Origin of the sequence: Haematobacter sp., assembly GCF_032102465.1 — a bacterium.
GTDB lineage: Bacteria > Pseudomonadota > Alphaproteobacteria > Rhodobacterales > Rhodobacteraceae > Haematobacter.
Genome location: NZ_DAMDHB010000005.1, coordinates 1 through 55,697, shown reverse-complemented (window position 1 = coordinate 55,697; position 55,697 = coordinate 1). Strand labels below are relative to the sequence as shown.

54 protein-coding genes (1 of these 54 running past the window's edge) are annotated in these 55,697 nt (G+C 66.2%); 13 read left to right on the top strand and 41 right to left on the bottom strand.

Translation table 11 applies throughout. From position 1 onward, the window contains the following. A protein-coding gene (locus RT513_RS05340; protein WP_290687737.1) for a TetR/AcrR family transcriptional regulator crosses the window boundary here: on the bottom strand, positions 1-522 show its 5' portion. 111 nt of this gene lie to the left of the window's left edge; the window shows 522 of its 633 coding nt (coding positions 1-522); the start codon lies at positions 520-522; the stop codon falls past the left edge of the window. A gap of 92 nt (positions 523-614) precedes the next feature. Between RT513_RS05340 and RT513_RS05335 the strand changes: the two genes are divergently transcribed. Genes RT513_RS05335 through RT513_RS05325 form a run of 3 tightly spaced genes read left to right on the top strand, consistent with a single transcriptional unit; the run spans position 615 to position 2,421 of the window. Further along, positions 615-1,049, top strand: a complete 435-nt coding sequence (locus RT513_RS05335; protein WP_088214110.1) for a MaoC family dehydratase — start codon at positions 615-617, stop codon at positions 1,047-1,049. After that, complete coding sequence (locus RT513_RS05330; RefSeq protein ID WP_290687734.1) at positions 1,046-1,960, top strand: SDR family NAD(P)-dependent oxidoreductase; 915 nt, start codon at positions 1,046-1,048, stop codon at positions 1,958-1,960. The genes RT513_RS05335 and RT513_RS05330 overlap by 4 nt, the downstream gene beginning before the upstream one ends. A gap of 2 nt (positions 1,961-1,962) precedes the next feature. Next, the gene (locus tag RT513_RS05325; protein WP_290687732.1) at positions 1,963-2,421 is read left to right on the top strand and encodes a thioesterase family protein; all 459 of its coding nucleotides are present in this window, start codon (positions 1,963-1,965) and stop codon (positions 2,419-2,421) included. Between the two features lie 108 nt (positions 2,422-2,529). Here RT513_RS05325 and RT513_RS05320 read toward each other — a convergent pair whose 3' ends face one another. The 3 genes from RT513_RS05320 to RT513_RS05310 form a co-directional block, all read right to left on the bottom strand. Then, positions 2,530-3,075 carry a thioesterase family protein gene (locus tag RT513_RS05320; RefSeq protein WP_290687731.1) on the bottom strand — a complete coding sequence of 182 codons (546 nt, stop codon included), beginning with the start codon at positions 3,073-3,075 and terminating at the stop codon, positions 2,530-2,532. 163 nt (positions 3,076-3,238) lie between these two features. After that, positions 3,239-4,435 (bottom strand): ABC transporter substrate-binding protein, encoded by a 1,197-nt coding sequence (locus RT513_RS05315; RefSeq protein WP_290687729.1) that lies wholly within the window; start codon positions 4,433-4,435, stop codon positions 3,239-3,241. 23 nt (positions 4,436-4,458) lie between these two features. After that, the gene (locus tag RT513_RS05310) at positions 4,459-5,190 is read right to left on the bottom strand and encodes an enoyl-CoA hydratase/isomerase family protein (RefSeq protein WP_290687726.1); all 732 of its coding nucleotides are present in this window, start codon (positions 5,188-5,190) and stop codon (positions 4,459-4,461) included. Positions 5,191-5,258: 68 nt separating this feature from the next. Here RT513_RS05310 and RT513_RS05305 point away from each other — a divergent pair, with 68 nt between their 5' ends. After that, a complete protein-coding gene (locus tag RT513_RS05305; protein ID WP_313533698.1) occupies positions 5,259-6,890 on the top strand; it encodes an AMP-binding protein in 1,632 nt (543 codons plus the stop codon). Positions 6,891-6,927: 37 nt separating this feature from the next. On the opposite strand, the gene RT513_RS05300 is transcribed toward RT513_RS05305, so the two are convergent. From RT513_RS05300 to RT513_RS05265, 8 genes are all read right to left on the bottom strand, one after another. Beyond that, positions 6,928-8,367: a mannitol dehydrogenase family protein gene (locus RT513_RS05300; RefSeq protein ID WP_290687717.1), complete on the bottom strand. Its 1,440-nt coding sequence runs from the start codon at positions 8,365-8,367 to the stop codon at positions 6,928-6,930. 79 nt (positions 8,368-8,446) lie between these two features. Beyond that, entirely contained in the window at positions 8,447-9,217 is a 771-nt protein-coding gene (locus RT513_RS05295) for an L-iditol 2-dehydrogenase (RefSeq protein ID WP_290687715.1), read from the bottom strand. Then, positions 9,214-10,212 carry an ABC transporter ATP-binding protein gene (locus tag RT513_RS05290; protein WP_290687713.1) on the bottom strand — a complete coding sequence of 333 codons (999 nt, stop codon included), beginning with the start codon at positions 10,210-10,212 and terminating at the stop codon, positions 9,214-9,216. Before RT513_RS05290 ends, RT513_RS05295 begins: the two co-directional genes overlap by 4 nt. A 10-nt stretch (positions 10,213-10,222) precedes the next feature. After that, entirely contained in the window at positions 10,223-11,053 is an 831-nt protein-coding gene (locus tag RT513_RS05285; RefSeq protein ID WP_088214119.1) for a carbohydrate ABC transporter permease, read from the bottom strand. Position 11,054: 1 nt separating this feature from the next. Further along, positions 11,055-11,927 carry a carbohydrate ABC transporter permease gene (locus RT513_RS05280; protein WP_088214192.1) on the bottom strand — a complete coding sequence of 291 codons (873 nt, stop codon included), beginning with the start codon at positions 11,925-11,927 and terminating at the stop codon, positions 11,055-11,057. 103 nt (positions 11,928-12,030) lie between these two features. Beyond that, positions 12,031-13,350: a sugar ABC transporter substrate-binding protein gene (locus RT513_RS05275; protein WP_290687708.1), complete on the bottom strand. Its 1,320-nt coding sequence runs from the start codon at positions 13,348-13,350 to the stop codon at positions 12,031-12,033. Positions 13,351-13,481: 131 nt separating this feature from the next. Then, positions 13,482-14,438 carry a sugar-binding transcriptional regulator gene (locus RT513_RS05270; RefSeq protein ID WP_290687706.1) on the bottom strand — a complete coding sequence of 319 codons (957 nt, stop codon included), beginning with the start codon at positions 14,436-14,438 and terminating at the stop codon, positions 13,482-13,484. Further along, positions 14,435-15,103 carry an HAD family phosphatase gene (locus RT513_RS05265; RefSeq protein WP_290687704.1) on the bottom strand — a complete coding sequence of 223 codons (669 nt, stop codon included), beginning with the start codon at positions 15,101-15,103 and terminating at the stop codon, positions 14,435-14,437. The genes RT513_RS05270 and RT513_RS05265 overlap by 4 nt, the downstream gene beginning before the upstream one ends. Positions 15,104-15,230: 127 nt before the next feature. On the opposite strand from RT513_RS05265, the gene xylB reads away from it, so the two are divergent. Both xylB and RT513_RS05255 read left to right on the top strand, forming a co-directional pair. Next, entirely contained in the window at positions 15,231-16,679 is a 1,449-nt protein-coding gene (gene xylB, locus RT513_RS05260; protein ID WP_290687702.1) for a xylulokinase, read from the top strand. 13 nt (positions 16,680-16,692) lie between these two features. Next, on the top strand, positions 16,693-17,394 hold the full coding sequence (locus RT513_RS05255; RefSeq protein WP_290687700.1) for a glutathione binding-like protein: 702 nt from the start codon (positions 16,693-16,695) through the stop codon (positions 17,392-17,394). 55 nt (positions 17,395-17,449) lie between these two features. Here the strand turns inward: RT513_RS05255 and aliA are convergent, their stop codons facing one another. From aliA to RT513_RS05235, 4 genes are read right to left on the bottom strand one after another with little or no spacing between them, the layout of a single operon-like run. Next, the gene (aliA, locus tag RT513_RS05250) at positions 17,450-19,114 is read right to left on the bottom strand and encodes a cyclohexanecarboxylate-CoA ligase (RefSeq protein WP_290687698.1); all 1,665 of its coding nucleotides are present in this window, start codon (positions 19,112-19,114) and stop codon (positions 17,450-17,452) included. A 28-nt stretch (positions 19,115-19,142) separates the two neighbouring features. Further along, the gene (aliB, locus tag RT513_RS05245; RefSeq protein ID WP_290687695.1) at positions 19,143-20,303 is read right to left on the bottom strand and encodes a cyclohexanecarboxyl-CoA dehydrogenase; all 1,161 of its coding nucleotides are present in this window, start codon (positions 20,301-20,303) and stop codon (positions 19,143-19,145) included. A 52-nt stretch (positions 20,304-20,355) separates the two neighbouring features. Then, positions 20,356-21,138 (bottom strand): 2-ketocyclohexanecarboxyl-CoA hydrolase, encoded by a 783-nt coding sequence (badI, locus tag RT513_RS05240; RefSeq protein WP_088214195.1) that lies wholly within the window; start codon positions 21,136-21,138, stop codon positions 20,356-20,358. Positions 21,139-21,168: 30 nt separating this feature from the next. Then, positions 21,169-21,939: an SDR family NAD(P)-dependent oxidoreductase gene (locus RT513_RS05235; protein ID WP_290687689.1), complete on the bottom strand. Its 771-nt coding sequence runs from the start codon at positions 21,937-21,939 to the stop codon at positions 21,169-21,171. A gap of 188 nt (positions 21,940-22,127) precedes the next feature. Here RT513_RS05235 and RT513_RS05230 point away from each other — a divergent pair, with 188 nt between their 5' ends. Both RT513_RS05230 and RT513_RS05225 read left to right on the top strand, forming a co-directional pair. Further along, on the top strand, positions 22,128-22,637 hold the full coding sequence (locus tag RT513_RS05230; protein WP_088214125.1) for a MarR family winged helix-turn-helix transcriptional regulator: 510 nt from the start codon (positions 22,128-22,130) through the stop codon (positions 22,635-22,637). 122 nt (positions 22,638-22,759) lie between these two features. Beyond that, the gene (locus tag RT513_RS05225; protein WP_290687686.1) at positions 22,760-23,911 is read left to right on the top strand and encodes an autotransporter domain-containing protein; all 1,152 of its coding nucleotides are present in this window, start codon (positions 22,760-22,762) and stop codon (positions 23,909-23,911) included. A 155-nt stretch (positions 23,912-24,066) separates the two neighbouring features. Here the strand turns inward: RT513_RS05225 and modC are convergent, their stop codons facing one another. The 14 genes from modC to RT513_RS05155 form a co-directional block, all read right to left on the bottom strand. Further along, positions 24,067-25,146: a molybdenum ABC transporter ATP-binding protein gene (gene modC / locus RT513_RS05220; protein ID WP_290687684.1), complete on the bottom strand. Its 1,080-nt coding sequence runs from the start codon at positions 25,144-25,146 to the stop codon at positions 24,067-24,069. Further along, positions 25,143-25,820 (bottom strand): molybdate ABC transporter permease subunit, encoded by a 678-nt coding sequence (gene modB, locus RT513_RS05215; protein WP_088214128.1) that lies wholly within the window; start codon positions 25,818-25,820, stop codon positions 25,143-25,145. The genes modC and modB overlap by 4 nt, the downstream gene beginning before the upstream one ends. Further along, entirely contained in the window at positions 25,820-26,578 is a 759-nt protein-coding gene (gene modA / locus RT513_RS05210; protein ID WP_290687682.1) for a molybdate ABC transporter substrate-binding protein, read from the bottom strand. The genes modB and modA overlap by 1 nt, the downstream gene beginning before the upstream one ends. 7 nt (positions 26,579-26,585) lie before the next feature. Further along, a complete protein-coding gene (locus RT513_RS05205; protein ID WP_290687681.1) occupies positions 26,586-27,398 on the bottom strand; it encodes a TOBE domain-containing protein in 813 nt (270 codons plus the stop codon). Between the two features lie 88 nt (positions 27,399-27,486). Beyond that, a complete protein-coding gene (locus RT513_RS05200) occupies positions 27,487-28,815 on the bottom strand; it encodes an MFS transporter (RefSeq protein WP_290687679.1) in 1,329 nt (442 codons plus the stop codon). 58 nt (positions 28,816-28,873) lie between these two features. Next, on the bottom strand, positions 28,874-30,655 hold the full coding sequence (gene ngg / locus RT513_RS05195; RefSeq protein ID WP_290687677.1) for an N-acetylglutaminylglutamine synthetase: 1,782 nt from the start codon (positions 30,653-30,655) through the stop codon (positions 28,874-28,876). Then, a complete protein-coding gene (locus RT513_RS05190) occupies positions 30,652-32,427 on the bottom strand; it encodes an N-acetylglutaminylglutamine amidotransferase (RefSeq protein ID WP_290687675.1) in 1,776 nt (591 codons plus the stop codon). Before RT513_RS05190 ends, ngg begins: the two co-directional genes overlap by 4 nt. A 137-nt stretch (positions 32,428-32,564) precedes the next feature. After that, the gene (locus tag RT513_RS05185) at positions 32,565-33,719 is read right to left on the bottom strand and encodes an osmoprotectant NAGGN system M42 family peptidase (RefSeq protein ID WP_290687671.1); all 1,155 of its coding nucleotides are present in this window, start codon (positions 33,717-33,719) and stop codon (positions 32,565-32,567) included. Positions 33,720-34,181: 462 nt separating this feature from the next. Beyond that, positions 34,182-34,961 (bottom strand): DUF1684 domain-containing protein, encoded by a 780-nt coding sequence (locus tag RT513_RS05180; protein WP_290687669.1) that lies wholly within the window; start codon positions 34,959-34,961, stop codon positions 34,182-34,184. Then, positions 34,951-35,715, bottom strand: coding sequence for an ABC transporter ATP-binding protein (locus tag RT513_RS05175; protein ID WP_290687667.1), 765 nt, complete (start codon positions 35,713-35,715; stop codon positions 34,951-34,953). Before RT513_RS05175 ends, RT513_RS05180 begins: the two co-directional genes overlap by 11 nt. Then, entirely contained in the window at positions 35,712-36,518 is an 807-nt protein-coding gene (locus RT513_RS05170; RefSeq protein WP_290687665.1) for an ABC transporter ATP-binding protein, read from the bottom strand. Before RT513_RS05170 ends, RT513_RS05175 begins: the two co-directional genes overlap by 4 nt. Then, positions 36,515-37,327, bottom strand: a complete 813-nt coding sequence (locus RT513_RS05165; RefSeq protein WP_290687662.1) for an ABC transporter permease — start codon at positions 37,325-37,327, stop codon at positions 36,515-36,517. Before RT513_RS05165 ends, RT513_RS05170 begins: the two co-directional genes overlap by 4 nt. After that, positions 37,324-38,283: an ABC transporter permease gene (locus RT513_RS05160; RefSeq protein ID WP_290687660.1), complete on the bottom strand. Its 960-nt coding sequence runs from the start codon at positions 38,281-38,283 to the stop codon at positions 37,324-37,326. Before RT513_RS05160 ends, RT513_RS05165 begins: the two co-directional genes overlap by 4 nt. 18 nt (positions 38,284-38,301) lie before the next feature. Next, positions 38,302-39,813, bottom strand: a complete 1,512-nt coding sequence (locus tag RT513_RS05155) for an ABC transporter substrate-binding protein (protein ID WP_290687658.1) — start codon at positions 39,811-39,813, stop codon at positions 38,302-38,304. A 327-nt stretch (positions 39,814-40,140) separates the two neighbouring features. Here RT513_RS05155 and RT513_RS05150 point away from each other — a divergent pair, with 327 nt between their 5' ends. Beyond that, positions 40,141-41,250, top strand: a complete 1,110-nt coding sequence (locus tag RT513_RS05150) for a hypothetical protein (protein ID WP_313533693.1) — start codon at positions 40,141-40,143, stop codon at positions 41,248-41,250. Positions 41,251-41,326: 76 nt separating this feature from the next. Here RT513_RS05150 and RT513_RS05145 read toward each other — a convergent pair whose 3' ends face one another. From RT513_RS05145 to RT513_RS05100, 10 genes are all read right to left on the bottom strand, one after another. Continuing rightward, complete coding sequence (locus RT513_RS05145) at positions 41,327-42,280, bottom strand: vWA domain-containing protein (protein WP_290687654.1); 954 nt, start codon at positions 42,278-42,280, stop codon at positions 41,327-41,329. Next, on the bottom strand, positions 42,277-42,846 hold the full coding sequence (locus tag RT513_RS05140) for a hypothetical protein (RefSeq protein ID WP_290687652.1): 570 nt from the start codon (positions 42,844-42,846) through the stop codon (positions 42,277-42,279). Before RT513_RS05140 ends, RT513_RS05145 begins: the two co-directional genes overlap by 4 nt. Next, positions 42,843-43,865 carry a vWA domain-containing protein gene (locus tag RT513_RS05135; RefSeq protein WP_290687650.1) on the bottom strand — a complete coding sequence of 341 codons (1,023 nt, stop codon included), beginning with the start codon at positions 43,863-43,865 and terminating at the stop codon, positions 42,843-42,845. Before RT513_RS05135 ends, RT513_RS05140 begins: the two co-directional genes overlap by 4 nt. Before the next feature lie 76 nt (positions 43,866-43,941). Continuing rightward, the gene (locus RT513_RS05130) at positions 43,942-44,817 is read right to left on the bottom strand and encodes a nonribosomal peptide synthetase MxaA (RefSeq protein WP_290687648.1); all 876 of its coding nucleotides are present in this window, start codon (positions 44,815-44,817) and stop codon (positions 43,942-43,944) included. Next, positions 44,814-45,719 (bottom strand): hypothetical protein, encoded by a 906-nt coding sequence (locus RT513_RS05125; protein WP_313533692.1) that lies wholly within the window; start codon positions 45,717-45,719, stop codon positions 44,814-44,816. Before RT513_RS05125 ends, RT513_RS05130 begins: the two co-directional genes overlap by 4 nt. Continuing rightward, positions 45,716-46,738, bottom strand: a complete 1,023-nt coding sequence (locus RT513_RS05120) for a MoxR family ATPase (RefSeq protein ID WP_290688379.1) — start codon at positions 46,736-46,738, stop codon at positions 45,716-45,718. The genes RT513_RS05125 and RT513_RS05120 overlap by 4 nt, the downstream gene beginning before the upstream one ends. A gap of 176 nt (positions 46,739-46,914) precedes the next feature. Further along, a complete protein-coding gene (locus tag RT513_RS05115; protein WP_290688377.1) occupies positions 46,915-47,199 on the bottom strand; it encodes a methanol dehydrogenase in 285 nt (94 codons plus the stop codon). Between the two features lie 76 nt (positions 47,200-47,275). Next, positions 47,276-47,812, bottom strand: coding sequence for a cytochrome c(L), periplasmic (moxG, locus tag RT513_RS05110; RefSeq protein WP_088214146.1), 537 nt, complete (start codon positions 47,810-47,812; stop codon positions 47,276-47,278). Between the two features lie 20 nt (positions 47,813-47,832). After that, positions 47,833-48,666 carry a methanol oxidation system protein MoxJ gene (gene moxJ / locus RT513_RS05105; protein WP_290688375.1) on the bottom strand — a complete coding sequence of 278 codons (834 nt, stop codon included), beginning with the start codon at positions 48,664-48,666 and terminating at the stop codon, positions 47,833-47,835. Between the two features lie 58 nt (positions 48,667-48,724). Next, positions 48,725-50,635, bottom strand: coding sequence for a methanol/ethanol family PQQ-dependent dehydrogenase (locus tag RT513_RS05100; protein ID WP_088214148.1), 1,911 nt, complete (start codon positions 50,633-50,635; stop codon positions 48,725-48,727). Between the two features lie 278 nt (positions 50,636-50,913). Between RT513_RS05100 and RT513_RS05095 the strand changes: the two genes are divergently transcribed. From RT513_RS05095 to RT513_RS05085, 3 genes are read left to right on the top strand one after another with little or no spacing between them, the layout of a single operon-like run. Continuing rightward, a complete protein-coding gene (locus RT513_RS05095; protein WP_290688372.1) occupies positions 50,914-51,399 on the top strand; it encodes a hypothetical protein in 486 nt (161 codons plus the stop codon). Between the two features lie 8 nt (positions 51,400-51,407). After that, a complete protein-coding gene (locus RT513_RS05090; RefSeq protein WP_290688370.1) occupies positions 51,408-52,766 on the top strand; it encodes a histidine kinase in 1,359 nt (452 codons plus the stop codon). Beyond that, the gene (locus RT513_RS05085; protein WP_290688368.1) at positions 52,763-53,398 is read left to right on the top strand and encodes a response regulator transcription factor; all 636 of its coding nucleotides are present in this window, start codon (positions 52,763-52,765) and stop codon (positions 53,396-53,398) included. Before RT513_RS05090 ends, RT513_RS05085 begins: the two co-directional genes overlap by 4 nt. Here the strand turns inward: RT513_RS05085 and RT513_RS05080 are convergent, their stop codons facing one another. After that, positions 53,399-54,343, bottom strand: a complete 945-nt coding sequence (locus RT513_RS05080; RefSeq protein ID WP_290688366.1) for an arginase family protein — start codon at positions 54,341-54,343, stop codon at positions 53,399-53,401. Positions 54,344-55,047: 704 nt separating this feature from the next. Here RT513_RS05080 and RT513_RS05075 point away from each other — a divergent pair. Then, on the top strand, positions 55,048-55,697 hold a 650-nt coding region (locus tag RT513_RS05075; RefSeq protein WP_290688364.1), incomplete at its 3' end, for a TSUP family transporter.

Sequence of the window (55,697 nt, the reverse complement as noted above, 5' to 3'; positions counted from 1 at the left end):
CACCGCGCCGAGCATGGCCTTTGCCCCGACAGACACATCCATCGCGCGGAGGGAGCCATCCGCGATGCCCTCCTCCATGACCTGCCGGAACAACCCTTCGAACCGGCGGCGCAGCGCGATCAGGGCGTCCAGCGTGCGGCGCTGGTCCGGTGTCGTGGCCGCCATCCTGTGCATGTGCACGCCCTGCACCACTACCGCCTCGAAAGCCACGTTGGTCATCATCGCCATCGCATGGGCATGGAGCATCGCCGTCAACCGCTGCACCGCAGGGCCCGGCCCGGCCATCACCGGCTCCACAGCGCGGAACAGCCGTTCCATTCCCTCGCGATGCACATCGAAGAACAGGTCGGTCTTGGAGGAATAATAGTGATAAATCCGGCCTTTCGTCGCCCCCAGCCGTCGGGCCACATCGTCAATGCTGGTGGCGGCGAAACCCTGCTCCATGAAGCATTGCGCCGCCATTTCGAGGATCTCGATATTCCCCGCCCCGTCGTCTCTGTTGCGTGTGCGTGGCTGTGTCATCCGGTCTCGGCCGCTCGTTTCTTTGACGATATTGACACTGGACAGCGAGAAAAGCAATCCATACTACTCCGTATGTTGTATAGGAGAGGGCGATGCAGCAGGCTACGGACCGGGTGAGCGACTGGCTTCTCGTCGATCAGGGGCTCGTTGATCGCTTTGCCGATGTCATCGGCGACCATCAATACATCCACGTCGATCCCGAACGCGCCGCCCGCGAGGGTGGGTTCGGCGGCACCATAGCACATGGATTTCTCGTTATCTCCCTCCTGACCCAGTTGCAGCAGAGCGCCATGCCGCCCGGCTGCGGGGTAGAGGTGAATTACGGTTTCGAGAAGGTCCGCTTCGTCGCACCCGTCAGGGTCGGCAGCCGGATCCGCGCGCGCTTTACGCCTGTTTCGTCGCAGGCACGCGGAAGCGGGCGGCTCGACACTTATGGCGTGACCGTGGAGGTGGAAGGCCAACAGAAGCCGGCAGCGGTTGCGGAATGGCATATACTGAAGGCGCAGGCGGAGGAGAAAGCACAATGACCATCAGCTACGACGGGCGCGTCGCAATCGTCACGGGAGCAGGCGGCGGGCTGGGACGTGCCTATGCCCTGGAACTGGCACGTCGGGGGGCAAAGGTGGTCGTCAACGACTTCGGCGGCGCGCGGGATGGCCGTGGCGGCTCCACTGCCGCGGCGGAGGCCGTCGTGGCAGAGATCGAAGCGCAGGGCGGGGAAGCCCTGGCGGACGGCGGAAATGTCACGGACTTTTCGCAGATGGAGGCGCTGGCCTCCCGCACGCGCGAGACCTTCGGGCGGATCGACGTGCTCATCAACAACGCGGGCATCCTGCGCGACAGGACTTTCGCCAAGATGACGATGGAAGACTTCCGCGCAGTGGTGGAGGTGCATCTCATCGGTTCGGCCAATGCGACGAAGGCGGTATGGGAGACGATGCGCCAGCAGGGCTATGGGCGTATCCTGATGACATCCTCCACGTCCGGCGTTTATGGCAACTTCGGTCAGGCCAACTATGGCGCGGCCAAGGCCGGGCTGATCGGCCTCATGAACGTGCTGCATTTCGAGGGGCAGAAGTACGGCATCCACGTCAACGCGGTCCTACCCACAGCCGCCACGCGCATGACCGGCGACATGATGGAGGAGGAGACGCTCGCCCATCTCTCACCCGACAACGTTGTCCCCGCCGCGCTCTATCTCACCAGCGAGGGCGCGCCGAGTCGCACGGCGCTGCTGGCAGGGGCGGGTACGGTCGCACGGCTCGCCATTGTAGAGAACGAGGGCATCTATCTGCCCGAAGGCGCACGCACCCCGGAGGCGGTTGCGGAAGCATTCGGCACGCTCGCGAAACTGGATGGGTTCATGGAAACGCAGAACGGGCTGGATCATGTGGAGCGGATCGTTGCCCGCGCGCGCGATGCAGAACGGGCGGTCTGACCATGCTTGACCGCGCCAGCCCACATCGCCGAACCGATTACACCGCCTTCTACACCATGGAAACGCGCTGGCGCGACATGGACATCTACGGTCACATGAACAATGTGAGCTACATGGAGTGTTTCGACAGCGCGGTGAACCGCCCGCTGATCGCCTCGGGGGCGCTCGATCTTGCGGGCGGAACCGGGCCCATCGGAATCGTCGCCCAGCAGTGGATGCACTACTTCGCCGAGGTGACCTACCCGGAGCGGGTAGAGGTGGGTCTGCGCATCGTCCGTATCGGCTCCAGCAGCCTGACATGGAGCTTTGCGCTCTTCCGGGAGGGAGGGGATACAGCAGCGGCACAGGGTGGATATGTGCATGTCTATATCGACCGCACAACCCGTCGCCCTGTCCCGCTGACCGCCGCGCATCTGGAGATGGCGCATGGCCTGACGCCTCCGTCCGGCGCGGCGATCTGATCGAGGAAGCGGTACACCCGCTTCCGGCCGTGAGGCCTGCTCACATCCCGCGTTCTGGCTGGGCGCCCGACGCGATTTCCGGCGCATTTCGATCCGCCCTATGGCGCGCTAACGGGAAAGCCCGATCCGCCGCTCCAGCCAGTCCGGCCGGATCAGGTCGGCATGGTCGGCCCTGTCTTGCGCCACGATCGCCGCGATATTCGCCGGGAACGGTTCCGCCCGTGGGCTGCCGGAGGCCCGCCCGACATGCATGAGCAGCTGCTCGCAAAGGGCAAGCTCCCGCCCATCCGCACCCCGCAACCGGAGAAAGACGTGCAGCCGCTTGTCATCCGCGGCGAGCAGGACCAGCTCCATTTCCAGCGGATCGCCCAGATGACATTCCCGAAAGAAGCCGATGCGACAGTCGAGCGTGTAGAGCGTGGCCCCGGTCCGCTCCCGATAGGGGGCATCGACGCCGATACGATCCATATAGGCCGTCACCGCATCCGAAAAGGCGATCCCATAGGCAAAGTCGCCCATGTGCCCGTTGTAATCCACCCACCCCTCCGGCACATGCCGGTTCAGCACGATCAGCCCATGGCGGGCGCCACTCTCCATCCGCTTCTCCTCCTCACTCAGCCCGGCAACGCCCCCTGACAGGCTGCTGAAAAGCATTCCGCAGTTGCCTTGGGCCGGAGATTTTTCCCACATTGTTGAGATGCGCCCCGGAAACCGCAAGTTTTGGCGCGGGGCCGGGGTGACTTTCTGATTTTCAACGCAAGCCCGAGCAGGCGGCCGACTTTTACAGCAGCCTGCTAAGAGGAGGACGCGCAAGGCGTTACTTCTTGACGAGCGGACAGTCACTTTGCTCCAACGGCTTGAAAGCCTCCTCGCCGGGTATCGTCCGCAGAATTTTGTAGTAATCCCAGCGTCCTGTCGACTCCTGTGGCGTCTTTACCTGTGCGAGATACATGTCATGGACAAGACGGCCATCCTCCCGGAGATAGGCATTCCGCGCGAACATGTCGTCGATCTTCATGGTGCGAAGCTCCGACATGACCGCGGTGCCCCCGACGGTCTTTGCCGCCTCCGCCGCCTTCAGGTAGTTCAGCACCGCGGAATAGACGCCCGCCTGGACCATCGTGGGCATGCGTCCGCCCATCTGCTCGCCGAAGCGTCTGGACCATGCACGGGTCTGATCGTCGAAGTCCCAGTAGAACCCGGTGGTGAGGGTCAGGCCCTGCGCCGTTTCCAGCCCCACGCCATCCACGTCCGTCAGGAACAACAGGAGCCCGGCGAGCTTCTGCCCGCCTGCGGTGATGCCGTATTCGCCCGCCTGCTTCATCGCGGTCATCGTGTCGCCGGAGGAATTCGCCAGCGCGATCACATCCGCGCCGGAGGCCTGTGCCTGCAGAAGGTAGGAGGAAAAGTCGGTCGTCTCTCGCGGGTGGCGCACGGCACCCACCACCTCGCCGCCGAGCGAACGCACCGCCTCGGACGTGTCGCGCTCCAGCGCGTGACCAAAGGTATAGTCGGCCGTAATGAAGAACCAGCTCTTGCCGCCCTCCTGCGTCATTGCCCTCCCGGTGCCATTGGCAAGCGCATAGGTATCCCATGTCCAGAGCGCACTGGAGGGAGAGCACGCCTTGCCCGTCAGGTCCGACGATCCGGCGGTGGAGATCAGGAACGCCACATCCGCCGCACGGGTCACATCCTGAACAGCCATGGCGACGGAAGACGTGGGCACGTCGATCACCGCCTTCACGTTCTGCTCGTCGATCCATCGGCGGGCGAGCGTGGCACCCACGTCGGGCTTGTTCTGGTGATCCCCCACGATCACCTCGACCTGCTCGCCCAGCAGCTTGCCGCCGAAATCCTCCACAGCCATCCGCGCGGCCACCGCCGAACCTTGCCCGGCAAGGTCGAAGTTCATGCCCGACATGTCCGTCAGCACGCCGAGCCGATATGGCTCCGCGGAAGCGGCAGACGCAAGGGTAGCAAGCGCCACGCCCGTCAACAGTGCCTTGAGTGTCATACGTCCCTCCCCAACAGGTCGCGTCAGCCGGTTTCCTCCGACAGCAGACGCGACAGAAAGAATTGATCGGCCTCGAAACCCGAGGCCCAGTTCTTGCGGCAGTGGCTGTCCACCGTCCGCTTGGTCATGCGCAGGGCCATCGGGGGAGAGGCGGCGATACCCGCGGCCATCTCCCGCGCGACGGCGAGGGCACTCCCCGCCGGAACCGCGCGTTCACACAGGCCAAGCCGCTCCGCCTCGCAGGAGACGATACGCGCGTCGGTAAAGAGCATGAGCTTCGCCCGCGCCGGCCCGACCAGCGCCGCCAGCAACGGCAACCCGCCCCAACCCAGCGTCATGCCGAGCCGCACTTCGGGGAAGCGGAAGTAGCTCCCCTCCCCCATGACGCGGAAATCGGCCGCTAGCGCGAGGATCGCACCGCCGCCGATGGCAGGCCCCTCCACCGCGGCGATGCAAACCTGCGGCAGCCGCGCCCAGCGATCCACCATCCGGCCGCCAGCGGCCATCGCCTCCGAGCGCGCAACACTGCCCGCTCCCGGTTGCCAGAGCGCGGCATCATCAAGATCGACACCTGCGGAGAACCGTTTCTCTGTCCCTGCAAGAATGACGACATGACATGTGGTATCGGCTGCCAGTTCCTCCGCCGCGCGGGTCAGATCGAGGATGGTCTCATGGCTCAGCGCATTCGCCTTTGCGCCCCTGTCATAGCGGACCAGCGCCACACATTCTTCGCGCGTGATGGTGACGGACGGCATGCCGTTCCCCCTTTGACATACTACGCGGTATGTTGCATGGTTCGGACGGCATTGCAAACGGCTTTTGCATGTCCATACGAACGGGCGCGTGGGAGGAGAACGAAATGGAACATCAGGACAAGGCGCTCGACCGGGAGCAGGCGGTATTGCGCAATCTGCTGGACCGGTATGCGGAGGACCGACCGGAGGCACTTTTCGTGCATTTCTGGCCCGATGTTCAGTGGTCCTACCGCATGACATGGGAGAAGGTCCGTCAGCGCGCCGCGACGCTGCATGCGCATGGCGTCCGCCGGGGCAGCCATGTTCTGTGCTTCATGGGCAACGGGCCTGACCTGCTCGTCACCTGGTTCGCGATCAACTACCTTTGCGCTGTCTATATTCCCTTGAATACAGCTTCTCGCGGCAGGCCGCTCGAACATATCCTGAGCGATGCGGACGCCCCGCTCATGGTAGCGGAAGCGGGGCTGCTGGACCGGCTGGCCGATGTCGCGCCGGGCAAGCTGCGTAAGGTGCTTGCGGTCGGCGCAGGCGAAATTCCGGCGCATGCGGATATCGAGATCCTGCCACTTCACGAGGTGGATCACGTCGATCCCGCGATCTTCACTCTGGAAACGCCGATCGAGCCGTGGGACACTCTGGCCATCATGTACACCTCCGGCACCACCGGAAATCCCAAGGGCGTCGTGACCTCCTATGCGCAGCTCTATACGATGGGGCCGGATGCGTTCGAGGTGGCGCCGGATGATCGCTGCCTCATCTGTGGACCTATTTTCCACTGCGGTTCAACGCTTTACGTTTACGCGCAACTGGCGCGCGGACTGTCCATCGGCATGATGCGGGAGTTCAAGACGCGGGAGTTCTGGTCAGCCGTGCGGGGCACAGGATCGACCTATTGCCTCCTGCTGGGCGTGATGGCGAGCTTCCTGCTGAAAGAGCCCAGCCAGCCCGATGATCGGGACCACCCGCTTCGCCGCGCCTTCATCACCCCCTTCGGGGAGGACGGGCCGCTCTTTGCCGAGCGGTTCGGAGTGGAAGCCTGGACGATATACAACATGACGGAGATCGCCAGTCCGCTGCACGCGGGCCCCCTGCGGGGAAGCGCCGGCCTGAAGGGTATTGCCGGGCGACCGCGCCCCTGGTTCGATCTGCGGATCGTGGACGTCAACGATATCGAGGTGCCGGAGGGTGCCACGGGGGAACTCATCATCCGCTCAAGCCGCCCCTGGGCACTGATGAAGGGCTATCACAACGCTCCTGCCGCAACCGTAGAGGCAATGCGGAACGGCTGGTTTCACACCGGCGACGGCTTCCGGCGCGATGCTGCGGGGCAATTCTTTTTCGTGGACCGGCTGAAGGACGTGATCCGGCGGCGGGGGGAGAACATCTCCTCATTCGCTCTGGAAGCGGAGGTGACCGCCCATCCCGATGTGCGGGAATGCGCCGCAGTCGCCGTGCCGAGCGCCTTCAGCGAGGATGAGGTGTTGATCGTGGTCACGCCGGTCGCCGGTCGGATAATCGACGCAGAGGCGCTGGTGGCTTATCTCGCGGGGCAACTGCCGAAATTCATGGTGCCCCGCTACGTCAGGGCAATGGACGACCTGCCCAAGACGGCGAGCGGCAAGATCCAGAAGCATATCCTCCGAACCGACGGCGTGACCGGCGATACGTTCGACCGGGAGCAGGTAGCCGCCCGGACATGATCTGCCGGCGGGGCGCGCAAGTCGGCGTGCCCTGCCGCTAGGCCAGGTATTCCTCCAGCACCGCCCGCGTCCCCTTTGCCCAGAGGGCTTCAAGCGCCTTGGCGAAGGCGTCCGCGACCTCAGGGTGCTGACCGAGATCCCCGTAGATGTCGGTCATTCCCAGCCAGATCGCCGGATCCTGCCGCGCGGCTTTGGCCCGCAGGGTCAGCGCCTCCCAGCGCGGATCATTCGGTGCGATCCCGGCCCCGCTGTCGCTCTCTCCGGCGCAATAGCGGCACCACAGGGCGGATTCGAGCAGCAGCCCCCGCGGCAACACCCCCCGCGCGAGATTGTCCCGGATCGAGGGCACGATGAACTTCGGTTGACGCCCCGAACCGTCAAGGCACAGCCGCCGCACCGTATCCGCGACCTCCGGGTTGGAAAACCGCTCGCGGATCACGCGGTAGTAGTCCTTCAGATCGGTATCGGGCACCGGCGGAACGATGGGCAGGATCTCCTCCCCCTCCACCCGGTCGAGAAAGCGGGAGACCAGCGGCTCTGCCATCGCGTCATGGACAAGCTCCACATCCATGAGCCCGGACGGATAGGCGATGATTGCGTGGCCGCCGTTCAGGATGCGGATCTTCATCGTCTCGTAGAGATGGACATGCGGGGTGAAGGTCACGCCCACTTTCTCCAGCGCCGGGCGACCTGCGGGGAAATTGTCCTCCAGAACCCACTGGCGGAACGGCTCGCAGGTGACGGGCACGGGATCGTCGAGACCGAAGTCCCGCGCCATCGCCCGCTCCCTCTCGCCGGTGGCGGGCGTGATACGGTCCACCATGCCGTTCGGAAAGGCGACATTCGCATGCACCCAGCCTGCGAGTTCGGGATCGAAAAGCCGCGCCAGACCCACCACCGCATTCCGCGTGACCTCGCCATTGCCGGGGAGGTTGTCGCAGGACATGACGGTGAAGGGCTGGATCCCCTGCGACCGCCGAACGCTCAACGCCGCCAGAATAGCGCCGAATGCGGTTGCGGGCGCCTCCGGATTTGCGGCATCGGCCAGAATATCTGCGGCCCCGGGATCGAAATCCCCGTTGGCATCCGTGAAGTAGCCGCCCTCCGTCACTGTCAGGCTGACGATGCGGATTTCCGGCCGGGACATGGTGGCGACGAGCGTGGCATTGTCCGGCTCCACCGGGATGTAGTCGATCATCGACCCCACGCGGCGTGCCCGCTTGCCGGAAGGATCAAGCTCGATCACTGTCGAAAGGCAGTCCTGCGCCTTCAACGCCGCCCTCATGGCAGCGTCCGGCGCCCTTACGCCCGCCCCGATGATCGCCCAGTCATGGTCGTTGCCGCGCGCAAAAAGGTCATCGAGATAGACGGCCTGGTGCGCGCGATGAAAATTGCCAAGCCCGATATGCACGATACCGGGGGTCAACCGGCTGCGGTCATAGGCGGGAAGGGCCACGGAAGTATCAGTATGTGTCATGTTAGACCACCGCTTCACCGAGGGGAAGGGGCGCGCATCAGCGGAGGGAGGGTCCCTGACGCGCGCCCGCAATCATGGCTCACGCCATCCAGTTGCCGCCGTCCACGCCAAAGCATTGGGCGACGATGTAATCGGCCTCCGATGTGGCGAGAAAGATCGCCATGCCGGTCAGGTCCTGCGCGGTGCCCATCCGTCCGAAGGGCACGGCCTCTCCGACAAGGCGCTTCTTCTCACCGCGCTGCCGGTTCTCATACTTCGCGAACAGGCTGTCCACGCCGTCCCAGTGCTCTCCGTCCACCACGCCGGGGGCGATGGCGTTGACGTTGATGCCATACCGGATGAGGTTCAGCCCCGCCGACTGGGTAAGCGAGATGACGGCGGCCTTCGTCGCGCAATAGACCGCGACCAGCGGCTCGCCCCGGCGCCCCGCCTGGCTCGCCATGTTGATGATCTTGCCGCCCTCTCCCCGCGCGATCATGTGCCGCGCAACCGCCTGAAGCGTGAAGAGCGTGCCCGCGACATTGACCGAGAAGAGCCGGTCATAGCTCTCACGGGTGATTTCCTCGATGGGGGCCGCATCGAAAAGCGCCGCATTGTTGACGAGGATATCTATCCCCCCCATCGCGGCCACCGCCGCCTCCACACCTGCCTCGATGCTCTCCTGCCGCGTCACATCCATCGTGACAGCATGGGCGCCTGCACCGAGCGCGCCCGCAGCCTCCTCGACAGCCGAGGCATTGATATCGGCCAGTGCGACCGACGCGCCCTCCGCCAGATAGGCACGGGCGAATTCCAGCCCGATACCCCGCGCCGCGCCTGTGATCAGCACGCGCTTCCCTTCCAGTCTCATGCGATCGCCTTTCCAGCCTGATCGAAGCGATAAATCTTGCCCGCCTGTGGGGCGAGGCCGACGGGCGCGCCGCTCCCAAGGCCCACTTCGCCATGCGCGCGCACCGTCAGCGGGCCGACCCCTGCCACATCCACATGGAGGAACGTGTCCGAACCCAGGTGCTCGGAAAGGGTCACCGTGCCCTGCCACGGCCCGTCATCGGCAAGCGTGACATGTTCGGGACGAACCCCGATGGTATGCGCGCCATGCTGTTCAGCAGCCGCCCCTTCGATGAAGTTCATCTTGGGGCTGCCGATGAAGCCCGCCACGAAAAGATTGGCGGGGCTGCGGTAGAGCTCCAGCGGGGTGCCCACCTGCTCGATCCGGCCAGCGTTCATCACCACGATCTTGTCGGCCATCGTCATCGCCTCCACCTGATCGTGGGTGACATAGATCATCGTGGTTCCCAGCGACTGGTGAAGCTCCGAGATCTCCTGCCGCATGGAGACCCGCAACGCCGCGTCGAGATTGGAGAGCGGCTCATCGAACAGAAACGCCTTCGGTTCGCGCACGATGGCGCGCCCGATCGCCACACGCTGCCGCTGCCCCCCCGAAAGCTGCCCCGGGCGGCGGTCGAGATAGGGCGAGAGATTGAGGATCTTGGCAGCCTCCTCGACCTTCCGGGCCTGATCGGCGGAGGACATCCCGGCCATCCTCAGGGGGAAGGCGATGTTCTTGCGGACTGTCATGTGCGGGTAGAGGGCATAGGACTGAAACACCATCGCGAGCCCGCGCCGCGCCGGCGGCAGGTCGGTGGCGGTGTTGCCGTCGATGGTGATGGTGCCGGAGGTCACATCCTCCAGCCCCGCGATCAGCCGCAGCAGGGTGGACTTGCCGCAGCCGGACGGCCCGACGAAAACCACGAACTCGCCCTCCTCCACCCGCAGATCAATGCCCTTGATGACATCCACACCGCCGAAGGATTTCTGCACGTCCTTGAGAACGATCTCGCCCATCGGCGCCTCCTTACTTCACCGCGCCGAAGGTCAATCCGCGCACAAGTTGCTTCTGGCTGAACCAGCCGAGGATGAGGATCGGCGCGATGGCCATGGTGCTTGCCGCCGAAAGCTTGGCGTAGAACAGGCCCTCGGGGCTGGAATAGCTCGCGATGAAGGCCGTCAGCGGTGCGGCCTGCGAGGCCGTGAGGTTCAGCGTCCAGAAGCTTTCGTTCCAGGCGAGGATCACGTTCAGCAGCAGGGTGGAGGCGATGCCCGGCACCGCCATGGGGGTGAGGACGTGGACCACTTCCGACCACAGCCCAGCCCCGTCCATCCGCGCGGCTTCCAGAATTTCCGCCGGGATTTCCTTGAAATAGGTATAGAGCATCCACACGATGATCGGCAGGTTGATGAGCGTGAGCACGATGACCAGCCCGATCCGGGTATCCAGAAGCCCCGTGTCGCGGAAGATCATGTAGATCGGCACGAGCACACCCACCGCGGGCAGCATCTTGGTCGAGAGCATCCACATCAGCAGGTCCTTGGTCCGCTTGCCGGGGACGAACGCCATGGACCACGCGGCCGGAAGGGCGATCGCCAGACCGATCAGCGTGGAGCCGAGAGAGATGACGACAGAGTTCCAGAAATGGCCCAGATAGTCGGACCGCTCGTTGACCGCGTGATAATTCTCCAAGGTCCAGTCGAAGAACAGGAAGCTCGGCGGGGTGGCGACAGCCTCCCCTTCCGTCTTGAAGGATGTCAGTACCGTCCAGAGGATCGGAAAGAAGATCGCCAGCCCGATGACCCAGGCCAGTACGGTGACAAGGGCTTTCTGCCCGTTCGTGACATTGCGCGCCATGTCAGGTCTCCAGGTTCTTGCCGATGGCGCGCATCAGGAAGATGGCGACGATATTGGCGAGGATGACCGCGACGATCCCGCCCGCGGACCCAAGGCCCACATCGAATTGCAGCATCGATTGCATGTACACGAGGAAGGTCAGCGTGGTCGAAGCCGTACCCGGTCCGCCATTCGTGGTGACGAGGATCTCCGCGAAAACCGAGAGGATGAAGATCGTCTGTATCAGGATGACCACCGTGATCGCCCGACTCAGATGCGGCAGCACCAGGTGCCAGAACCGCGATCCCCAGCCGGCGCCGTCCATTTCCGCCGCCTCCATCTGCTCGCTGTCGAGGCTTTGCAGCGCGGTGAGCAGGATGAGCGTCGCAAAGGGCAGCCATTGCCATGCCACGATCAGGATGATGGAAAACAGCGGGGCCTGCGCGAAGAAATCAAACGGCTGAAAACCGAGCGTCCGCGCGATCCAGGCAAACAGCCCGTTCACCGGGTTCATCATCATGTTCTTCCACACCAGCGCGGAGACGGTGGGCATGACGAAAAACGGCGCGATGACGAGGATGCGGACAATCCCCTGCCCCCACATCGGCTGATCCAGCAGCAGCGCCAGGGCAATCCCGCCCAGTGTCGTTATCGCCAGCACCCCAAGCACCAGCGTCAACGTATTGAAGAGCGCGGGCCAGAATGCGGGGTCGGTGAAGAAATACCGGTAGTTCTCGAACCCGGCGAAGGTCTCCATCCCCGGCATCAGCAGGTTGTAGCGAAGCGTGGAGAAGTAGAGCGTCATCGCGAGGGGCACAATCATCCACAGCAGCAGCAGGATGACCGCGGGTGACAGCATGAGCCGCCCTGCGGAACGTGAGGCTTGCGTCGCCATGACGGATGTCATCCTCTCTACCTGCGGCCCTCGCGGGTCCGAGCGAAAAGGCGGCTGACGGAGGAGCCGCCTCCCTTGTCAATCGAAGATCACTTCGGGCAGATCACTTCGGATAGCCGGCGCGCGACATTTCCCGCTGGGTGAGGGTCTGCGCATTGGCCAGCGCCTGCTCCGCCGTCGCACTCCCGGCCAGCGCCGCGGCGACCTGCTGACCCACCGCCGTGCCGATTGCCTGAAACTCCGGAATGGAAACGAACTGTCCACCCGTATAGGGCACGTCCTTCTCGGACGGATGCGCGGTATTCGCCGACTGGATGGCCTTCAGCGTCATCTCGGCAAAGGGTGCGGCCTTCAGGTAGTCGGCGTTCTCATAAAGAGAAGTGCGCGTGCCGGGGGGCACGTTGGCAATCCCCTCATGCTCCGCCACTAGCTGGGTATAGGCGGGAGAGGTTGCCCAGGCGACGAAGGCTTTCGCAGCCTCCGCCTTCGTGGAAGTTGCCGGAATGGCGAGGTTCCACGACCACAGCCAGTTGCCATGGTTCTCTCCGCCCGGGCGGGTGGGAGAGACAGCATAGCCCACGTGATCGGCCACTTTCGAATCCTTCGGGTTCGACACGAAGGATGCGGCCACCGTCGCGTCGATCCACATGCCACACTTGCCCTGCTGGAACAGCGCGAGGTTCTCGTTGAACCCGTTGGAGGAAGCGCCGGGCGGGCCGTAGTTCTTCATCAGGTCCAGATAGGTGTCGAGCGTCGCCTTCCATTCAGGGCTGTCGAACTGCGGCTTCCACTCCATGTCAAACCAGCGGGCGCCCATGGAATTGGCCATGGAGGTGACGAAGGCCATGTTCTCGCCCCAGCCCGCCTTGCCGCGCAGACAGATGCCATAGACTTCCGCCGACTTGTCGGTCATCTTCTGGGCGGCATCCTTGATGAAGTCCCAGTCGGGCGCGGCAGGCATCGTCAGCCCGGCTTTTTCCAGCAGGTCCGTGCGGTACATCAGCATGGAGCTTTCCGCATAGAAGGGGGAGGCGTAGAGCTTGCCCTCCTCCTTCAAGCCCGCGGCCACCTGGGGAAGCAGGTCGTCTGCCGCAAAGCCCTCGCCCAGATCGTCCAGCGACATGAGCCAGCCCTGCTTGGCCCAGATCGGCACCTCGTAGTTGCCGATGGTCAGGACATCGTACTGGCCGCCCTTCGTGGCGATATCGGTGGTCACCCTCTGGCGGAGCGTATTCTCCTCCAGCGTAACCCAATTGACCTTGATGTCGGGATGCTTGGCGCTGAAATCCGACATGAGGCCCTGCATGCGGATCATGTCACCATTGTTCACCGTGGCGACGGTGATCGTGGTCTCCGCCATCGCGGCCCCGGTGATCCCAATGGCCACGGATGCGCCCAGCAGGGCGCGCAGCGTAAAAGTCATTTTTCCCCTCCCCTAGGATCGCGACAATGCCACTTGAGCAAATCATCGCACTTTGAGCAAATATTCACTTAAGCGCAGAGCCGGTCAACCCCTTCCCTCCGCCGCACCTGCAAAGTCCGTGTGATGGAAGGTCAGGCGGACAGAATGCCGCGAGCGGTGCTTTCGTCGGTAACCAGTCCGTTGATGATCCCGGATGTGAGTGCGGCGCGTATGGCCGCCACCTTCTGCGGTCCGGCGGATGCAGCCACCACGGGGCGCTCCGGCGTGGCATGAACCCTTACCCCGCCGACGCGGGAATTCAGAGAGAGATCCATGTACCGACCTTCGCGATCGTAGATCCATCCGGCGACCTCACCCGTCGCGCCACTGCGCTGCACATGCACCAACTCCTCCCGCGTCAGGAAGCCATCGGTAAGCAAGGGGGCGTCGTCCGTCATCTGGCCGACGCCCGCGAATGTAACGTTTGCCCCCCCTGCCAGTTCCCTCACGACGCGCACGGCGGGAAGGGACTGGAACGCCACATTTTCCTCTGCAGTCGAGGAAAGGACCGGCACCGGCATGGGATAATGGCGGGCCTGCACCTTTTCGGCGAGATGCATGATGACATCGAAATAGGATGCCGAGCCGTCCGGTGCGATATTGCCGATCAGCGAGACAAGACGATGCCGCGGCGCGTCCACCCGTCCCATCGCATCCACCATTGCCCGCATCGCGCGCCCCGTGCCGACGGCGATCACCAGGGGCTCCGGGCGACGAAGCACGCGCTCCATCTCCGCCGCCGCGGCGGGAGCGATGGCCTGCACCGGATCGCCGCCCGCGCCGAGACTGGGCGCCACACGGCAACGCCAAAGGCCGAAGCGATCGGTCAGCGCGGCCTCCAGAGCAAGGCAGGGCGCAAGCCGGTGATTGAGCCGGACATGGATCATGCCCGCCGCCATCGCACGGCTGACGAGCCGTTGCGCCCGCTGCCGCGAGATATCCATCTCGCGCGCGATCTGATCCTGCGTCATGCCGCCGACATAGTAGAGCCAGGCCGCGCGGGCAGCGTCATCATCAACGGAGGCATCGGAATCGGGAGGCAGGCTCATAAGGCAACCTGTTGGAAGAACGCGGGGAAAGCGGCGCGGATGTCCCCGAAGCTGGAGAAATGCCGCGCGGCCAAGGGCGAAGGGACCTCCCCGCTCATATGCCCGCCGCCCGTGAACTGCCAGCCCGTCATGCCCGCGCGTGCCGCGGCCGTCAGCCCCGGCTCGCTGTCTTCCAGCACCACGACGCTGGCGGGTGCCACACCCATCGCCCGCGCCGCATGCAGGAAAAGATCGGGCTCCGGCTTGCCACGGGCGACATCCGCCACGGTGAAGCAACGCCCGTCGAAAAACCGATCCAGACCGGTTGTCGCGAGGGAACGGCGAAGTCGGTCGGGGCTGGAGGAGGTCGCCAGACAATAGGGCACGGCAAGGTCACGAAGCATCTCCGCCGCGCCCTCCATCGCCAGAAGCTCCTCAGCGAACCGCGGGAGCAGCCGATCCAGGTAGCGCTGCCGGAAATCGGCGGGTAGCCGGCGCGACCAGACCCGGCTCACTTCCGCCTCGACGGCCGGAAAGCTGCGGCCAAGGAAGTGCCGCCGGAAGGCGGGCAGGTCGATGAACACCCCTTCCCGCGCCAGTTCTTCGGTCAGCACGCAACAACGGCTGATCGTCTCACTGTCGATCAGCACGCCGTCGCAATCGAATATGATGAGCGCGGGGGTCATGCCGAGAAGCATAAGGCGGCGCGCGGACCGGGTCCACCGGGGGAGAGGGGCGCGGATCCCGTGGGGGGCTGGACGCTGCGAGGCACGCCTGCCAAAACGGGGCGGCACTTGCGACTGGGAGAGAAGCATGTTCCTCGGCCTCGATCTGGGCACTTCGGGTATCAGGGCGCTCCTGATGGACGAAAGCCAACATATCCTCGGCTCCGCGACAGCGGATCTCCACGTCTCGCGCCCGCACCCCGGCTGGTCGGAGCAGGCCCCCGAAGACTGGATCGCCGCCGCCGAAACCGCCATCGCAAGCGTCCGGGAAGCGCATCCTGCCGAATTCTCCGCGCTGAAAGGGATCGGCCTGTCCGGCCAGATGCATGGCGCGACGCTCTACGACGCCGCAGACAGGCCGATCCGTCCGTCGATCCTTTGGAATGATACGCGCGCGGCGGAAGAAGCGGCAGAGATGGACGCGACACCCGCCTTTCGCCGCATCACCGGCAACATCGTCTTTCCGGGGTTCACCGCGCCAAAACTGCGCTGGATCGCCCGGCATGAGCCGGAGGCCTTCGCCCGCGTGGCCAAGGTGCTGCTGCCCAAGGATGCCCTCCGGCTCTGGCTTACGGGGGACCACGTCTCGGAAATGTCCGATGCTTCCGGCACGAGCTGGCTCGATATCGGGGCGCGTGACTGGTCAGACGAGCTGCTGGCCGCGACCGGCCTCACCCGCGCCCACATGCCCCGGTTGGTGGAAGGAACCGAACCGGGCGGGATGCTTCGCGACCGGCTCCGGCGCGCATGGGGCATCGACGGTGCGGTGACGGTGGCGGGAGGGGCCGGAGACAATGCCGCCTCCGCCGTCGGCATGGGTATGGTGTCCGAGGGGCAGGCGTTTGTCTCGCTCGGGACATCCGGCGTGCTCTTTGCCGCGAACGACGTGTGGCGCCCGCAGCCGGAAAGCGCCGTGCATGCCTTCTGCCACGCATTGCCGAACCGCTGGCACCAGATGGGCGTGATCCTGTCTGCAGCAGATGCCCTGAACTGGCACGCGCGCACTTCCGGCGCGACCGCCGGGGATCTGTCGGCCGAACTGGGGGAGGTGCTGCGCGCACCGGGGCCGGTCACCTTCCTGCCCTATCTCTCTGGGGAACGGACGCCGCATAACGACGCACGCATCCGCGGTGCGTTTACGGGGCTCGGCCATGAGACGGGCCGGGCGGAGATGACGCAGGCTGTCATGGAGGGTGTGGCCTTCGCACTGGCCGACAACCTTGCCGCGCTGCGATCCGCAGGGGCAGAGGTGTCGCGGGTGACGGCGATCGGCGGCGGCTCCCGCTCCGTCTATTGGTTGCAGGCCATCGCGACGGCGCTGGACATCTCCGTGGAGCTTCCCGCACGCGGCGACTTCGGCGCGGCCTTTGGCGCCGCGCGGCTCGGGCTGATTGCCGCGACCGGGGCCGATCCGCTTGTCATCTGCACCGCGCCGCCCGCGGATAATGTCATTTTCCCCGATGCAGCACTCCGCCCGGCATTCGACACGGCCCGCCAACGCTACCGCAGCCTGTATCCGCTGCTCGCAACCCTTTGATATGGAGACGGACATGTCGGACCTTTCCCGCTTTCCCATCACGCAACGGTGGCCTGCAAAGCATCCCGAGCGGTTGCAACTCTATTCGACACCCACCCCGAACGGCGTGAAAGTGTCGATCATGCTGGAGGAGATGGGCCTGCCCTACGAGCCGCATTTCATCGATATCGGCAAGGACGAGACGTGGACCGAGGCCTTTCTGTCGCTGAACCCCAACTGCAAGATACCCGCGATCCTCGATCCGTCCGGTCCGGGTGGACAGCCGCTCGGCCTGTTCGAATCCGGGGCGATTCTTGTCTATCTGGCCGAAAAGACCGGGATGTTCCTGCCTGAAGGCCCCGAGCGCTACGAGGTGCTGCAATGGGTGTTCTTCCAGATGGGCGGCATCGGACCGATGTTCGGCCAGCTGGGATTCTTTCACCGTTTCGCGGGGCGGGAGTACGAAGACAAGCGCCCCCGTGACCGCTACGCCACGGAGTCCGCGCGCCTGCTCCGGGTACTGGAAGGACAGCTTCGGAAGACGGCCTTCCTCGCCGGGCCGGATTACACCATTGCGGATATCGCGACGCTGGGCTGGGTGCGGAACCTCATCGGGTTTTACGATGCGGGCGAGCTGGTGAACTATGCCGAGCTGGAAGCGGTGCCCCGCTGGCTCGAAACCTGCCTCGCGCGGCCCGCAGTGGAGCGGGGACTGAGCATCCCCGCCCGTTCCTGATTAAGGAAACCAAATCACTCGCTACGCACCCGGATCATCGTGATCGGCGCCGTTGTCAGGCCGTCGCCGATCGCCTCTGCTCGTATTCCACCTTGAGCTCGTTCCTCAGGGCGAATTTCTGGATCTTGCCGGAGGCGGTGGCGGGCAGCCGCTCGCGGATCTCCAGTCGCTCCGGCACATACTGCCGGGCGAGCTGTTCACTTGCAAGGAACGCGCTCATCTCGGCAAAGTCGATGCCCTTCCCTTCCTTCGGCACGATGAAGGCGCAGGCCCGCTCCCCCAACCGGTCGTCGGGATAGGCGACGATCGCCACCTGCAACACGGCGGGATGTTTGTAGAGAAGCGCCTCGACCTCCACCACGGGGATGTTCTCTGCGCCCCGGATGATGACATCCTTGGACCGGCCGACGATACGGATATGGCCGTCCGCCTCCAGCCGCGCGATATCGCCCGTCTCGAACCAGCCCTCCGCATCGGTGGCGTTCAGATCGGGCCGCCTGAGATAGCCCGCGAAGTTGGAGCAGCCGCGCACAAACAATTCGCCCTCCTGCCCCGGCTGGACAGGCTTGCCTTCGGCCCCCCGCACCTGCACCTCCATGCCCCGGAGCGGCGCGCCGTCCGACCGGGCGGAGCGGTCCGGCGCGTCGTCGAGGGGCACCACCGTCACCGCCCCGTTCTCCGTCATGCCCCAGGCAGAAACGATCCGCGCGCCCAGCACCCGACCGGCGCGCTCCACCAGCGGGCCGGGTATCGCGGTTCCCGCACAAAGGAAGATCCGAAGGCTCCGGCTGTCGCTCGCCCCCTCCTCCACCGCATTGGTAAGGTCCATCAGGAAGGGGGTGGAGGCCATGGTGAAGGTCACACCCTCGCTCGCGATCAGGCCAGCTGCCAGCGTCCTGTCCCAGCTGTCCATCAGCACCATCCGCGCCTTCAGCATCACGGGCAGCAGGAAGCCATACATGAACCCGGTCTGATGCGCCATCGGAGAGGCCATCAGGATCACGTCCGATCCGTCCAGCCGCAGCCGCTCCGCATAGGCGAGGAGGTTGGAATACATGGTATTGGCCGTGTGCATCACGCCCTTCGGCTCGCCGGTCGTGCCGGAGGTGTAGATGAGCTGGCAGACGGCATTCGCATCGCCCCTGTCCCGCAGGCTCACCTCTCGCAGATCCGGCGCATCGTCGAGCGTAGGGTCCAGCAGCAGCGCCTCGAAACTGCCCTCCCCCTCGCACCCCGCGACGACGACATGCGAGAGGTCCGGCAGATCGGGGCGCAACGCTTCCGCCATCATCTCATGGTCGAAGCCGCGGAAGGTCTTGGGCACAACCAGCACCTTGGCCTCGCCATGGCGGAGCATGAAGCGGAGCTCCCGCTCCCGGAAGATGGGCATCACGGGATTGAACACGATGCCAAGCCGCCGACAGGCGATGTAGAGCACCACGAACTCCCACGAATTGGGCAGCTGGCAGGCCAGAACATCATCCCGCCGGAGGCCGAGCCGCCGGAGCCCCTCGGCCGCGCGCCAGGACAGGTGCTCGATCTCCGCCCATGTCAGATGTCGCGTCTCCCCCGTGCCCACGGTGACGCTGGTCAGCGCCCGCGCCTGCGGTGCTTCCGCCAGCGCCTCCTCGAAATAGTCGAGCAGCGTCTTGCCCGGCCAGAGGCCTTCCGCCTCCATCCGGGCGCGGCGCGGCTCTATCAGAACGGCATCGAAGTGCATGGTCTCCTCCCCCCTGCTTTCGGTCCGGTCAGGCGCCGACGGCGGCGCGTCCCGCCCGCTCCCGGGCGATGATATTCTTCATGATATGCGCGGTGCCGTCCCCGATCTGGAGGCCGAGCACATCGCGGAGCCGCTGCTCGAACGGCAATTCGTTCGAATAGGCGGCATGGCCGTGGATCAGCAGGCAGGCATGGATAGCCTCATAGGCCAGAAGCGGCGGCCACCACTTCGCCATCGCCGCCTCCGCCACATGGGGACGGCCCGTGTCCTTCAGCCACAGCGCGTTCAGGCACAGAAGCCGCGCCGCCTCCACCTTTGTGTCGAAATCGGCAAGCTGATGGGTCACGCCCTGAAACGCCGCAAGCAGTTTGCCGAACGCCTTCCGCTCCCCGATATAGGCCCATGCCTCGTCGAGCGATTGCCGCGCGGTGCCAAGACATTGCAGCCCGATCAGCGAACGGGAGAAGTCGAAGCCCTGCATGACCTGCACGAATCCCTGCCCCTCATCGCCGAGAAGGTGATCCGTCGGCACCTTCACATTGTCGAAGAAAATGGACCCCCGCCCGATCGCGTGCTGGCCGACATCAGTGAACCGTGTGGTGGAAATACCGGGCGTGTCCATCGGCACGAAGACCGCGGAAACCCCCCGCGCCCTGTCCTCCGGCCTGCCCGTCCGCGCGAATACGACCGTTCCCGCCGCCTGATCGGCCGCGGAGATGGAGGTCTTCTCGCCATTCAGAACATAGTGGTTGCCCGACCGCTCCATCTTCAGGCCGAGGTTCCCCGCGTCCGATCCGCCCCGCGGCTCGGTCAGGGCGATCGCCAGCATGATCTCCCCCGCCGTCAGCCGGGGAAGCCAGTCGCGCCGGATCTCCGGGTTCGCAAAGTTCGCGAGGATCTGGCCGTTCAGGGAAGCGAGGACGTTGATGTAGCCGAAGTTGAAATCGGCGCGCGCGATCTCCTCGATGATGACGCCGGAATAGATGCTGCCTGCTCCCAGGCCGCCCACCTCCTCCGGCAGTTCGGGCGCGATGAGGCCAAGGCTTCCCATCTCCCGCACCAGATCGGGGCCGAAGCTGCCCGATTTCTCCCGCGCACGGTAGCCGGGGGCGAGCTTCTCGCCCGCGAACTTGCGCGCGAGATCGCGGAGCGCGCTGAGGTCATCTGTGTCGAAAATCGTCGGTTGCACCCTGTCCTCCCAAACCGGTGCGGGTGGCGCTCCGGCCACCCGGCCTCCCTGCCTATTTCGCGTGCTTGCGGAAATCGGGCTTGCGCTTTTCGCGGAACGCGACGCCGCCTTCCCTGCTTTCGTCGGTGTCGTAATAGAGCGACAGCGCCCGCATCCCGAGCGCCGAGATACCCCGGATATTCTCGCTGTCGGCGTTGAACGACACCTTTGCCAGCGCCAGAGCCGTCGGGGAGCGCTCCATCAGTTCGGCCACCCAGCGGTCCACTTCCGCATCCAGCTCCTCATGCGGGACAACCGCATTCGCCAACCCCATGGCGAGCGCCTCCTGGGCGGTGTAGCGTTTGTTGAGATACCAGATCTCGCGCGCCTTTTTCTCCCCCACCACGCGGGCCAGATAGGCGGTGCCGAACCCCGGATCGACCGAGCCGACCTTCGGGCCGACCTGCCCGAACTGCGCCTTCTCCGAGGCGATGGTCAGGTCGCAGATCGTGGCCAGCACGTTGCCGCCGCCGATCGCAAATCCGTTCACCCGCGCAATCACCGGCTTCGGCACGTCGCGGATCAGCGACTGCAGCTCGTCGATCGGCAGGCCAATCACGCCGCGCCCGTCGTATTGCCCGTCATGGGCCGACTGATCCCCGCCGGTGCAGAACGCCTTGTCGCCTGCGCCGGTCAAGACGATCACCCCGACGGAGCGGTCCCAGCCTGCTGTCTGAAAGGCATGGATCAGCTCGTCCACCGTCTGTCCACGGAAGGCGTTGTACTTGTCGGGCCGGTTGATCGTGATCCAGGCAGCACCGCCGCGAATGTCGTAAAGGATGTCTTCGTAGGTCATCGTCTCCCCCTCATACGCCATGATTTCCCCTCACCCGTGCATCGTCAGACCGCCGGAGACCGAAATCACCTGACCGGTGATGAAGGCCGCGTCGTCGCTCGCGAAGAACAGGATCGCGCCCGGAAGATCGTCGGGCTGCCCAAGACGCCCCATCGGCACCGCTTTTGCGAATGCGCCGCGCAGCTTCTCCTTGTCGCCGGCCGCCTCCATGAACTGCTCCAGCATCGCCGTTTCGGTCACGCCCGGACAGACGGTGTTGAAGGTGATCCCGTGCCGCGCATGTTCCCGTGCCAGCGTTTTCGACAGCGCGATCACCCCGGCCTTGCAGGCGGAATAGACCGACTCGCCCGAAGACCCGCCCCGGCCGGCATCGGAGCCGATGGACACGACCCGTCCCGCCACGCCGCGCGCGACCATGGAGGCGAGTACCGGTTTGGTGATGTTCAGCACCGCCCGAAGGTTGATGTCGATGATCTTGCTCCAGAAATCCGGTTCCTGCTTCAGGAACGGCACGAACAGATCCCAGCCCGCGTTGTTCACGAGGATGTCGATGGGGCCGAACTCCGCCTCCACCCGCGCCACGGCGGCGCCCGTGGCCTGATAGTCGGTCAGATCGACGATCATCGCCGTGGCCTCACCACCCTCCGCGCGGATTTCCTCCACCACGCGGTTCGCGGCGGCTTCTCCGATATCCGCCACGACCACACGCGCGCCCTCTCCGGCAAAGCGCCTGCAGGTCGCGGAACCGATACCTCCGCCCCCACCCGTTATGACAACTACTTTACCTTTTAGGCCGCGCATTCTCGCCTCCTCGATTTCTCTCCGGCAGCAGGTTTTCCATAACGAAAGCGGTTTTAAGCGCCTTTTCTTTCGAATCCCGTGCTGCCTCCCTGAAGACAGGAAACACGTCTCCATAATATATGTCAACATATTTACGTTCATGCTTCATCACAGCTTGACGGAAGCCTCGCCAAGGAACATGTTGCCTCATGGCAAAAGACAGTGATCAGTTCAGGGATATGTCGCTCGGTTTGAGCAACCGGCTGTTCTTCCGGCTGTATCAATGCGCCAACATGTTGCACAAAACGGGCACGCGGGCGCTGGAAGATCACGGCATTACCACACAGCAATGGGCTGTGCTCGGCGCCCTGACACGGACAGGGTTCTCAGAGGGTGTGGCGGTGGGCGATCTTGCCGCTTTCCTGATGGTCAGCAGGCAGAATCTGGCAGGCGTTCTCTCCCGGCTGGAAGCGCTGGATTACGTGGAACGGGCGATCCACGCCCGTGATAACCGCTCCCGGCTGATTCGCCTTACGGCCAAGGGGCGGAGCCTCTGGGACGAGAACATGCGCCCCGTGATCGCCGATTACTATGAGCAGGCTCTTGCCGACTTCTCCACTTCCGACAAGATCCACATGATCCATTATCTGGACAAGATGCTCGGCAATTTCAGTGCGATAGACCCTGATACAGGGCCGCGGGACGCAAAAGACAGGTGATGCAAACGCGTCGCAATATGCGACGCAGGCCATACCTCGTTAACTTTGCCCTCCCCCTCGCCGGATTTCACCCCAGACTGCCTGCAAGAGTGCTGAACCACCTTCAGAAGCCGGGGGTCGCAATGATCCGTTCCGTATTTACAACCGCCCTGCCGTTCGCCGGCCTGCTTCTTGCAGGCGGCACCGTTGTTGCCGAGCCCCTGGGTCAGGATGCGACCGGCGCACTGCGCCCGAACCAGGCAGCGGTGGCGCGGGCGATCGCCGGGATGGAGCCGGAGGGCGCGCTCCCTGCCGCATTGGCGGAGTTGACCTCCTCCGACACGCGTCTCGCCTATTCCCTGCTGTCGGGGGAGGGTATCGCAAGCGCAAGGACGATGCTGCTCGATGACAGTGCCTTTCTCTCGCGCGGCATACTTCGGCGTGGTTCGGGGGCGGTGGAGACTTCGACCTTCGGTGACAGCGGGCTTTTCTGGCTGGACGGGGAATCGCGCAAGCTGCACGCTTCGGGAGACGGCAATTTCGCCACGTCGGGCTTCCGTTCCAGCGGCATCCGGCTCGGCGCGGACAGTGATTGGGAGGGTCTTCGGGCGGGGGTCGCGATCGGCTATAATGACGGGAGCTTCGACAGCCGCGACCGCCATACTTCTGCCACCGCCGACGGGCTGCACGCCGGGGTCTATGCGCTGGGAGAGCGCGGTGGGTGGAACCTGACCGGCGGCTGGACCTATGCGCGCTACGACCTTGACGAAGACCGCACCGTGTTGCTGGAAGAAACGATGCGAGTTCGCGGCAGTTCCTCCGCCAGCGCCCATCGCCTCTTTGCCGAAGCGACCCGCCCCGTTCAGCTCGAAGCGGTGGAAGTGGAGCCGGTGCTGGGCATTACGCAGACTTTTTTCCACGCGGACCGCTTTCGCGAGCGGGGCGCCGTCGCGGCCCTGAGCGTGGACGATCAGGATGCGTCGCTGACCACGCTGCGGCTGGGCGCGCGTGGCATATGGAATGTCGATATCGGCCCCTATCCGATGACCGCCCGGCTCGGGGCCGGCTGGGAGGGCAACATGGGCGACCGATCTACGCCCCTCACCGCTGCTTTCTCCGGTAGCCCCGCCTTCCGCGCGCGCGGCGTCGAACTGCCAGAGAACCTTCTGGATGTCGAAGCTTCGGTCAGCATCGCCGCGCTCAGGAACGGCACTGTCCAGATGGGATACGGCGGCCGCTTCGGAGATGATTTCGAGGACCACCGCGGCCGTGTCACCGTCGAGATTCGCTTCTAGCATGCTGCTGAAAAAGGCTTTTTGGCCTGTGTTGGGCGGAAATCGTTCGCCATCTGACGGAATCCAACCCGAAATCTAGACTTCCGGGCATTTCCGCGCCGATTTTCCTATTTCCGGCGCATACGCACGACACTTCAGGGCTTTTCAGCAGCCTGCTAGCGGGGTGCGAAGGCCAGCCCCTTGACCTGCGCGAAGACCGCCGCGCCCGGCGACAAGGCCAGATCATCCCATGATCTCCTCGTCACCCGTGACAGAAGTCGCGCACCCTCTCCCCCCGGCCCCAGCCCCAGCACCACGATCATCGCGGCGCCCTCCGCTTCCGCCGCAATAATGCGCGCGGGCAGGATGTTGAGGATGGAACTCCCCTCCGGCTGGCGTGTGGAAAGGCTCACATCCGCCGCGGAGATACGCAGGCGGACCGTGCCCATGCCCTCCCCGGGCGCGACCAGTTCCCCGCCATCAACGGCGATACGGATCAGCCCATAGGCCGCATCCTGGCCGATCACCCGCCCGGAAAGCGTGACTCCCGCCTCCGGCATCCGCAGCAGAGGCAATGAGGGATCGGATTCCAACTCCACAAGCGGGCCGGAAGCGCGCACCTTGCCCCGTTCCAGCAGCACCATGTGGGAGGCGAGACGCTCCACCTCCGCGATATCGTGGCTGACATAGAGGATCGGAACGGCCAGCCGGTCGCGCAGGCTTTCCAAATAGGGCAGAATCTCCGCCTTGGCCGCCCGGTCCAACGCGGCCAGCGGTTCGTCCATCAGCAGCAGTCGCGGCTGAGACAGAAGGGCACGTCCGATGGCCACCCGCTGCCGCTCTCCCCCCGACAGGGCAGAGGGCCCACGGTTGAGCAGAGGCGCAAGCCCGAGCAGAGACACGGCCTCGTCAAGGCGTATCTCCTCCCGCGCGCCGCCTGCCAGCGCCCGCCGGCGCCCGTAATCCAGGTTGGCCCGCACATTGATATGTGGAAAAAGGCTCGCCTCCTGAAAGACATAGCCGATGGGTCTGCGATGCACGGGCAGGAACGTCCTGTCGTCCTGCCAGATGTCATCCCCCAATGCGAAGCGCCCATCCAGCCGGTTCAACCCTGCGATCGCGCGCAATACGGAGGTCTTGCCTGAGCCGGACGGGCCAAAAAGCGCGGTGATGCCGGTGAGAGGCGCCGCGAACGCGGCATCCAGTGCGAAGGCGCCCAGGTGCCCCTTGAACACGGCCTGCATCCTGTCGCTCATCGCCCGGCCCGCGCCATCCGCCGCTCCAACAGAAACATGGCGAGAATGACGACGAAGGAGAACGCCAGCATGCCGCCCGCCAGCAGATGCGCCTCCCGCCAGCGCAGCGTTTCCACAAAATCGTAGATCGCGACGGAGAGCACTTTGGTCGTGCCCGGAATATTGCCGCCGATCATCAGCACCACGCCGAATTCTCCTATCGTATGCGCAAAACCCAGCACCGCACCGGTCATGAGACCCGGTCGCGCCAGAGGCAGCGCAACACTCAGAAAGGCGGCTAGCGGCGAGGCGCGGAGCGTCGCCGCCACTTCCATGGGCCGCTCGCCCATCGCCTCGAAGGCGTTGCGGATCGGCTGGACGACAAAGGGCATCGAATAGAGCACCGAACCGATCACCAGCCCCGGAAAGGTGAAGGCCAGCGTCCGCCCGCCCCACAGGCTCGCAATCCAGCCGCCCGGACCGGAAGGTCCGAGCGCGATCAGCAGGTAGAACCCCAGCACCGTCGGCGGCAGCACGAGCGGCAGCGCCACCACGGTGGCGACCGCTTCCTTCCACCGCGCGCGCGACCGCGCCAGCCACCAGGCGAGCGGCGTGCCGATGAACAGCAGGATGACCGTGGTGATCGTCGCCAGTTCAAGCGTCAGCCGGATCGGCTGCCAGAGTTCGGGCGACATCAGTTGGCCGGTACGCCGTCCTTGGCCAGGGCATAGCCGAACCGCTCGATCACCGCTGTCGCCTCCGGCCCCTTCAGGAAGTCGAGAAAGGCGCGGGCGGCCTCGTTGGACTCGCCGGTCTTCAGCAGCACCGCGTCCTGAAGGATCGGCTCATGATCCCCCGCCGGCACGATCCAGCGCGATCCCTCCTCCTTCGCGATCACCTGCGAAAGCGCCACAAAGCCCAGTTCCGCATTACCGGTCTCCACGAATTGCAGCGTCTGCCCGATGCTCGTCCCCTGAACGACCTTCGGGCGGAGCGTCTCCTCCACACCAAGCGCGGTCATCGTCTGAACGGCGGCGAGACCATAGGGCGCCGTGGCTGGATCGGCGATGGCGATCTTGTGGAACGCATCCGATTTCAGAACCTCCGGCCCGGTGACGAGGGCCGGATCCTTGCTCCACAGCACGAGTTGCCCGATGGCATAGGTGAACACCGTCCCGGGCACGCCGTATCCATCCTGCACCGCTTTCTCCGGCCGGATGTTGTCAGCGGCGAGGAAGACCTCAAAGGGCGCGCCCTGCGTGATCTGGGTGTAGAACTGCCCGGTCGCGCCGAAACTCAGCACCGCCTTGTGGCCGGTCTGCTGCTCGAACAGCTTGGCGATCTCCGTCGCGGGTTCGGTGAAGTTGGCGGCGACCGCGACATTGGTTTGCCCGGCGAAGGCGGGAAGCGCCGGGAGCACGGCGACAACGGCAGCAAAGAGCGTGTGTTTCATATCGGTTTCAATCTGTTGCGAAGATGATCTGTGACGGCTCGAAACGCGCCAGGGCAACGGTTCCGGGCGCAAGGCCTAGGGTGAGGAGCCGGGAGACAGGCGCCACGGCAACCAGTCGCGCGCCGATGTCCGGCCCGTCGGGAGGGCCGATATCCAGCGTGACCTCCCCCCTGGCATCGGCGCCGCGACCCTCCTCCATCTCGATGCTGACAACCCGGCCCAGCAAGCGGTTGCTACCGCTTTCCCCCGGCGGAAGCAGATGGACGAAAGGCGCTTTGATGAGGGCGAGGGCGTGGCGGCCCGGAAACAACCCAAGCTCAAGAAGGCTCGCGCGTGTGATCGCCGCCTCCACCAGTTGCCCTCCGGCGATGCGAAGGCGGACAAGCGCATTGAGGGGCCCGTCCTCCACGTCGATCACCACACCCGGCAGGGCGTTGCGGGCGCTGGTGCGGAAGAACCCGCCGCGCACGTGCCCCTTCTCCAGAACCGGACCTGCGGGATCGCTGAACAAGCGCCGGACTGCATCGGCGGTTTCCGCTTCCAGCCGGCGGAACGCTTCCACGAACCCGATCCCTTCGGGGGTGAGAGCGGCACCACCCCCCTCCGCGCCCCCTCGCTGCGACGCGACCAATGGCCGTCCCGCCAGCGTGTTGAGAGCGGAAACCCTGCTCCATGCGGCCTTGTAGCTCAGCCCGATGGCGCGGGCGGCGGCGGAGATGCTGCCCTCCCGCCCGATCGCCTCCAGCAACCGCACATGCTCGATCCCGGCGGGAGCGAGATCCGGTATGGCAAGCGAGACGGAGGAGGTGATGGCGGTCAAGGACAGGCTCCACAGGCGATATGTCGTCAGCTTACATATTGCCTGCGGCGCCGGTCAACAGCCCATTTCACATCGTCATGACAGCGGGTTAGCCTTCTGGCTGATCCTTCGGGGATGGTTCCGGCTCCCGCGCGGCCTCCTCCGCATCCGCCTCCGCCTGAACCGCCTCTGCGGCAACGCCATCCGGCAGCGCGTCGCTGTCCGGCGCATGGGCGAATTGCTGGCCTACCCGCTCGGTCAGGATGACGAAAGGCCGCTCCCGCCGCTCCGCAGGTGCGACATTGCGCACGCGCCAGAGGGTGAAGGCAATGAACAGCACCGCCGCCGTCGCCATGTAGGCAAAGACGAACGTGATCCCCCCGATCCCCCGCAGCCATGCGCCCAGCAGCGGCCCGAAGAAGGATGCCGTTCCGTTGATGAGGATGAGCTGCCCGCTCACCGACACGACCTTGTCGGGATCGACACGGTCATTCGCGTGAGAGACGGAAACCGGGTAGATCGTCGCCATGAAGCCGCCGAACAGGAAGGTTAGCACCAGCCGCATCCACCCCCCCGGCGGGATCAGGATCATGCCCAGGCACAGGATCGCCAGCACCCCCGCCAGCACCGCAGCCACGATCCTCCGGTCGAAGCGGTCGGATACGGCGCCAACCGGGATCTGAAAAGCCAGGCCCCCGAAGATCGCCGTCGCCATCAGCCGCGACACCTGTTCCGTCGTCGCCCCGGTGGCCTGGGCTTCGGCAGGCATCAGGCTGAAGAACGACGCGCTGATCAGACCTGATACCGCGCAGCCCGCAAAAGCCACGGGGGCCACGTGCTGCAACTCTCGCAGGCTCAACCGTGGGCCGGGCGTCAGCGTGGGCGGAATGCGGCGCGTCAGGCTCACCGGAAGCAGAGCGATGCAGAACAGGGCGGCGGCCAGCGAGAACAGCTCGAACCCGCCCGGCGCGGGCAAGGTGAGAACGAACTGTCCCAGCCCAAAGGTTGCATAGGTCGCCACCATGTAGATGGCAAAGATCGTCCCGCGGTTCTGTTGCGTCGTGGAGGCGTTGAGCCAGCTTTCCGCCGTCACGAACAACCCCGCACAGCCGATGCCGGTAAAGAGCCGGATGGCGATCCACGCCTCCGGCGAGGTGAATACCGGCTGGAGCGAGACCGAAGCCGCGACCATCCCCGCCAATGCGGCGAACATGCGGATATGGCCCACGCGCTGCAACACGCCGCTGACGGTGGCCGCGCCGATGGTATAGCCGCCGTAATAGGCCGCCAGCACCAGACCAGCCATCAGCGGGGCAAACCCCTCGCTCGCCGTTCGCATGGAAACGAGCGTGCCGAGATAACCGTTGGCGAGCTGGACGATGCTGATGCCGATGATCGTCGCGCCGACCGTCACAAGGATACGGTTGAAGGATCCCAAGGGCGATCTCCGTCTGATGGTCCGACTGACAGTAGGAAGCGGAAGCGGTCAGCCCAAGCTAGCGCGCACCACGGGTCGCGGGAAAGAGCAGATCCATGAACCGTTCGGCGGTGGGTCGTGGTTCATGATTTGCAAGCCCCGGCCTTTCGTTGGCCTCGATGAAGATATATTCGGGCGCCGTCGGATCGCTCACCATCAGGTCGATGCCCACAACCGGAATACCGATGGCCCGCGCTGCCCTGAGACCCGCGTCGACCAACTCGGGATGCACCTGCGCCGTGACGTCATGAATGGTGCCGCCGGTATGCAGGTTCGCGGCCTTGCGAACCGTGATGTCCTGCCCCTCCGCCGGCACGCTGTCGAGGTCGAGGCCCTGTCCCTCCAGACAGCGGCGCGTCTCGGCATCTATCGGTATCCGGCTCTCCCCGCCCGTGGCGGCCGACCGGCGGCGGGATTGCGCCTCGATCAATCGGCGGAGCGGCGTGCGCCCGTCCCCCGTCACCCGCGGTGGGCGGCGAAGCGCCGCCGCCACCAGCGCGCCATCAATGATGACGAGTCGCAGATCCTCTCCCTCATGGAACGCCTCCAGAAGCACCCGCTCCGATACGCTCCGCGCGGCACGGATGGCGGCTTTCAGGTCCTTCATCGTCGAAATGCCGATTGAAATACCGCGCCCCTGCTCCCCGCGCGCCGGTTTCACCACCAGCTTGCCATGGGTGACAAGGAATTGCTCCAGCGCCTCCTCCTCCGCATCGGCGTCGATCTGCGCGGGCACGGTGACGCGCGCGGCGCTTACCACCCGGCGCGTCACGGATTTGTCGTCGCAGATCGACATGGCGACCGCAGATGTCAGGTCGGACAGGCTCTCGCGGCAGCGAATGGACCGGCCGCCATGACTGAGACGGAAGAAGCCGCCCTCCGCATCCGTAACCTCCACCCGGATGCCGCGCCGCATCGCCTCGTCCACGATGAGCCGCGCGTAGGGATTCAGCGCCGCATGTTCCGCCGGAGGCTGCGCAAAATACCGTTCGTTGATCGCGTTCTTGAGCTTCACCGAAAAGAAAGGCACCCGGCGAAAGCCGAGCTTCCGATAGAGCCCTATCGCGCCCTCATTGTCGTGCAGCACCGAAAGGTCGATATAACTCAGCCCGCGGGCCTGAAAATGCTCGGCCAGCGTACGGACAAGCCGCTCCCCGATCCCGGGCTGCCGCGCCTGCGGATGAACCGCAAGGCACCAGAGCGAGGCCCCCCGCTCCGGGTCCGCAAAGAGACGCTCGTGATCGATGCCCGTCACCGTGCCCACGATCCGGCCCGTCTCCTCCTCCTGCGCGACGAAATGCGTGACGGAGCGGTTGTTGCGTTCCCCCTCCAGATAATCATGCCGGATCTGCACCATTCCCGCGGCGGCATAGACGGCATTCACACCCTCTGCATCCGCCTCCGCGATCATCCTGCGGATCGCGATGCCCTTGGGCTTTCGCCCGCCGGAGCGATAGGTGGACAGTTCCAGCCGGTAGGTGTGCGACGGATCGAGAAACACTTCCTGCGGCGCGAGCGACAGGAGCACATGCGGATCGCGGATGTGAAAGGCGATGTCCCGAGCGCCGGGCGCCTCCTTGCGCAGCTCCTCCAGCAGCGCCGCGTGGCTGGGGAATGTGGCGCCGAACAGCAGCCGCCCCCAGCCGCAGTCCAGCACCGCGCTTTCCCCCGGCACCGCATCCCGACGCAGGCGGTCGCGTTGCTCGTCTATCGTCGCCGGCGTGCGCAGGCGGGTCAGCCGGTGCGAGACGGCGCGCGTCCCCTTGCCGCGGGGACGAAGCCCCGACCGCTCCATCGTCATACGCCTTGCTCCTGAAGCCACAGTTCCAGAAGGCCCGCCTGCCAAAGCTCCGAGCCGCGAAGCGGGGTGATATGCTCCGACGGCGCATCGAACAGCGTCTCGAGATAGGCCGGCTGGAAGATCCCCCGCTCCCGCGCCGCTTGCGAATTCAGCGTGTCCTTCAGCATGTCGAGATAGGGACCGTCGATGTATTTCAGTTGCGGGACAGGGAAGTAGCCCTTCTTGCGGTCGATCACCTCGCTAGGGATGATCCGGCGCGCGACATCCTTCAGGATGCCCTTGCCGCCCTCGCGGAGCTTCTCTTCCACCGGAATACGCGCGGCCAGTTCCACCAGTTCATGGTCAAGGAAGGGCACTCGCGCCTCCAACCCCCAGGCCATGGTCATGTTGTCCACCCGCTTCACCGGATCATCGACGAGCATCACGTTGCTGTCGAGCCGCAGCGCCGCATCCACCGGAGTATCCGCGCCGGCGCGGAGCAGTTCCCCGGCGAGAAACTCGCCAGCCACATCCCGGTCCGCCATCCAGCGCGACTGGATCTGGCGGGCCAGCACGTCGTGGGGCCGGTCGCGGAAACCCTTGGCATAATCGCGCACGACATCGTTCGACTCGACCAGCGGAGGATACCAGTGATAGCCGCCGAAAACCTCATCCGCGCCCTGGCCAGACTGCACCACCTTGATATGCTTGGAAACCTCCTTGGAGAGCAGGTAGAAGCCCACGTTGTCGTATGACACCATCGGCTCCGACATGGCGGCGATCGTGCCCGGCAGAGCCGACATCAACTCGCCAGAGGGGACGAAGATCTTGCGGTGATCGGTCCCGAAATGCCGCGCGATGAGATCGGAATAGACGAACTCGTCGCCCTTCTCGCCATTCGCCTCCTCGAACCCCACGGAAAAGCTCATCAGCCCCGTCTGGCCCGCTTCCGCGAGCAGGCCGACGATCAGGCTGGAATCGACGCCGCCGGACAGCAGCACGCCCACCGGCACGTCAGACACCATGCGCCGCTTGACGGCGAGGCGGAGCGCGGCCAGAAGTTCCTCCTGCCAGTCCTCCCGCGTCATGCCGCCATCCTCGGCACGCCGCTCATACGCCGGATCCCAGTAGCGCCGGTCGGCAAAGGTGCCGTCGCGCTCATAGATGCGAATAGTCGCAGGCGGCAGCTTGCCGATCCCGGCGAGGATGGTGCGGGGCGCGGGCACCACCGCATGGAAGCTCATGTAAAACTGCAGCGCCACCCGGTCGATAGACGTGTCCACATCACCAGCGCGAAGCAGCGCCGGCAGCGCGGAGGCGAAGCGGACCTGCTTCCCGCGTTCCGAAAGATAGAGCGGCTTGATCCCGAACCGGTCGCGCGCCATCACCACCCGGCCCGTGTCGCGCTCATGGATGACGAAGGCGAACATGCCATGGAACCGCTCCACGCAACGCTCACCCCAGGCGTGCCACGCCTTCAGGATGACTTCCGTGTCGCCGTCGGAGAAAAAGCGATACCCCCTGCCCTCCAGTTCGGCGCGCAGGTCGCGGAAGTTGTAGATGCAGCCGTTGAAAACGATGGTAAGGCCAAGGTCCGCATCGATCATCGGTTGCTGCGACTTGTCGGACAGGTCCAGAATGCGCAGCCGCCGATGTCCCAGCCCGACATTGCCGCGCACCACGACCCCTGCTCCGTCCGGCCCGCGGGGCGCCAGAGCGTCCGCCATCATCGAAACCGCCGTGACCGAGGGCTGTGCGCCGTCGAACCGAATTTCTCCGCAAATACCACACATGAACTGGGCCTAGGCCTCCTTTGTCGTTACGCAAAAAGGTGCCGACGCCCGCAAAATCAGGCCGCAGGCTCGGCACATTCATAAGGCAAACCGACGGATACCCGATTGGTTCCATAAGAAAACCGGATGGATCGCCCTCAGGGCTGATCTTCGCTGCTCTGCACCTGCTCCGCTTCGGGGAGATCCTGGTGGGTGAACCCTTCCAGACCCGGCGCCACCTCCTCCGCATCCCGCTCGATCAGCACCTCGCTTGCGGCATAGATCACCAGAAGCCGGGCCAGCGAAACGAGGGCATTGAGATGGATCCGCTCGTAGCCATGCGACGCATCCACCCCGAAGGTAAGGAGCGCCGTCCGCACATCGTGTCCGGCCTCCACCGCAGAGGCCGCGTCCGACCGATAGTAGCGGAACACGTCCTTCTGCACCCGGACCCCGTGATCGAGACAGAGCGCATGGAGCTTCCGGCTCAGGTGATAGTCGAAGGGGCCGGTCTGGTCCGCCATCGCCAGCGTCACGCCGAATTCGGAGGAGTTCTGCCCGGGTGCTGTCGTGCCGTTGTCCACCGCGACCAGCGACGCGATCTCCGGCGTCAGCACGGCGGAGGCGCCGACACCCACTTCCTCCCCAATGGTGAAAAGCCAGTAGCTGTCCACCGGCGTTTCCACCTGCTCCCGCTGCATCGCCTCCAGCGCCGCCAGCATGACGGCTACTCCCGCCTTGTCGTCCAGATGGCGGGAGACGATGTAACCATTGTCGAGAAACTCCGGCTGCGGATCGATGGCGACGATGTCACCGATATCTATGCCCAGCCCCGCAAGATCATGGACATCGCGGGAGAGCGCATCCACCCGCAGTTCCACATGCGGCCAGCCGGAAGGCTGGCTGTCCACCTCCTCGTTGAACGTGTGGCCAGAGGCCTTCAGCGGCAGAACGGTGCCGCGATATACACCCCGGTCCGACATGATGGAGGCCCGCGCGCCCTCTGCGAAACGCGCCGACCAGTGCCCGATAGGCACCAGCTCCAGCCGCCCGTTCGCCTTCAGCGCCTTGACCTGCGCGCCAAGCGTATCGACATGCGACACGATACTCCGCGCCGGGCGCCGCGCCACGCCGCGCCGTCGCGCCCGGATCGCACCGCGCCGTGTAAGAACCACATGAAGGCCGAGCCGCTCCAACTCCTCCGCGACGTGGCGGACGGCCTCATCCGTGAAACCGGTGGGGCTCGGTATGGCAAGAAGGCTGGCAAGCTGCCGGGTGAGATAATCGGGGTCGATCGTGATGGTGGTCTGCATGGGGCCAACAGATGCCGCAGGCCCGGCACGGGTCAACCCCCGCAGCGCCGGGGCAGATGCCCGGTCCGGGCGGCGGGGAGTGCGGCGCAGGCTTTCCCTGGCCGGTTGCCGGACTAGACGTTTCAGGTCCGCGCGGGAGGGGAAATTGTCCGCAATCCGGGAATACCGCCAGAAATTCACGCATTTCCGGTGCGTCCGGGGCTGATGCCCCGACTTCCAGAGCAGTGACATGACAGCTCAGAGCTTTTCAGCAGCCCGTCCCGTCATCGGAAGGCGCGAAGCCATCAACCTCCGTGCCCCTCCCGGCAATCGAAAACGACCGGGGCCAACAGCAATCCGGTGCGGTCATCATTCAGGCGCGTGACCAGCGCGGTGTGTTGCCCTCAAGGCATACACGGTCGCCGGATTCCTGTGCCTGCCGCCAAACTTTCCCGCTCGGCCGAAGTCGGCATCCCCCCTCGCTCAGTGCGGCTTCTTCTCTCCTGCCCTGATCGGAAAGGGGAGCACGTTCTGCGCCGGAGGCAGCGGGCAGACGGCGAAGTCGGTGAAGGCGCAGGGCGGGTTGAACGCCTTGTTGAAGTCAAGGATCACCCTGTCGCCCCGCACGTCACCGATCAGGAACCGCGCCGCGCCATAGGTTTCCGGCCCCGAGGTGCGGTCGCGGATCACGAACATCGGCTTGCCGCCCTTCCAATGGGTCGGCAGCAGCACCACCTCCGCGCCGTCATGTGAGAACCGCGCCTCATGCGTGATGCTGACGGAGGTGGGGATACCCTTCACCGTGTCGATCCCCAGACGCTCGGGCGCGGCCAGCGCCTGCCACTCCGCCTCCACACGCCAAGCGGGATCCAGCGGGAAGCTCTCGATCCCTGCGAAGGCCGTTCGGGACGGCGCGTCGATCTGACGGACCCGCAGGGCGTGCTGCCCCTCGATCTCCGTCACCTCGAGCAGCAGGCCGCCGGTCTCAAGCTGGGGCGGGTTGTCCCCCGCGGCAACGAAAGCGCGCGCACCCGTGCCGTCGTCAAAGGTCGCGGTTCCGTCCGCGCCAAGCACCAGCACGCCGAGCCGCGACGGCCCGAGGGAGAGAGGCACGTCGCTCTCCGGCCCGCTGCCCACCTGATGGGTGCCGGGCGCAATCTCCACCCGGTCGGTCAGGTTCAGCCAGCCGTCCGGCGCTGTCAGCGCGGCAAGACGCTGGTTGCGCCATGCTTCGATCTCGGCACGATAGGCGTCATCGGTCATCGGTCATTCCTTCCGGCAGACGCGGCAGGCTTGCGAGCAGCCGCTGGGTATAGGGATGGCGGGGGGCGTCAAGAATGGCGCGCGTCTCGCCCGCCTCGACCACCTGCCCGCGTTCGAGCACCACCATACGCGGGCAGAGCGCCGCGACGATGGCGATATCGTGTGAGACGAGAACCATCGTGGTTTCCCGCGACAGATCGCGCAGCAGATCGACGATCCGCACGCGGGTGGAAAGGTCGAGCGCACTCACCGGCTCATCGGCCAGCAGCACCTTGGGCCGCGCGATCAGCGCGCGGGCGATGGCGATGCGCTGGCGCTGGCCGCCGGAGAAGGCGCGCGGAAACCGCTCCAGACTGTCGGGGGGCAGGCCGACGGCGGCCAGCACACGCAACGCCTCCGCCCGCGCATCGACGGGAAGGGCCAGCGCCTGCACCGGCTCCGCCAGTATCCGGGCCACCCGCATCCGGGGATCCAGCGAGGTATAGGGATCCTGAAACACCGGCTGCACCATCCGGCGATGCGCCCGCATCCGTGCGGCGGAGCGGGTGTCGAGCGTGCTGCCCCCCGCCTCCACCACGCCTGCATCGGGTGCGATCAGCCCCAGCATCACCCGCATGAGCGTGGTCTTGCCCGACCCGCTCTCTCCCAGAATACCGAGGTTCTCCCCCTGCCGCAGGTCGAGAGACACATCCTCCAGCACGGGCGCGCCCGGACGATAGGCATGGCTCACATGGCGGAGCGACAGGAGCGTCATGTCCGCCCCTCCAGCGCCGCCTCGAGCCGCCGGGCGGCAGCGATCAGGCCACGGGTATAGGGATGGGACGGGCGGGTGAAAACCTGCTCGACCGGCCCTTCCTCCACCGCGCGCCCCTTTTCCATCACGACGATCCGGTCGGTGATGCGCGCGACCACCGGAAGGTCATGGCTGATGAACAGGAGCGCCAGCCCCTCCTCCCGCACCAGCCGGTCGATCAGGTCCAGCACCTCCGCCTGCGTCGTCACGTCGAGCGCGGTCGTCGGCTCATCCGCGATGAGAAGCTGCGGCCGGCAGGCCAGCGCCATGGCGATGGCCACCCGCTGCCGCTGTCCGCCCGACACCTCATGCGGCCAGGCGGCGAGGATGCGCTCCGGCTCGGCGATGGACACGCGCTCCAGCGCGGCGAGCTGCTCCGACCGGAGCGCCCTGCGGTCGAGCGTTATCCCCGAGCGGCGCGCATGGCGGCGCAGCGGCAGCGCCAGCTGATCACCAAGCCGCATCAGCGGGTCGAGCGCCGAACGCGGATCCTGAAACACCACCGCCGCCACCCGCCCGCGAAGATCGTTCAACACGCGCTCCGGCTGCCCCACCACCTCCTGCCCTCCGAGCCGGATGGACCCGCCGGCCCGGAGCCCGGGCGGCAGCAGACCCACGACGGACATGGCCGTCAGCGACTTGCCCGAACCGCTCTCTCCCACCAGCCCAAGCCGCTCCCCCGGCGCGATGGAGAAGCTGATGCCGTGAACGAGTTGCTGCCGGGCCGTGCCGACCGTCAGTGCCTCGATCTGCACAAGGGTCATGCCGCGCCCTCCCTCTCCGGGTCCAGCAGATCGCGCAGCCCGTCGGCCAGAAAGTTGATCCCCAGCACCAGCGTGAGCAGGGCCAGCCCGGGCACGATCACCCCTATGGGCGCCGTGAACACCGTGGACTGCGCCTGTTGCAGAAGCTGGCCCCAGGACGCATTCGGCGGCGGCGCCCCCAGCCCCAGATAGGAGAGCGAGGCTTCGGCGATCACAGCCAGCCCGAACTGCAAGGCCAGCGCCACCATGAGCGTGGGCAGGATGTTCGGCAGCACATGGGTCAGCACGATGCGCGGCCAGCCCGCGCCGGAGCAGCGGGCGGCGGTGATGTAATCCTGCGTCAGCACCCGCTTCGTCAGGATGCGCACCAGCCGCGCCACGATGGCCGACAGCGCGATCCCGATGGCGATGATCGCGGTCGAAAGGCTTGCCCCCTCGCTCGCCGCGACGATCAGCATGGCCAGCAGCAGCGTCGGAAAGGCGATGAGGATGTCGAAGGTCGCGGCCAGCCCGTCATCCGCCGCCCCCTGCGCGAAAGCGGCAAGGACACCCAGCACCGTGCCGATCACGCTCCCGATCAGCACCGCGCCGGCCCCCACCGTCAGGGCGATGCGCGAGCCGATCATCACCTGCGTGAAATAGTCCCGCCCGAGCCGGTCCGTCCCCGCCCAGTGCGCCCAGGACGGGGGAGAGAGCCTGCCCCCCACCATCGCGGCCGGATCATAGGGCGTCCAGACGAGCGTCAGCAGCGCCACCGCGACATGCAGCCCGACGAGCAGGCACCCGATCCCCAGCACCACCCGCCTCATCGCCGCGCTCCCGCGTCACGCAGCCGCGGATCGACAAGCCGTTGCAGGATGTCCGCGGCAAAGCCGATCAGCAGCACCATGAGCGTGGAGACGAACAATACCCCCTGCACGCTGGGATAATCGCGTTGCTCGATGCCGAGCAGCAACATGGACCCAAGCCCCGGCAGGGCGAACACCCGCTCCACCACCACCGCGCCGAGCAGGGTGGAGGCAAGCTCTATCCCGAGGATGGAGATGACGGGAAGGGAAGCGTTGCGGATGCCGTGCCGTATCATCGCTTCCGGCAGGCTTTCCCCCAGCGCGCGGGCATTGCGGATATAGTCGGAGCCGAGCACGTCCAGCGTGGCGGAGCGCACGTAGCGGATCAGCGAGGCACTCATCACCACCGCAATGGTCGCGACGGGCAGGAGCAGCGCCCGCATGGCCGCCAACGGATCGGCCCAGCCCCGCACGGGAAAGCCGCTCGCCGGAAGCAGCCGCCACTTCACCGCCACGATCCAGACCAGCAGGATGCCAATCCAGAACACCGGCACCGCCAGCCCGAGCTGCGACACCGCGGAGATCAGCGCGCCATACCAGCGGTCCCCCCGCATGGCCGCCACGATGCCAAGAGGCACCGCCAGCACCAGCGCCAGAGCAAAGGCCGCGAAGGTCAGCGGGAGCGTCACCGCCAGCCGCGCCCGGATCTCGGGCAGAACCTCCGCCCCGCTCACAAAGGACCGGCCCAAGTCGAACCGCGCCATGTCCGACAGGAAACGGCCAAGCTGCACCACCAGCGGCTGATCGCTTCCCACCTCCGCCCGCGCGGCTGCGATCTGCTCCGCATCCGCACCGACAGAAAGGAGCGCCGCCGCCGGATCCCCCGGCAGCAGGCGCAGCAGCACGAACAGCACCAGCCCGGCCACCAGCAGCGAGGCGAACAGGATCAGCGTCCGGCGAAGGAGATAGCATGCCATGCCGCCTGCCCCGTCAGGTCACTCCGCCTTCTCGACGCCGCGCAGGAAGAACTGCGCGTTCAGCCCGTTCACCGGATAGCCCGTGGTCCGGGTGTTGGAGACGACGATCTGCGGGTAAAGGAAAAGCCAGTTGGAGGCTGCATCCGCGACGATGATCTCGTTGGCCTGCCGGAGCTTCTCCGCCTGCCCCGCTTCCGTGTCGCTCGCCTCGGCTTCCGCGATCAGGCGGGTAACCTCGGGATTGTCATACCCCCAGTAGAAGTTCGGATTGCCATAGAACACGATGTCGCGGTGGTTCACATGCTCCTGCAGCGTCGCCTGAAAGTCATGCGCCTGATAGACCTTGGTGTACCATTCGTTCGCCGTGATGAGGCGGATGTTCACCGTCACCCCGATCTTCGCCAGTTCCGCCTTCAGGAACTCTGCGGTGATCGGGTGGGGGTCGTAGTTCGGCGTCTCCAGCGTGAAGGCGAAGCCGTCCGCCAGTCCGGCCTCCGCCAGAAGGGCCTTCGCGCTTTCCGGGTCGTAGGGGTCCACGCCGGTCAGATCCTCGTACCACGCATCCGTCGGCGGCACGAAGGAGCCGATGACCATGCCCCGGTCCCCCCAGATCGCTTCCAGAAGCCGCTTCTTGTCCACTGCGCGGGCCAGCGCCTTCCTCACCTTCACGTTGTCGAAGGGCGCAACACGGTCGTTGTAGGCCATGATCTGCTTGGTGGTGGAGCGGCCCTCCGAGATGGTGAAGGCGGAGGGATCGGCGAACAGGGCCAGCGCATCCGGGCTTTGAACGGAGGTGATGATGTCCACCGCATCCGTCAGCAGCGCGTTGTTGAGGGCCGAGGCATCGGTGAAATAGCTGAAGGTCGCGCCCGCGTTCTTCGGCGCATCGCCCCAGTAGCCATCGAAGGCTTCCAGCGACAGCGCCGTGCCCCGCCGCCAGCCTGCCAGCCGGTAGGGGCCGGTGCCATCCTCCTTCTGGGTGATGTCGCCCGCCTCATCATTGACCACCCAGACATAGCTGAGGTTGTAGGGCAGAGAGATCGACTTCGACTTCAGCCGCACGACGACCGTCTGGTCATCCGGGGCCTCCACGCTGTCGATGGTGGCGAGGCTCGACTTGCGGGAACTGCGCGAGCCTTCGGCCTTCACCCGCTCGATGGAATATTTCACATCCGCCGCGGTCAGCGGGTCGCCGGAATGGAAATGCACCCCCTCCCGCAGCGTGAAGGTATGGGTCAGGCCATCGTCGCTCACCTCATGGCCGGCGGCCAGAACCGCCTCCACCGAGCCGTCATCGGCCAGCCGGTAGAGCGCCTCATAGACATTGTCGTTGAACGCCTCGCTGATCCCCTGTCCCGCCCCCGCGGTATTGTCGAGGTTCTGCGGCTCATAGAGCGATCCCACCCGGATGACCGCCGCAGGATCGCCCGCAGCCAGCAGCGCGCCGGGCGCGGTCCCGGTCAGAAGCGCGGCCACCAGCGCCGCGGTGATCCGGGGGAGGGCGGCGGAAAAGGGCAGCGTCTCGGCCATGGTCTGGTTCCTCGAATGATCTTGTCGCGAGCGGTAATATAGTTCTCGCAGCGCTGTCGACCCCCTCCGCATCTCCCATATGCCCGATGCCGCCTTCCGGCAAAGACCGGCGAAAGGGCGCGGCAGAAATGTCTCATGCCACAACGTATCTGAATTCGACGAATTTCTGCGGAACATCCCCTTGGCAGCCAAGTTCTACCGCAGCGGTACGTGAGACGTACCAGAGATTTCGGAGGCAGTCATGAATTCCATTATCTATCTTGTCGGTCTGGTGGTCATCGTGTTGTTCATCCTTTCCTTCCTGGGTCTGCGCTGATGGCCGCCCCGGTGGAACAGGTCCGTGTGACGGACACCCGCGATCCCGGTCGGAGCTATGTGGACTGGGCTGCGATCTTTGCAGGGACAGTCGTCGCGGGCGGGGCAACCGTCGTGATGACGACATTCGCGGCGGGCCTTGGGCTCGGATCCATCTCCGTCGATGACGGCGATGGCGGCGGGATCAGCCTGTGGTGGCTGGTTGTCACCGCTCTCTTCACAGTGATTGCCATGGTGGCGATCTACATGCTCGGCGGTTATATCGCCGGTCGTATGCGGCGGCGGGTCGATGGCGCCGTGCGTGATGAAGTAACCGCTCGCGACGGTATTCACGGGCTTGCGGTATGGGGCCTTGGAATGCTGGTCGGCGGCATGCTCGCCGCCGGCGCGATTTCCGGCGGGGCAAAGGCCGTGGGCAGTGCGGCCAGCACCGTGACGGAAGCGGCGGGGACTGCGGTCGGCGGTATCGCCCAGGGTGCGGGTCAGCTCGCCGGCGGTGTCGTTTCCGGCGCGGGTCAGGCGGTCGGCGGTCTTGTGCAGGGTGCGGGCAATGCCGTTGCTCCGGCGCTGCAGGATATGCTCCCGCAGGGTCTGCAATCCAACCCGGTTGACTATATCACCGATACTCTGCTGCGTCCCGGCCAGCAGCAACCGGGCATGCCCGGAATGCCGGGAGCGGCCAACGATCCTGAAGCCATGCAGCGTCAGATTGGCCGTATCCTCGTGAACCTCGTTGAAACGGGCGAGATCTCGGATCAGGACCGCGCGTTCCTGCGCCAGCAGGTCGCCGCGCGCACGGGTCTGTCGGAGCAGGAAGTCGATGCGCGCGTTGATCAGGCTGTAGATCGCGCCAACGAGATCCGCGCTCAGGCCGAACAACGCGTTCAGGACGCGAAGCAACAGGCCGAGCAACTCCGCGCCGAGGCCGAGCAACGCTTCGAGGAAGCGAAGCAACAGGCGGCCGAAGCAGCCGAGACGGCTCGTAAAGCCACTATCCTCACGGCTTTCCTGCTTGCCGCGGCCTCTCTTGTTGCCGGTGCCGCTGCCTATATCGGTGCTGTGCATGGCGGTCGTCACCGGGACGAAGGGCGCATCTGGGGCGGTCTGTCCTACAACCGCTGACAGGATGAACGGACCCATGACCAAAGGGACCGGCGCGATCAGCGCCGGTCCCCTGCATTCCGGCCCCCCGCTGTCGTCATCGCCGCCCGACCAGTCCGGTCAGATAGGACGCGATCAGACAGACCACCGCCAGAGCCGCGGGAACCACGGCAACCGATACCGGGCGCACCTCCTGCCTTGCGTGGGTCGATGCCAGAATTTCCTCCGTCAGCCGCTGCGGACCATCGGTAAGCGCCGCATAGCCCAGGCCCATGATCTTCGCCCGCTCCCGGAGATGGTCTGCCCGCAGGCCGGAAAGATGCTCCTCTCCCGTGAGATCGGCCTCGCCATAGGGATTGTTCCGCGGGTGATAGCCGGGGCGTTCCGCCGCATCGGGAGGCGGCTCCCCGATGCGCGCGGGCGCCTGCTGAACGTCTTCCGGGCGGTAGAACCCGATCTCCCGCCCGTCGCGGTCAAAGCGCGGTATGGGAACGGGCGTCGTCTTTCCCGCCCCGACGATCACTCCGCCGACCCGCCCCGGTTCTGCCCGGAAGGGCGGAGGCCCCGCATAGGGCAGCGGTGGCGCTTCCTGCCCGTCGGTGACGAACACGAGATCCGCGCCAAGCGCCTCGGCGCGGTCGCGCGCATGCATCAGACCGCGAGCGATCATGCTGTCGCCCTCCCACGCCATCCGCCAGTCCAGCGCATGTATGGACCCGGTCAGGGCACCGTAGTTGGCGCAGATCTCCACCGGCTCCATGAAGGTGAGCGTCCGCCGCTCGGTGAACACCGCAAGCCCCGCGCGGGAGCCGCAGGGCAGCCGGGCAAGCACCTCCGGCAGAATTCGCTTCACCGCGTCCAGCCTGCTCTGCCCGTCCATGTCCCGGGCGTTCATGCTGCGGGTGATGTCCACCGTCAGCAGCAGATCCCGCAGGGCGACCTGCCGCGCCACCCTTGGACCGGCCAGCGCCACGCCTGTCAGAAGCAGGGCCAGCGCCAGCAGGCCCACGGTCACGCGCCTGTCGCGCCGAATGGTCTCCCGGATGGTCACGGCAGCCCGCCCGGAATCCTCGGCAGGTCGGTCCAGAGCGCCTTTGGCGGCACATCGGGCTCCTCCCCGTCCTGCTCCTCCCGCGGCAGATCGCGGACGAGGCGCATGGCAAGGTCCAGATTGACCTTCGCATCGTAGAAGCCGGGATCCGCCCGGAGCGCCGACCGATAGGCGATCTTGGCCAGATTGACCTGGGGCGTGGCGTCGTCGAGCTTGCGGATCTCGATGAGCTCGAACGCCTGCCTGAGCCGCGCATTGCCGCGGTTGTAATGCCACGCCGCCTCCGCCCGCAGATCGCCGCCCGCCGCGATCAAGGGGCCGAGCGCCTCTGCCTCCTCCAGCCGGTCGCGTGCGAGAAGCCATGAGGCCCGCGCCTCGATCAGCCGCAAGGGATCGCCGGGGGAAACAGGCACGTCCCGCCCCTCGGACAAGGCCGTCAGCGCGGCATTGACCCGCGACGCCTCCCAGCCGCGATAGGCACAGACCGCGGCCCCGGCAAAGGCCAGCAGCACCAGAAGCGAAAGAAGCAGAAACGGCACCCGCCGCAGCATGGCAGGCCGCCTCATCTCTGCTCCTCCCCCGGTTCCAGAATGTAGGGGCCGACGGGCCGTGGCCGCTCCGCCCTCTCCAGCAGACGCGCCAGCGTCAGAAGGGCTGTCGCGGCAAAGGCCGCCGCCCATGCGAAACGGGTCAGATCGCGGCGCGGCACCGGTTCGCGATAAAGCAGCGGGCGCGCCTCCAGCCGGTCGATTTCGGCAATCGCCCGCGCCACCGCCTCGGGGTTCTCCGCCTCGAAGGCGCGATAGGGAATGCCGAGCCGCTCCAGAAACAGGTTCAGGTGGCGTTCGGGGCGGGCCTGTGCGGTGTCCGGCTCTCCCGGCGCAGGCTTGTCGAACAGGCCGCGGCTGTTGGCGGTGCGGAGATAGAGCCAGTAAAGCCGCGCCCCCTGCCGCACCGCCTCAGCGGTAAGCAAATCCTGCACCTCGCGGGGGATGATCCCGGCCCCGTCGGATACCATGATGACCGCGCGGGAGGCATTCTCCGCCGTGTCGTCAAAGAGCGAAAACGCCAGCGCCAGCCCGCGCCCGACATCCGTCTTGGAAAGACCGGGTTCGTCGATGGCGGCGATGGCGGCGGCCACGGCGTCGCGGCTGTCGGTCATGGGCAGGATCAGCATCGGGGCGGTGGAAAAGGCGGCGACGGCGATCCGGTCATGCGGTCGGGAGGCCGCGAATTCGGCCAGAAGCCGCTTGGCCGCGGCGGCCTTTGCCTCGTTCGAACCATCGGGTCTGCGGCCCGCGAAACTGTCGTTCATGCTCATCGACCGGTCGATCAGCAGGACCAGATGCGCTCCCGTGCCGATCCGCGCGCGGGTTCCACCGCCAGCATAGGGGCCGGCAAGCCCGACCACCAGACCCGCAACCGCAAGCGCACCCAGCAGCCGGAGCAGCGGCTCCAGCCACGCACCTCCCGGCGGCCCGCCGCCAAGCGCGGGTTGCGCCCGCGCCACCAGCAGCGGCAGCACAAGCGGCACCGCCGCCAGCGGCAGCAACAGCAGCCAGAGCCGAGAGACGAAGCCGATCATGACCCGCCCCTTCCCCGCACAGCGCGCGGCACGGGGAAGGCGCGCTGAATGACACGGCTGAAGCGGACGCACCCCATCAGGCCCGGCCCCCCTCTCGCCGCGCGAGATGCCGTGCCAGCGGCAGGGCTTCCTCCCCCTCTCCCGAGCCGTCGCCGTAGAACATCCGGGCGGAGGCGTCGAAGAAGCCCCGCAACTCCGCGCGCAGGCTTTCAAACTCGGGATGCCGCGTCAGGAACCCGTCCAGATCGCTCGCCAGAAGCGGCCCGCCATTCGCGCCATTCAGCCCGCGATGCAGCGCGAGAGCCTGCGTCCGCGCGTCTCCCGCGCGCCGCACCTGCCGCAGCGCACGCGTCAGGGGCCGCTCCGCCCGTCGGTGGAAGGGCCACCACCCCTGCTGCCAAGCCATGCCGCTCAGCGCCAGAAGCGCGAACAGGCCGAACCCCGCCGCGCCGCGGAGGAGCGGCAGCGTCGCCAGCGGCCGAACCCCCACGTCCGGCTGCATGGAGGCGATGGCGGACGGGGCGAGGATCGGCCGGATCGGCGAGGTGACGAAATCCCAGCCCGGGATCTCGGCCTCCTCCACGCGCTCGCTTCCGTCGCGGGCAAGAAACCGCAGGCGATAGCCCGGAACCTGCTGCCGCGACGGCTCAAGCGCTGCATAGAAATTCTGCCATTCCGTCGTGACGCGCCAGGCGGCATGGCCATTCACCGTCAGCTCCTCCACCGCCACATCGACAAGGTCGAGCCAATAGGCGGCGGCGCGCGGCGCGGGCAGGCTCGCCCGGTCGATCCCGAACCCTTCGGGCGGCACCAGAAGGGCACGATGCACCAGCCTGTCACCCAGCCACCAGCCGTAACCCCGCGGCGGCTCCACAGTGTAATCCACCGCCGCGGCAGCAAGGCCGGGAAGCCCCGCCACCCAGAGGAACCACAGAGGTGCGAGCCGCCTCACAGCACCCTCCGCGCAAGTTCGGCGGCAAGGTCGGCGGGCGCGATCCTGTCGCGGATCTCCACGGGATCCCGCGCGTGGCGGTGAAAGGCGGCGGCGACCTCCGCGCGCTGCCGCTCCCGCTGCTGACGCCATCTGTCCCAGCGCGCAGGCGTCACGACCGACGTGCGGGCCCGTCCCGTCTCGGGGTCGGTGAGACGCAGCAGGCGGGGCACGCGGCCGGGATGCTGCCGCTCCTCCGCCTCCAGCGCGCTGTCACGCAGCCAGAGCGGCAGCAACGCATGGCTCCCGAAGGCGGCGAGAAGCCGCTCTGCCTCCTCTCCGGTGATCTCGAAATCCGACATGAGCACGACCAGCGTCCGCGCGACCGGCGTCAGAGGGGCGAGCCTGACAAGACCCTCCACCCCCCGCCCCGCAGGCCGGGCCGTCTCCACCGCCTCCCGCACCGCGAGCGCGCGCCCGCTGTCGCGCCCGGGCGCAAGCACGACCTCCGCCGCATCGCCCTGCGCGATCGCAAGCGCGCAGGCATCGCCCGAAAGCCGCACCGCTCCGGCAAAGGCACCCGCCAGCAGCGCCGCGAGCCGGTGCCGGTCGGTCGCCCCCGTCGCGGCGATGGAGGCGGAGAGATCGACCATCAGGTGCAGCGTCACCGTGCTCGGCATGGCGAAGCGGCGCACCCACGTTTCCCCGAAGGGATCGGCCACCGTCCGCCGGATATCTATGCGGCGCGGATCGGGGTGGCGGAACAGGGGGGAGAGGTCGTTGAACGTGCCCTCCGACCCCGCATGCCGACCCCGGTGCTGGCCGGGCCGCGCACCTGAAATCCGCCGGGAGAACCGCCAGGCCAGCGCCTCGCAAAGCTCCAGGAAAGCCCGCTCCTCCTCCATGCGCGGGGAGGCGGTCATGCGGCGACCGGGGCCGGGGCGCGCGCCAGAACACCGGCGACAAGCTCCGGCATCACCTCATCCCGCCGCGCCTCGTAAACCGGTTCGAGGAACACACGGTGCGCCATGACCGGCGCCAGAACGGTGCGCACATCATCGGGCAGCACCATCGTGCGGCCCTGAAGCCAGGCCTCCACCCGCGCGGCCCGGACAAGGGCGGAGATGCCGCGCGGACTGGCCCCGCCGCGCACGATCCGGCCCCGCTGGACACCGGGCAGGCTGACCCCCAGCGCGGCGGGGTCACGGAACCCCTCCCACAGTGTCATCACGAAGTCCTGCAGCAGGGGGGAAACCGCAATCCCCTCCTGTATCCGGGGCGCCAGCGCCGTCACCTCGCGGAAGGGCAGGATGCCCTCCTCCACGCCGGCGACCAGACGATCCACGTCATGGAACCGCGTGTCGAAGGCCAGCGCCATCCGTGCCTCCCGCGTGGCGGGGGCGCTCATGGAGACCTCCATCAGGAAGCGATCCCGCGCGGCGGCGGGCAGCTCGAACGTCTCGTCCCGCTCGATCTGGTTGCGATCGGCGAAGACAGTCAGATGCGGAAAGGCATGCTCTCCGCGAAAGGCGGTCACGCTCCGTTCGGCCATCAGCCGCAGCAGCAGGGAATGCACCTGCGGCCGCGCGCGGTTGATCTCGTTGAAGAAGAACACCGCCAGGTCGGCCCCCTGCGACAGGACCGGACCGGCATCGACACGCGGGCGCCCGTCCTCACCGATCCATGGGGAATAGAGCAGATCGGCGGGCATCAGGTCGATCGCCCCCTCCATCCGCGCGAAAGGCCCGCCAAGCGCCCGGGCAAAGGCGCGGAGCAGCGTCGTCTTGCCCACCCCCACATCGCCTTCCAGCAGCACATGGCCGCGCGCGAGGATGGAAATCAGGACAAGACGGACCGCCCCCGCCTGCCCGATGATCGTTTCGTTCAGCGCGGCCTCCGCGGCCAGCGCGCGCTCCCGCCATTGGTCAAGTCCGTCTGTCATCGCCTCACCTCGCTGCCCCGCCCGCCGTCCGGCAGAGACGGGAGCGTCCCGCGGCACGAGGGCCACGGGACGCGGGGAGACCGGCAGGCGCTGTCAGCCTGCCTGCCGGTTACGCCCCGGCCGAAGCCGGGAACTCCGGGCCGCCCGCATGCGCCATGCGAGCGCCCCCCGCGGTGCTATTCCGCGGGGATTTTGCTGACGTCGTAGATGAACTCACCGGTTTTCTTGAAATGAGCGACGCGCTTGGCATTGCGCTCGTCCATGGCCTGAAGCGACTCGCCCTGTTTCGACACCTCCTTGGGGTCGTGCAGCGGGTCGAACTCGGTTCCCTCGATCTTTTCGGGATAACCGGGCTTGGGTTCCCAGCAGTTGCCGGGAGCGCGGCAGTTGGTGCCGTCGTAGGCATGGGCCGCACCTGCGGCGATCATGGCAAAGGCGGCGGCTGTGAGAATGATCTTCATGGGTTCCTCCCCTTGGGATGTCCGGGCCTCCCCGCCCGGCATGCGCCTCCGCGGCCGGCAAGGCCGCGGTGACAGGTCAGTTGCTGGTCTTTTCGTGCGTGAACGGCTTGAAGCTGGCCCGCTGTTCCTCGGTGAGCCAGCCCGCTGTGTCGGCAGGCCCGGTATAGAGGTGCCGGACCCAGGCCATCGTATGCAGCATCTCGTCGAGATTGAGGGCGCCGTACATCGGCCCCATCTGTCCGCGCGCACCGCCGAAGATCGTGGAGAAAAGACCCGTATCCTCGCGGTTGACGTCATAGGTCCAGTAGTCGTCGTTCAGGCCGGGGCCGATCTTGCCTTCCCCGTAGTGACCATGGCAGCCCGAGCACATGCCAAGATACAGCGTCTCGCCTTCCTTCAGCGCCTCCGGGTTTTCGTTGTAGATGTTGACGCCCGTGTCGAGGAAGGTCTTGACGGCTTCGGTATCGCGCCCCTCCTCCGGTGCATCGCTCAGGCTCAGGGGCGTGCCTTCAACGGTATTGTAGAAGGTCATGCTCCCTATCGCGGAGGCGGCTGTCCCCAGCGCGGCGAGCGCCGCGGCGAGCCAGAGGGCGTGGGTGAGCGGTTTTGGCATGGGCTATGGCTCCGATGGTATCAGCTGCTGGGCGGAAGAAGGGGGATGCCCTCCTCCGTGAGGATGGCCTCGATCTCAGCGCGTTTCTCCACGATGGCCTTGTCCAGGGCATCGCGCAGTTCGGGCTTCGACTTGACGACCCCCATCGACTGGTTGAACTGGAGCGGCACTTCGACACCGTTCGACCGCGTCAGATGGTTGGAGATCACCGTGACTTTCAGCGGCGTGCGCGACGACTTCACGTAGCGCGCGATCTCCGGTCCGAAGGCCACGCCGACATCCGCGTCGCCCTTGGCGACTTCAGAGACGACGCGTGCGGCTTCCACGTTGGTGTACTTGTTCCGCTTGTCCTCGAAATTCGTCAGGCTGGTGACATAGATGAGGTTGTTCTCATACTTGCCAGCGTATTTCACCAGCACCTCCGCCGGGCCGTGCAGCCGGTAGGCGATGGTGTCGAGCTTCTGGTCGCCCAGGGCTTCCCAGTGATCGCTCTCCAGCGGCGTGTCCTGCCGCGTGACGAAGACATAGCCCGACCGGTAGTAGGGCTGGGTCGTCAGAAGGCGGGGATCGCCGGTATCGACACCCATCATCACGTCGCACTGGCCGGTATCCACCCCGTCACGGACAAGATAGATCGCCTCCTTGTTGACCCATACCAGTTCGAGTGGCCGGTCGATGGCATCGGCCATGACCTGGGCGAGGCGGTTCTCGAAGCCGCTGCCGTCCTGCTGGGAAAACGGGGCGTCCTTGGTGGAGGCGCAGACGCGAAGCGGCTCTTTTGCCGTCTCCGCCGCGCCCATTCCGCTGGTGGCGAGGGTGATGGCAAGACCGGCGATCACGGATCTGGTTTTCATGTGACACTCCTTTCGGGATGCCCGCGCCCGGAGAAGCCGGACGCGGAGATGTCGCCTGTCAGAGCTTCTGGCCGGGCTGGATGACTTCGTATTCGCCCAGATGCACATCGTCGGAATACGGGCTCTGGCCGTCGATGGAGAACACCATCACGCCGCCGCCCTGCTGGGTGAACTCCTGCAACCGCCGGAACGCGCCCACGGAGCCGAGACCGGCCGTCGGGTCGGCAAGGTCGAAGACCAGACCCACACCCGGCCAGCCGCCGACGCCGTAGTAGATGGCGACATACTGGCGACCGTCATGCTGATAGGTCATCGGATGGCCGATCACGCCGGAAGGCAGCTTGTACTTCCACAGCAGATCGCCCGTATCGCTGTCCCGCGCCTTGATGAAGCCGTCGAGCGTGCCGTAGAAGGTCACGCCGCCCGCCGTCGCCATCGTGCCGCCCCAGACCGCGAAGCGCTCCATCACCTCCCATTTGAAGGCGCCCGTGATCGCGTCGTAGGCCTTCATCTGGCCCAGACCGAGCGCGTTCTCCCGGTCGCCCTTCGGGCCCGGATACATGGAAAGCGTCGCGCCGACGAAGAACTGGCCCGCGCGGTAGGGCAGCATGAACGGCTCCCAGTCCATGCAGATGTGGTTGATGCCCATGAAGAACAGCCGGCGTTCCGGGTCGTAGCTGTCATGGCCCTGGTTGTGATAGCCCATGGCGGAGGGGCAGATGTCCGTGGCCTTGTGGTCCATCCGCGTGCCGAATTCCGGGTCGCGGACAGGCAGGCCGGTGTCGAGCTGCACCCCGGTCGTCCAGTTCACCGTGTCGTCGATCTTGTCGGCGGAGACGAGATCGCCGTTCGTGCGGTCGAGCGTATAGACGATGCCGTTCCGGTCGGGGTGGGTGAGAAGCTTGCGCTCCTTGCCGTCCTTGTCCTTCTGGTCGGAGAGCATCATCACGTTGACGCCCGCATAGTCCCATTCGTCATGCGGCGTCTTCTGGTAGCCGAACTTGGCCATGCCGTCCTCGGGCTTGCGGCCCCAGATCGTCATGGTCCACTTGTTGTCGCCCGGGCGCATCGTCTCGTTCCACGGGGCCGGGTTGCCGGAGCCGTAGTAGAACAGGTCCACGGTCGGATCATAGGCATACCAGCCCCAGTTCGTCCCGCCGCCGATCTTCCAGGCATCGCCCTCCCAGGTCGAAAGACCGAGACCCTTCTGCCCGTAATGCGGGTTGGCGTCGTTGAAATCCGCCGCGAGCCGCACATCCTCATCCGGGCCGGTGGAGAAGGCGCGCCATTTCTGCTCGCCGGTCTTCACGTCATAGGCGGTGACATAGCCCCGCACCCCGAGTTCCGCCCCGGAGGAACCGACGAGCACCAGATCCTTGACGACATAGGGCGCGATGGTGAGCGTGGAGCCGACCTTGATGTCGGAGTTCTCCATCGACCAGCGGGTCTCGCCGGTCTTTGCGTCCAGCGCGACGATATGGCCGTCAAGCTGCGTGCGCAGGATCAGGGGTTCGACCTCGCTGTCGCCCGGCCAGTAGGCCAGCCCCCGGTTCACCACGTCGCAACAGGCCACCGCGCGGGCCGTCGGGTTCTGCTTGGGCTTGTTCTGCCACAGGATATGCCCCGGCTCGTTCAGGTCGAGCGCGAAGGTCGTGTTCGGGAAGGGCGCATGGACATACATCACATCCCCGACCACGAGCGGCGTTCCCTCGTGACCGTTCAGCACCCCGGTGGAGAATGACCATGCCGGGCGGAGCCGCTTGACCGTCTCCTTGTTCACCTCGGTCATGGGGGAGTAGTTCTGAGCGTTGTAGTCGCGCCCGGTCATCACCCAGTTGGCCGGATCCTTGGCAAGCTCCACCAGCTTGTCGTTGGAGAGCGCTGGCCCGGCGGTAAATCCCATGGCCGCCGTCGCGACGATGAGCGCAAGTCTCGATGGGGCTCCGGCGAGCCCTGTATGGCGTATCATATGTAAGCCTCCCTCTGGCGGCGCGCCGGGTCCGTCCTGCCTCGCAGGCCAGCCTCCTTCCCGGCGATTCACCGATACCGGGGGCGCGCTCGCCGCGCCGCTCCGACAAGGGCGATTAAGCGCGGCAGCGCGCGTTCTGTCAGCGGCACTTCTTCACCAAACGACCGGGATAAATATCCCGACTTGCAGATGCAAACGTCACGGGGGATTGCCACGGACGCCGCCGGTTGCCAAAATGCGGGACCACATGGATCGGACCGGCGGAGGAGGAAAGATCTATGAAAAACAAATATTTGATTGTTTTTCCCGTTGCAGGGCTCATGCTGTTTTCCGCAGGGGCCGCCCTGCTCTGGCCCCTGCTTTCGGGGCATGGGCAGGCCGACAATACTTTAGTATCAGCGACGCTCGGCATGGCGCCGAAGGGGGCCGAATGGCTCGCCATGGACGATGATCGCGACCCCGGCGGGTGGCTTGCCGCGCGCGCCGAACCGCCCGGAAACGCCCGTGAATACGCCGGGCTTCTGGCGGAGGCGGCGCGCCACTACGAAGAGTCGCCGCGCATGATCGCCAACCGCATCGCACAGATGGATGCCGAGGTGACGGATGCCGATGCGGGGCAACTCCTGCGCGACTTCGCCTGGGATCCGGCGCAGACCCGTTCCTTCGGCACCGTGGCGCAGCATTATCTGGTGCTTCGCAGGCAGGGGATGGACCATGGAGGCGCGCTGGAGGCCCTGCATGCGGCCTATGCGGAAGGGAAATGAGGCCGCGAATGAAGCCGGTCCCGCTCCGGCGGCTGGGAGTCCTTCTGGCCTTCGCCATGAGCCTCGTGCTCAGCCTCAGCGTCTCCGCGATCCTGATCGTGAATGCGCGCATTGCCACGCGCAATGAAATCGACACCGCCTATGACCTCGCCACGGCCTATCTGGATCAGTTCCGCGGCAGGCTCACCGGCCCGCAGGCGATGGAGGAGGCGCTCAACCTGTCGCGGCAGTTCGACATGCTCCGCCATGTCCATGCCGAAGTCCGCGCGCCCGACGGCAGATTGCTCAGCGCGCCGCAGGCCACCGATGGCGATGGGCCGCCCGGCTGGTTCCTTCTGCTGCTCGGGCAGACGGAGCAGGAAACGACCGCCTATGTGACCAACTATCCCAACATCCTCGGCAGGCTCATCCTGCGCAGCGACATGCGGGATGAGGCGGCGGAAGTCTGGCAGGATTTCCGCGCCATCCTCGCCGCGATCCTCGCGATGAGCGGCGTTGCGGTGCTGACGACATTCCTCGTGCTCCATCTGGTTCAGCGCCGGCTCAGGGCCTGCAACAGGACGCTGGACGCGATCCGGCAGGGGGACCTCAGCAGCGATCTGCCGCCGCAGCCGCTGCAGGAGATAGAAACGCTGCGCAGGGGGATACACGCCCTCGGCTCCGATCTCGGGCGGCGGCGCGCAGAGAACCGGCTCCTCCAGCAGCGTCTCATGACCCTTTCCGAATCCGAGCGGCGCGACGTTGCGAGCGACCTGCACGACGGCCTCGGCCCGCTGCTCTTCTCCCTCCGCATGTCGGTGGCGACGGCGGAGGATATGCTGGCACGCGCGGCGCAGACGCCGGATGGGCTGACGGCGGAAATGGCGGCGGAGATGGCGGCGATCCGCCGGAACGTGGAGGGCGTGCAGCTCATCCTGCGCTCGATCATCTACCGGCTGCGTCCGATGGTGGACGCGGGAACCCCGCTCGCGGATGTGCTGAACGACTGCACGGCCGCCTTTTCCGAACTCACCCCGGGCGTGCGCATGCGGCTCGATATGACGCCCGTCGCGCGCGTACCCGTGGGCGAGAGCGAGACGCTGGCGATCCTGCGCTTCGTGCAGGAAAGCGCGCTGAATGCCGTCCGCCATGGCGGCGCGGCGCGGATCGACCTCAACGTGACCACGGTGCCCGGCGGTCTGCGGGTGGAGATGCGCGACGATGGCCGCGGCCCGGAGCCTGACCGCGGCCCGAACCATGGGCAGGCGGGGATACAGGATCGGGCGGAGGCGCTCGGCGGCACCTACGAACGTCCCGTTCGCGACGGCTGCATGACCCGCACCGCCCTGACCCTGCCCCGCCGCGACTGCAAGGAGGCCGCAGCATGACCCGCATTCTCGTCGTGGACGACCATCCCGTGGTGGCGGAGGGCTGGAACCGCATCGTCCGCTGCGTGCCCGGCAGCGAGGTCGTGTTCGCCGCCACCCCGCTCGCCGCGCTGCGCGAAAGCCGCAAGGCGATGCCCGAGATGCTGGTGGCCGACATCTCCTTCGGCGAGGATCGCCTGTCCGGGGTGAAGTTCATCTCTCGCCTTAGGCGACATGATAGACGCCTGCCGATCCTCGTCTTCTCCATGCACCGCGGGCCGGTCATCGTGCGGCAGGCGTTGCAGGCCGGGGCAAACGGCTTCGTCAACAAGGACGCCGCGCCGGAGGAGATCCAGACCGCCTTCCTGAGCGTGCTGCGGGGCGGCCGCTATCTCGCGCCCGACATGGCGCAGCGGCTGGCCTTCCTCGACATGCCGGACCCGGACGCACCGCCGCTCCCCAGCCTCAGCCGGAGAGAGACGGAGATCCTCGCCGTCATCGCCGCGGGCCGGTCTTACCGGGAGATCGCGGAGCAGTCCTTCCTGAGCTACAAGACGGTCCTCAACGCGGGTCACGCGCTCAGATCGAAACTGGGCGCCAGCTCGCTCCCGGATCTGGTGGTGAAGGCAGCCCAGCATTTCGAGCGGCGCTGATCACCTGCCCTGCCGGGCGACGATGCCCATGACCGTCGCCAGAAGCTGCGCCGCGAGAATCGCCCCCCGGCCGTCGATATCCCGCTCCGGCATCAGTTCCACAAGGTCGAAGGCCACGATCTCCGCCCGCTCCGCCACGCCCGCGATCAGCTCCACCGCCTGCCAATAGCCAAGACCCCCTGCCGTGGGCGCGATCACCGCCGGCATGACCGCGGGATCAAGCCCGTCGCAGTCGAAGCAGACAATGACCCGCGCCCCCGCCGGGATCGCCGCCACCGCGCGGGCGATACCATCGCCGCCGCACACCTCCCGCGCGGGCACGAATGTCACGCCCGCCGCGATCGCCGCCGCCATGTCGGCCGCCCGTGCGGAGCCGATACCCCGCTGGCCCACCTGAACGATCCCCGCGACATGCGCCATTTCGGACGCCCGCCGCATGGTGGAGGACAGGCCGAACCGCTCCCCCTCCACGCTGTCGCGCCAGTCGATATGCGCGTCGATCTGCAGGATCCAGACCGGCCCCTGCCCCTCGAAGGCCGCGATCATCGGCAGCGGGACCGAATCGTCGCCGCCGATCAGAAGCGGCACGGCCCCCGCCCTGCGAACCCGCTCCACCGCCGCGCGGATACCGGCACGGTTGGCAGCGGCCTCCTCCGCTATCGGCAGGTCACCGGCATCCACCGCCAGAACCCCGTCCGGCAGCGTCGGCGCGCCGAGGTCGAAGTTCACATGCGGCAGCGTCGTGCCATAGGCGGCCGAGGCCTCGCGGATCGCGCGGGGCGCCCCCGCGCAATAGGCGCCCACGGAAGCATAGGGGGTGGCCGTGGCCGCTCCCAGAACGACCACCCTCACCGCTTCCGGCATCTGCTCCAAGTCGTCGCAACGGGGAAGATCGAACAGGGTCTCCCCGCTCGCCTCGCCGAACATTCCCTTCAGTTTCGCCATGCAACCCATTCTCCCGATGAGAAATCATCGAAGCCGAGACGCGCGCGCCATGCAAGAGATTTGGCCACGGGACAGCGCCGTGTCCGCCCCGCCTGCGACCCTGCGACCCTGCGACCCTGCGACCCTGCGACCCTGCGACCCTGCGACCCATCAAACGCCGCGACCCGCCGAACACAATCCACCACCAAGCACCCGATCCGCCATGGCGCACCGGGACAGGGGCGACACACGCTGTTACCGACACCGTCCGTGGCCTGCGGACCATTGCCGCCGGATCAGACAGGGCCTGATCAGACAGGGTGGGATCAGACGGCGTGGGATCGCTGGAAACCAGCGCAACGCAGCGCCAGGCCGCTAAGATGATCGCCGGACGGCGCGTCGCCATGTGTCGCCCCGACACCCGGCGAAAGCGGGCGTTTCCGCCCCGAACACAGGGCCTACCCGCACCGCGCGGTGCCCCACGACGGAGCGACCGAACCGGGTTTTCGGCCAGCACCCTCCAGCAGGAAGACGACTGCGGGCCTCCCATGCCGTTCTGCCGACACGACGCCCTCGCGGAACCCTCTGCCCGGACACGATGCGCGGGCATGGGAAATCCGTCCTGCAATCCACGCGACAGGCGAATATTTCACCGCCCGGGGTTTCATCCCGCAGGAAATTGTCGCATTCACGGGTGTGCGGCATGACGTCGCTGCGGGACCGATATGCTTACCACCGCCACGCTCGCCTTCTGGTTCATCGCCTGCCTTGCCGCATGGGTGCAGACGCTGACCGGCTTCGCCCTCGGGCTGATCCTGATGGGCGGCGTGGGTCTCCTTGGTCTCATGCCACTGCCGGAGGCGGCCGTGGTCACGTCGATCCTCGTGGTAACGAACGGTGTCATCGTGCTCCGGCGCGGCTGGCGGGAGGTGGACGGGGCGGCCCTGCGCCTGTTCCTCGCCGGGACGCTGCCGACACTCATCATCGGCTATGCGCTGCTCCATTATCTCGCCGGAACGGCGCTCTGGCTGCTGCAACTGCTGCTCGGGCTGGTCATCGTCGGGTCGAGCATCCAGCTCGGCTTCCGGCCTAGACCGCAGGAGCACCGCTCCCCGCCCGCCAGCTTCATCGCCTTTGGGGCGGCTGGCGGCATCATGGGCGGGCTGTTCTCCACCGCCGGGCCGCCGATCATCTACCACATCTATCGCCAACCGATCGCGCAGACGGCGATCCGCTCCACCCTCGTCGCCGTATTCGTGCTGAACCAGACCTTCCGGCTCGGGCTGGTGGTCGCGACGGACGGGGTGGCGCTGCCGACCCTCGCCGCCGCGGCGGGCGCGATCCCGGCGGTGGCGCTCGGCACCTTTGCCGCGCG

What these genes read in the sequence shown, in the direction of transcription:
- RT513_RS05330 (WP_290687734.1), top strand. Translation starts at nt 1,046, where the DNA reads ATGACCATCAGCTACGACGGGCGCGTCGCAATCGTCACGGGAGCAGGC.
- RT513_RS05155 (WP_290687658.1), bottom strand. Translation starts at nt 39,813, where the DNA reads ATGGCCGAGACGCTGCCCTTTTCCGCCGCCCTCCCCCGGATCACCGCG.
- RT513_RS05295 (WP_290687715.1), bottom strand. Translation starts at nt 9,217, where the DNA reads ATGAGACTGGAAGGGAAGCGCGTGCTGATCACAGGCGCGGCGCGGGGT.
- RT513_RS05135 (WP_290687650.1), bottom strand. Translation starts at nt 43,865, where the DNA reads ATGATCGGCTTCGTCTCTCGGCTCTGGCTGCTGTTGCTGCCGCTGGCG.
- RT513_RS05235 (WP_290687689.1), bottom strand. Translation starts at nt 21,939, where the DNA reads ATGCGCGGCCTAAAAGGTAAAGTAGTTGTCATAACGGGTGGGGGCGGA.
- RT513_RS05305 (WP_313533698.1), top strand. Translation starts at nt 5,259, where the DNA reads ATGTCCATACGAACGGGCGCGTGGGAGGAGAACGAAATGGAACATCAG.
- RT513_RS05080 (WP_290688366.1), bottom strand. Translation starts at nt 54,343, where the DNA reads ATGGCGAAACTGAAGGGAATGTTCGGCGAGGCGAGCGGGGAGACCCTG.
- RT513_RS05165 (WP_290687662.1), bottom strand. Translation starts at nt 37,327, where the DNA reads ATGAGGCGGGTGGTGCTGGGGATCGGGTGCCTGCTCGTCGGGCTGCAT.
- modC (WP_290687684.1), bottom strand. Translation starts at nt 25,146, where the DNA reads ATGAGCGACAGGATGCAGGCCGTGTTCAAGGGGCACCTGGGCGCCTTC.
- RT513_RS05125 (WP_313533692.1), bottom strand. Translation starts at nt 45,719, where the DNA reads ATGACCGCCTCCCCGCGCATGGAGGAGGAGCGGGCTTTCCTGGAGCTT.
- RT513_RS05225 (WP_290687686.1), top strand. Translation starts at nt 22,760, where the DNA reads ATGATCCGTTCCGTATTTACAACCGCCCTGCCGTTCGCCGGCCTGCTT.
- RT513_RS05140 (WP_290687652.1), bottom strand. Translation starts at nt 42,846, where the DNA reads ATGAGGCGGCCTGCCATGCTGCGGCGGGTGCCGTTTCTGCTTCTTTCG.
- RT513_RS05090 (WP_290688370.1), top strand. Translation starts at nt 51,408, where the DNA reads ATGAAGCCGGTCCCGCTCCGGCGGCTGGGAGTCCTTCTGGCCTTCGCC.
- moxJ (WP_290688375.1), bottom strand. Translation starts at nt 48,666, where the DNA reads ATGAAAACCAGATCCGTGATCGCCGGTCTTGCCATCACCCTCGCCACC.
- RT513_RS05285 (WP_088214119.1), bottom strand. Translation starts at nt 11,053, where the DNA reads ATGGCGCGCAATGTCACGAACGGGCAGAAAGCCCTTGTCACCGTACTG.
- RT513_RS05275 (WP_290687708.1), bottom strand. Translation starts at nt 13,350, where the DNA reads ATGACTTTTACGCTGCGCGCCCTGCTGGGCGCATCCGTGGCCATTGGG.
- aliA (WP_290687698.1), bottom strand. Translation starts at nt 19,114, where the DNA reads ATGCACTTCGATGCCGTTCTGATAGAGCCGCGCCGCGCCCGGATGGAG.
- RT513_RS05115 (WP_290688377.1), bottom strand. Translation starts at nt 47,199, where the DNA reads ATGAAGATCATTCTCACAGCCGCCGCCTTTGCCATGATCGCCGCAGGT.
- RT513_RS05335 (WP_088214110.1), top strand. Translation starts at nt 615, where the DNA reads ATGCAGCAGGCTACGGACCGGGTGAGCGACTGGCTTCTCGTCGATCAG.
- RT513_RS05310 (WP_290687726.1), bottom strand. Translation starts at nt 5,190, where the DNA reads ATGCCGTCCGTCACCATCACGCGCGAAGAATGTGTGGCGCTGGTCCGC.
- RT513_RS05160 (WP_290687660.1), bottom strand. Translation starts at nt 38,283, where the DNA reads ATGGCATGCTATCTCCTTCGCCGGACGCTGATCCTGTTCGCCTCGCTG.
- RT513_RS05265 (WP_290687704.1), bottom strand. Translation starts at nt 15,103, where the DNA reads ATGACCCCCGCGCTCATCATATTCGATTGCGACGGCGTGCTGATCGAC.
- RT513_RS05120 (WP_290688379.1), bottom strand. Translation starts at nt 46,738, where the DNA reads ATGACAGACGGACTTGACCAATGGCGGGAGCGCGCGCTGGCCGCGGAG.
- RT513_RS05185 (WP_290687671.1), bottom strand. Translation starts at nt 33,719, where the DNA reads ATGCAGACCACCATCACGATCGACCCCGATTATCTCACCCGGCAGCTT.
- RT513_RS05180 (WP_290687669.1), bottom strand. Translation starts at nt 34,961, where the DNA reads ATGACCGATGACGCCTATCGTGCCGAGATCGAAGCATGGCGCAACCAG.
- RT513_RS05170 (WP_290687665.1), bottom strand. Translation starts at nt 36,518, where the DNA reads ATGACCCTTGTGCAGATCGAGGCACTGACGGTCGGCACGGCCCGGCAG.
- ngg (WP_290687677.1), bottom strand. Translation starts at nt 30,655, where the DNA reads ATGACGATGGAGCGGTCGGGGCTTCGTCCCCGCGGCAAGGGGACGCGC.
- modA (WP_290687682.1), bottom strand. Translation starts at nt 26,578, where the DNA reads ATGAAACACACGCTCTTTGCTGCCGTTGTCGCCGTGCTCCCGGCGCTT.
- xylB (WP_290687702.1), top strand. Translation starts at nt 15,231, where the DNA reads ATGTTCCTCGGCCTCGATCTGGGCACTTCGGGTATCAGGGCGCTCCTG.
- badI (WP_088214195.1), bottom strand. Translation starts at nt 21,138, where the DNA reads ATGACCTACGAAGACATCCTTTACGACATTCGCGGCGGTGCTGCCTGG.
- RT513_RS05230 (WP_088214125.1), top strand. Translation starts at nt 22,128, where the DNA reads ATGGCAAAAGACAGTGATCAGTTCAGGGATATGTCGCTCGGTTTGAGC.
- RT513_RS05270 (WP_290687706.1), bottom strand. Translation starts at nt 14,438, where the DNA reads ATGAGCCTGCCTCCCGATTCCGATGCCTCCGTTGATGATGACGCTGCC.
- RT513_RS05300 (WP_290687717.1), bottom strand. Translation starts at nt 8,367, where the DNA reads ATGACACATACTGATACTTCCGTGGCCCTTCCCGCCTATGACCGCAGC.
- RT513_RS05190 (WP_290687675.1), bottom strand. Translation starts at nt 32,427, where the DNA reads ATGTGTGGTATTTGCGGAGAAATTCGGTTCGACGGCGCACAGCCCTCG.
- RT513_RS05100 (WP_088214148.1), bottom strand. Translation starts at nt 50,635, where the DNA reads ATGATACGCCATACAGGGCTCGCCGGAGCCCCATCGAGACTTGCGCTC.
- modB (WP_088214128.1), bottom strand. Translation starts at nt 25,820, where the DNA reads ATGTCGCCCGAACTCTGGCAGCCGATCCGGCTGACGCTTGAACTGGCG.
- RT513_RS05280 (WP_088214192.1), bottom strand. Translation starts at nt 11,927, where the DNA reads ATGGCGACGCAAGCCTCACGTTCCGCAGGGCGGCTCATGCTGTCACCC.
- RT513_RS05175 (WP_290687667.1), bottom strand. Translation starts at nt 35,715, where the DNA reads ATGACGCTCCTGTCGCTCCGCCATGTGAGCCATGCCTATCGTCCGGGC.
- RT513_RS05255 (WP_290687700.1), top strand. Translation starts at nt 16,693, where the DNA reads ATGTCGGACCTTTCCCGCTTTCCCATCACGCAACGGTGGCCTGCAAAG.
- RT513_RS05325 (WP_290687732.1), top strand. Translation starts at nt 1,963, where the DNA reads ATGCTTGACCGCGCCAGCCCACATCGCCGAACCGATTACACCGCCTTC.
- moxG (WP_088214146.1), bottom strand. Translation starts at nt 47,812, where the DNA reads ATGCCAAAACCGCTCACCCACGCCCTCTGGCTCGCCGCGGCGCTCGCC.
- RT513_RS05095 (WP_290688372.1), top strand. Translation starts at nt 50,914, where the DNA reads ATGAAAAACAAATATTTGATTGTTTTTCCCGTTGCAGGGCTCATGCTG.
- RT513_RS05315 (WP_290687729.1), bottom strand. Translation starts at nt 4,435, where the DNA reads ATGACACTCAAGGCACTGTTGACGGGCGTGGCGCTTGCTACCCTTGCG.
- RT513_RS05290 (WP_290687713.1), bottom strand. Translation starts at nt 10,212, where the DNA reads ATGGGCGAGATCGTTCTCAAGGACGTGCAGAAATCCTTCGGCGGTGTG.
- RT513_RS05320 (WP_290687731.1), bottom strand. Translation starts at nt 3,075, where the DNA reads ATGCTTTTCAGCAGCCTGTCAGGGGGCGTTGCCGGGCTGAGTGAGGAG.
- RT513_RS05085 (WP_290688368.1), top strand. Translation starts at nt 52,763, where the DNA reads ATGACCCGCATTCTCGTCGTGGACGACCATCCCGTGGTGGCGGAGGGC.